The organism is Kitasatospora sp. NPDC048540, assembly GCF_040651175.1.
Lineage (GTDB): Bacteria > Actinomycetota > Actinomycetes > Streptomycetales > Streptomycetaceae > Kitasatospora.
This window is the reverse complement of record NZ_JBEZIR010000037.1, coordinates 1-57671: the sequence shown is the minus strand read 5'-3', so window position 1 is coordinate 57671 and position 57671 is coordinate 1. Positions and strand designations below refer to the sequence as shown.

Annotated in this window: 20 protein-coding genes (1 of these 20 running past the window's edge); 16 read left to right on the top strand and 4 right to left on the bottom strand. The window is 77.0% G+C overall.

Annotated elements, in window-relative coordinates:
• The 13 genes from AB0D08_RS17180 to AB0D08_RS17120 all read left to right on the top strand — a co-directional run.
• Positions 1–12251, top strand: partial view of an amino acid adenylation domain-containing protein gene (locus AB0D08_RS17180; protein ID WP_359889582.1) — the 3' portion only. It extends 2809 nt beyond the left edge of the window; 12251 of the gene's 15060 nt are visible here — the last part of the coding sequence; its start codon lies beyond the left edge, outside the window; the stop codon is at positions 12249–12251.
• On the top strand, positions 12248–19462 hold the full coding sequence (locus tag AB0D08_RS17175; RefSeq protein ID WP_359889580.1) for a beta-ketoacyl synthase N-terminal-like domain-containing protein: 7215 nt from the start codon (positions 12248–12250) through the stop codon (positions 19460–19462). The genes AB0D08_RS17180 and AB0D08_RS17175 overlap by 4 nt, the downstream gene beginning before the upstream one ends.
• A 94-nt stretch (positions 19463–19556) precedes the next feature.
• Positions 19557–19796 carry a phosphopantetheine-binding protein gene (locus tag AB0D08_RS17170; RefSeq protein ID WP_033825422.1) on the top strand — a complete coding sequence of 80 codons (240 nt, stop codon included), beginning with the start codon at positions 19557–19559 and terminating at the stop codon, positions 19794–19796.
• Entirely contained in the window at positions 19793–21154 is a 1362-nt protein-coding gene (locus AB0D08_RS17165; protein WP_359889577.1) for a beta-ketoacyl synthase N-terminal-like domain-containing protein, read from the top strand. Before AB0D08_RS17170 ends, AB0D08_RS17165 begins: the two co-directional genes overlap by 4 nt.
• A gap of 13 nt (positions 21155–21167) precedes the next feature.
• The gene (locus AB0D08_RS17160) at positions 21168–22421 is read left to right on the top strand and encodes a hydroxymethylglutaryl-CoA synthase (RefSeq protein WP_033825421.1); all 1254 of its coding nucleotides are present in this window, start codon (positions 21168–21170) and stop codon (positions 22419–22421) included.
• Positions 22418–23209 carry an enoyl-CoA hydratase-related protein gene (locus tag AB0D08_RS17155; protein WP_359889574.1) on the top strand — a complete coding sequence of 264 codons (792 nt, stop codon included), beginning with the start codon at positions 22418–22420 and terminating at the stop codon, positions 23207–23209. The genes AB0D08_RS17160 and AB0D08_RS17155 overlap by 4 nt, the downstream gene beginning before the upstream one ends.
• Complete coding sequence (locus AB0D08_RS17150; protein ID WP_359889571.1) at positions 23206–24009, top strand: polyketide synthase; 804 nt, start codon at positions 23206–23208, stop codon at positions 24007–24009. Before AB0D08_RS17155 ends, AB0D08_RS17150 begins: the two co-directional genes overlap by 4 nt.
• A 100-nt stretch (positions 24010–24109) precedes the next feature.
• Positions 24110–30055, top strand: coding sequence for an SDR family NAD(P)-dependent oxidoreductase (locus AB0D08_RS17145; protein WP_359889569.1), 5946 nt, complete (start codon positions 24110–24112; stop codon positions 30053–30055).
• Between the two features lie 24 nt (positions 30056–30079).
• Entirely contained in the window at positions 30080–37888 is a 7809-nt protein-coding gene (locus AB0D08_RS17140; RefSeq protein WP_359889566.1) for an amino acid adenylation domain-containing protein, read from the top strand.
• 39 nt (positions 37889–37927) lie between these two features.
• The gene (gene fabD, locus AB0D08_RS17135) at positions 37928–38818 is read left to right on the top strand and encodes an ACP S-malonyltransferase (RefSeq protein ID WP_033824897.1); all 891 of its coding nucleotides are present in this window, start codon (positions 37928–37930) and stop codon (positions 38816–38818) included.
• A gap of 31 nt (positions 38819–38849) precedes the next feature.
• Entirely contained in the window at positions 38850–39650 is an 801-nt protein-coding gene (locus tag AB0D08_RS17130) for a thioesterase domain-containing protein (protein ID WP_051814103.1), read from the top strand.
• Positions 39647–40594 (top strand): 4'-phosphopantetheinyl transferase superfamily protein, encoded by a 948-nt coding sequence (locus AB0D08_RS17125; RefSeq protein WP_359889562.1) that lies wholly within the window; start codon positions 39647–39649, stop codon positions 40592–40594. The genes AB0D08_RS17130 and AB0D08_RS17125 overlap by 4 nt, the downstream gene beginning before the upstream one ends.
• A complete protein-coding gene (locus AB0D08_RS17120) occupies positions 40591–42291 on the top strand; it encodes an ABC-F family ATP-binding cassette domain-containing protein (RefSeq protein WP_359889559.1) in 1701 nt (566 codons plus the stop codon). Before AB0D08_RS17125 ends, AB0D08_RS17120 begins: the two co-directional genes overlap by 4 nt.
• A 42-nt stretch (positions 42292–42333) precedes the next feature.
• Here the strand turns inward: AB0D08_RS17120 and AB0D08_RS17115 are convergent, their stop codons facing one another.
• The 4 genes from AB0D08_RS17115 to AB0D08_RS17100 form a co-directional block, all read right to left on the bottom strand.
• Entirely contained in the window at positions 42334–43311 is a 978-nt protein-coding gene (locus AB0D08_RS17115) for an AfsR/SARP family transcriptional regulator (protein ID WP_359889556.1), read from the bottom strand.
• A 6-nt stretch (positions 43312–43317) separates the two neighbouring features.
• The gene (gene solA / locus AB0D08_RS17110) at positions 43318–44520 is read right to left on the bottom strand and encodes an N-methyl-L-tryptophan oxidase (protein ID WP_051814102.1); all 1203 of its coding nucleotides are present in this window, start codon (positions 44518–44520) and stop codon (positions 43318–43320) included.
• A 74-nt stretch (positions 44521–44594) separates the two neighbouring features.
• Positions 44595–45692 carry an LLM class flavin-dependent oxidoreductase gene (locus tag AB0D08_RS17105; protein ID WP_033824895.1) on the bottom strand — a complete coding sequence of 366 codons (1098 nt, stop codon included), beginning with the start codon at positions 45690–45692 and terminating at the stop codon, positions 44595–44597.
• A gap of 198 nt (positions 45693–45890) precedes the next feature.
• Positions 45891–46154 carry a phosphopantetheine-binding protein gene (locus tag AB0D08_RS17100; RefSeq protein WP_359889553.1) on the bottom strand — a complete coding sequence of 88 codons (264 nt, stop codon included), beginning with the start codon at positions 46152–46154 and terminating at the stop codon, positions 45891–45893.
• Positions 46155–46364: 210 nt separating this feature from the next.
• Between AB0D08_RS17100 and AB0D08_RS17095 the strand changes: the two genes are divergently transcribed.
• From AB0D08_RS17095 to AB0D08_RS17085, 3 genes are all read left to right on the top strand, one after another.
• Positions 46365–47231, top strand: coding sequence for a LuxR family transcriptional regulator (locus AB0D08_RS17095; protein ID WP_359889550.1), 867 nt, complete (start codon positions 46365–46367; stop codon positions 47229–47231).
• Between the two features lie 148 nt (positions 47232–47379).
• A complete protein-coding gene (locus tag AB0D08_RS17090; RefSeq protein WP_359889548.1) occupies positions 47380–55266 on the top strand; it encodes an amino acid adenylation domain-containing protein in 7887 nt (2628 codons plus the stop codon).
• A partial coding sequence (locus tag AB0D08_RS17085; protein WP_359889546.1) for a condensation domain-containing protein occupies positions 55263–57671 on the top strand: 2409 nt, incomplete at its 3' end. The genes AB0D08_RS17090 and AB0D08_RS17085, both read left to right, overlap by 4 nt.

Here is a 57671-nt window from a genome sequence, read left to right as displayed (position 1 = left end):
TCGGCGGGAGCAACGCCCACGCCGTCCTGGAGGAGGCACCGGCGCTCGACGGTGCCACCGCGGGAGCGCCCGCCGGGCCGCTCGCCGTCCCGCTGTCCGCCGCCACCGCCGGGTCGCTGGCCCGGCTGGCCGGTGACCTGGCCGACCGTGTCACCCGGGAGCCGGCCGACCTGCGGCAGATCGCCTGGTCGCTGCAGAGCGGCCGCCGGGCGCTGGCCGAACGGGCCCTGCTCGTCGTCCGCGACGTCACCACGCTGGCCGCGGCCGCCCGCGCACTCGCCGCCGGGGAACCCCACCCGGCGACGGCCACCGCACCGCACCCCGCCGCCCTGGACCTGCTGGACGAACCGGCCCGCCGGCCCCTGCTGGCCTGGCTGTCCGGCGCCGCCGCGGACTGGGCCGCGCTGTGGACCGACGGCACGCCGCCCCGGCGGATCCCGCTGGTGCCCTACCCGTTCGACCGGAAGCAGTACTGGCTGCGCGGTGAGCGGCGGACGGACCCGCAGGCCCCCGCCCTCGCGGCCCCCGCGGCGCCGGCGGGGGGACCGGAGGTGACCGAGCTGCCCGCCGGGCACCCGCTGGCCCAGCACACGGTGGGCGGCCGCGCGGTCGCCCCCGGCGCCCTGCTGATCGACGCGCTGGCCGGTGGCGGGCCGGTCGCCCTGCGCGGCGTACGGTTCCTGCGCCCGGTCCCGTTCGAGGACGGGGTGCGGCTGGAGCGGACCGCCGACGACGGCCACGGCCGCACGGTGCTCACCCTCGCCCACGACGGGCACGTCCACGCCAGGGCCGCCGCCGACCCGGACAGCCCCGACTGCCTGGTGCCCGACCGCCGGGCGCTCGCCGACGCCGTCCCGGTCGACCTGCCCGCGATCCTGCGCCGCAACGGCATCGAGGTCGGCCCCGCCTACGCCGCCGTCGGCGACCTGCGACGCTCGGGCGACTGGGCGGTCGGCCGGATGACGCCGCCGCCCGGCGACGCACCCACCCGCCGGGTCGGCTGGCTGGACGCCGCCCTGCAGGCCGCCTGCGCGCTGACCGAACCGGGGCGCCCCCGGATGGCCGCCGCCGTCGGCCGGATCGCCTGGACCGGCGAGGTGCCGGACCACGCCGAACTGGTGCTGCACCTCGTCGAGGACAGCCCCGCCCAGACCCTGGTCGACCTGCACGCCATCGCCGACGGGCGGGTCGTCCTGCGGGTCGGCGGCCTGCGGCTGGTCGCGCTCCCCGCCGACGGCCGTCCGGCCGGGGCCACCCGGTCCGAGGACGGGCCGCTGCGCCTGCTGGCGCCGGTCTGGGCGGAGGAGCCGGCCGCCGTCGACGCGGTGGCGGCCGGGCGCACCGCCGTCGTCCTGCTGCACGACCGGCACACCGCGGGCCTCGCCGCCCACCTGGCCGCCGACGGCCCCGACGGCCCGGCAGGCGGGCCGGTCACCCCGGTACCGGTGGGCGCCGACGGCGTCGACCGCGACCGGCTCGCCGCCGCCGTGCACGCCGCCGTGCTCGCCGCCGCCGGAGCGCCGCTCACGGTGGCCCTGCTGGTCGGCGGCGCCCGGTGGACCGAGGACAGCTCCGGCACGGCCGCCCTGCGCGGCTGGCTGACCGCGCTGCTGACGACGGCCCAGGAGCTGGCCGCCCGGACCGCACCGACCGGGGTGCGGCTGCTGACCACCGGCCTCGCCGCGCCCGACGGCGGGTCCGCGCCCCCCGGCGCCGCGCTCCAGGGAGCCCTGCTCGGCGCCCTGCGCACCCTGCCGCTGGAGCTCGCGGGCGTCACCGCGGCCGCCGTCGACCTGCCGGCCGACGCCCTCGGCCGGGACGGCCAGGACCCCGGAACGGCCGAGGTGCTGCGCCGTGCGCTGGAGGAGCCCTGCGGCCGGACCGTCCCGCTGGTCGCGCTCCGGGGCCGGCGCAGGCTGCGCCAGGTGTTCACCGAGCGGGAGGTCCCCGGGGGCGCCCGCGGTTTCCGCGAGGGCGGCGCGTACGTCCTGTTCGGCGGCGCCGGCGGCATCGGGGCCGAGGTGGCCCGCCACCTCGCCACCGCCTACCGGGCCTGCCTGGTGCTGGTCGGCCGGTCGGCCGAGAGCGACCGGGTCCGGAAGCTGCTGGACGACCTGCGGGCGGCCGGCGGCCGGGCCCGCTACCTGGCCGGTGACGTGACCGACCCGCAGGCGGTGGCCGCCGCGCTGGACGACTGCCGGACCGCCTTCGGCGAGCCCGACGGCGTGCTGCACAGCGTCGGTTCGGTCAGTGACGGGCTGCTGACCGGCCTCGGTCCGGCCGACATCGACCACGTGCTCGACACCAAGGTGGCCGCCGTCCTCACGCTGCGCCGCGCCCTGGCCGGACGGCCGGGCACCGCCCTGGTGCTCTTCTCCTCCGTCGCGGGCCTGTTCGGCAGCGTCGGCGGGCTCAACTACGCGGCGGCCAACGCCTTCCTCGACCACTACGCGGCCGCCGTCGACGGCGACGGCGGCCTGCTCGCCCGCAGCTTCGACTGGGGCCTGTGGCGAGGCACCGGCCTCGCCCGGCAGTACGCGGCGCACGTCCGGCGGCAGTACCCCGGACTGACCGACTTCCTACCAGAGACAGGGGTGGCCGCCTTGGAAGCGGGCATGACCGGCACCGATCCGCAGACCGTCGCCGTCGGCGGCGACCCCGAGCCGCTGCGGGCCCTGACCCGGCCCGCCGCCGACCCGGCGCACCGGCTGGAACGCTACGCCCGCGGCGCGCTCGCCCGCCGGATGGCCGACCTGGGCCTCGACCGCGCCACCGCCCGGGCGGGCACCGCGGCCGCCGCCGACCTGCTGGGCGTCGTCCCCGAGCACCACCGCCTGCTCGCCGCGGTCCTGGACCTGCTGCGCACCGAGGGCCCGGAGGTCCCGTCCGGCGCCGAGCTGACGGCGGCCCGCACCGCGCTGCTGGCCGACCACCCGGACCTGCTCGGGCACCTCGACCTGCTCGACCTGGCGCTCGCCGCCTACGGTCCGGTGCTGCGCGGCGAACAGCCCGCCACCGCCGTGCTGTTCCCGCGCGGCGACCTCGGCGCGGTCTCCGCGATCTACAGCGGCAACCGGCTCTTCGACCCGGTGAACCGGAGTGCCGCCGAGGAGCTGGCCGCCACCGCCGCCCGACTGACCAGGGCGGGCCGCCGCCCGCGGATCCTGGAGATCGGCGCGGGCGTCGGCGGGACCACCGCCGCCGCGCTGGCCGCGATGGCCCGCCACGGCGTCACCGACGCCGAGTACGCCTACACCGACGTCTCCCGGGCCTTCCTCCAGCACGGCCGCCGCCGGTTCGGCGAGCAGGTCGAGCCCCGGCTGCTGGACATCGAGAAGAGCCCCGAGGGCCAGGGCTTCACACCCGGGCACTACGACCTGGTCGTCGCCAGCAACGTGCTGCACGCCACCCGCGACCTCACCCGGACCCTGCGGCACGTCGCCGAGCTGCTGGCCCCCGGCGGCCGACTGCTGCTGGTCGAGATCACCGCGCCCGCCGCCGTCTACACCCTCACCTTCGGCCTGACGGACGGCTGGTGGCGCTACGTCGACGCGCAGTACCGGCTGCCGCACGGCCCGCTGCTCGACCCCGACCGCTGGCGGGCGCTGCTCGACGCGGGCGGCTGGCGGCTCGGCGGGGTCGACCACCTGCGCGACGCACCCGGCTGCGTCGCCCTGCTGGACTGCCATGCCCCGGCGACCGCGGACGACCCGGCGCCCGCTGACGGCCCGGTACCCGCCCTCCCGGCGACCGGCGAGGCCGGCGCGGCCACGGCCGGCGGCCGGACCGCCGACCGGCTGCGCGAGATCGTCCGGGACCTGCTCGGCGATCCGCAGGCCGCCGTCCCCGGGTACCTGCCGTGGCAGGAGCTGGGCATCGACTCGCTGCTCAACATGGAGCTGGTCACCACCGTCTCCCGGGAGTTCGGTGCGATCTCCGCCACCGCCCTGTTCGAGCACCGGACGGTCGACGACCTGGCCCGCGCCCTCGACGACCGGGCCCGTCCGGCCGCCCCCGCCGCCCCCGCCGCCCCCGCCGCCCCCGCGGCACCGGCCGCCCCCGTCGCGGCCGCCGACCCCGAGCAGCTGCTCACCGAACTGACCGGACTGGTCGCCGACCTGACCGGCCAGCACCGGGACCTGATCGACCACGACACCGACTTCCCCGGCATCGGAGTGGACTCCCTGCTCAACGGCGAGTTCACCGGCGCCCTGCGGCAGCGCTTCACCGACCGGCAGATCCCCTCGACGGTGCTGTTCGAGCACCCGACGCTGCGCCGGCTGGCGGGCTGGCTCGAGGCACCCCCCGCCGCCGGGGCCGCCGCCGGTACCACCAGCACCGGCACCAACTCCCTCACCGACACCGCCGCTGTGACCCGTCCGGCCCGTCCGGCCCACCCGGCCCGTCCGCAGGCCCCGGCCGTCGCCACCGGCGACCCCGGGCGCCCGGCCGTCGCCGTCATCGGACTGGCCGGCCGCTACCCCGGCGCCGACGACGTCGACGCCTTCTGGCAGCTGCTCTCCCGCGGCCGCACCCCCGTCACCGAGGTCCCCGCCGACCGCTGGGACTGGCGCACCGCCCGCACCACCGGCGGCGGCTACGCCCGCTGGGGCTGCTTCCTCGACGGCTGGGACCGCTTCGACCCGGAGCTGTTCCGGATCACCCCGCGCGACGCCGCCGTGATGGACCCCCAGGAACGGCTCTTCCTCGAGGTCTCCTGGGAGGCCTTCGAGACCGCCGGGTACAGCCGCCGCACCCTGGCGGGCGCCGGCGGCGGCCCCCGGGTCGGCGTCTTCGCCGGCGTCACCGCCAACAGCCACCTGATCGCCCAGCACCAGGCCCGGCTGGCCGGCGCCGACAACCCGGAGTACGCCGTCACGGCGGCCGCCTCGGTCGCCAACCGGGTCTCGCACGCCCTCGACCTGAGCGGCCCCAGCATGACCGTCGACACCATGTGCTCGTCCTCGTTGACCGCGCTCCACCTCGCCTGCCGGGCCGTCCAGGACGGCGAGGCCGACCTCGCCCTGGCCGGCGGCGTCAACCTCTACCTGCACCCGGACCGCTTCGCCGGCCTCTGCGCGCTCGGCATGCCGTCCCGCGGCGACCGGACCCGGGCGTTCGGCGCCGGCGGCGACGGGTTCGTGCCGGGCGAGGGCGTCGGGGCCGTCGTCCTCAAGCGCCTCGACCTCGCCGAGGCCGACGGCGACACCGTCTACGCGGTGATCCGCGGCACCGGGCTCAACCACGGCGGCGGGACCGGCGGGTACACCGTGCCCAACCCGCTCGCGCAGGCCGCCCTGATCGGCGCCACCCTGGAGCGGGCCGGCCTCGACCCCGCCGGGATCGGCTACGTGGAGGCCCACGGCACCGGTACCGAACTCGGCGACCCCATCGAACTGCGTGCCCTGGCACTGGCGTTCGGCGGCGACCGGCCCGCCACCGCCGACGCCGGACTGCGGATCGGCTCGGTCAAGTCCAACATCGGCCACGGCGAGGCCGCGGCCGGTGTGGCCGGCCTCACCAAGGCCATCCTCCAGCTGCGCCACGGCCGGCTGGTCCCCACCCTGCACGCCGAACGGGCCAACCCGAAGCTCGACCTCGACGGCACCCCGCTGATCGTCCAGCAGCGCGCCGAGCCGTGGCCGCGGCTCCACGACGTCGACGGGCGGCCGCTGCCGCGCCGCGCCGCGGTCAGCTCGTTCGGCGCCGGCGGGTCCAACGCCCACGTCCTGCTGGAGGAGTACCGGCCCGCCGACCGGACCGGGAGGCCGCACGGCCCCGTCGTCCTGCCGCTCTCCGCCCCCGACCCGGAGCGGCTGCGCACCCTGGCCGCCCGGCTCGCCGACGCGCTCGCCGCCGGCCCCGGCGCCGAGACCCTGCTCGGCGGCGAGGCCACCCTCGCCGACCTCGCCCGTACCCTGCGGACCGGCCGCGAGACCTGGACCCACCGCGCCGCCGTCACCGCGTCCGACCCCCGGGGGTTGCGCGCCGCGCTCACCGCCCTCGCCGAGGGACGGCACCACCCGGACCTGGTGACCGCCGACACCACCGTCAGCGCCGAACCCGCGGCCACCGCCTGGGTGACCGAGGGCCGGCTGCCCGAACCGGCCGCCCCGGGCCGCCGGGTGGCACTGCCGACCACCCCGTTCGCCCGCCGCCGCTGCGCCCTGCCCGACCCCGGCGGCCAGGACCGGGCCGACGGCACCCCGGTGGACCTGCCGCTCGCCGACACGGTACGGATCCCCGGTGCCCGGACCGTGACCGCCGCACTCGGCCGGGCCTCCCGCTGGGTGGCCGACCACGTGGTCGACGGCGTGCCGCTGCTGCCCGGGGCCTTCCACCCCGAGCTGGTCCACGAGGCCCTGCTCACCGCCGGCCGGTCGCCGTACCGGCAGGTGATCCGTGACCTGGTGTGGCCCGCGCCCGCCGCGGGTCTGCCGATGACGGTCCGCGCCGAGCTGGCCGAGCCCGACGCCGACGGCTGCCGACGGTTCCGGATCGAGGCGGGCCCTGCCACCGGCCCGGCGGCGGCCGCCGCCGAAGGCTGGACCGAGCCGCGCACCACCGACCCGGTGCAGCCCTCCCTGCAGTACCGGATCGCCGACCTCGACCGGCACCTCACCACCGGGACCGACACCGAGGCCTTCTACCGGGCCTTCGCCGACCACGGCTTCGCGTACGGGCCGCTGTACCGCACCGTCCGCCGGGCCGTGCGCAGCGGCGAGGAGACCACCGCGGAGCTGCGGCTGCCGCCCGGCGAGGACGGCGACGGCCGGCAGGTGCTGCACCCGGCCCTGCTCGACGGCGCCTGCCAGAGCGCGGCGTTCCTGCTGCTGGCCGAGGACCCCGCGGCCCGGCGCCGCTACCGGCCGATGGCGGTCGACCGGCTGACCGTGCACGGCCCGGTGACCGGCGCCGCGTACGTGCACAGCCGCCGGGTCCGCGCCGACGAGGCCTCCGGCCTGCACGTCTTCGACCTCCGCCTGGTCGACCCCGCCTCGGGCCGGGTGCTCGCCGAGGTCGAGGGCTTCCGGATCAGGACCGAGCTGCGCGACACCGCCGCGACGCCCGAGCGGGCGGCAGTGCCGGAGACCGCTGCCCCCGCCGGGCGGTCCGTCGCGGCCGACGAGCCGGCGCCGCCGGTGGCCGCCTACCGGCTCGGCTGGGCGGACGCCCCCCGTCCCGCCGCCACCCGCCCGGGAGGCACCCTGTGGACCGTCGGTGACGGTGCGCTCGCCCCCGGCCTGGCCGCGCACCGCGCCGCCCACCTCACACTCGCCCGGGCCGGTGACACCACCGCGCTGGCGGAGACCGCGGCCCGTACCGGCACCCCGGACACCCTCCTGGTGGACCTCACCGGGAGCCTGCCCGGCCTCGGCTTCGGCACCGAACCGCTGACCGCCGGCCGACTCGGCCCGGCCTGGACGGGGTTCGGCTCCGGAGTCATCGACGGGATCTTCGGTCTGCTGCGCGGCCTGGTCCGCAGCCGCGCGCTGGACGGCAGCCAGGTGCTGCTGGTCACCGAGGCGGAGCAGGACGGCGAACCGGCGCCCGCCGTCCGCGCGCTGCACAGCCTGCTGCGCACCGTGGCGGGGGAGACCGGCCGGCTGCGCCTGCGGCTGGTCACCCTCGACGCCGGTGCGGCAGTGACGGGGGAGCTGCTCGCCGAGCTCGGCACCGGGCCCGTGGCGGGCGAGGAGTGGATCCGGCTCGGTGCCGACTCCCGGCGCCGGCGCGCGGTCCTGACGCCGCTGCCGCGGACCGGAGACCCGCTGCGGTCCGGCCTGCCGGGCGAACTGCTCGACCCGCACGGCAGTTACCTGGTGGTCGGCGGCGCCGGCGGACTGGGCCGGCAGCTCGCCGCCGCGCTCCGGGCCGCCGCGCCGACCGCCCACCTGATCCTGGTCGGCCGCTCGGCCCCGGACGAGCAGCTGCTCGCCGAGCTGCGCGGGACCGGGACGGGGACCGTCGACCAGTACCGCTGCGACGTGACCGACGTCGAACAACTCACCTCCCTCGCTGCCGGGTTGGAGCGGTCCGGGACCAGGCTGCGCGGCATCTTCCACACCGCCGGGGTGCTGCGCGACGGCTTCCTACGCGGCAAGACCCCCGAGGCCATCGCGGAGGTGTGCCGGGCGAAGGCGCTGGGCGCCGTCGCGCTGGACGCCGTGTTCGCCGCCCACCCGCTGGACTTCTTCGTCCTCGCCTCCTCGCTGGCCAGCCTGGTCGGCAACCAGGGGCAGTCCGACTACGCCTTCGCCAACGGCTTCCTGGACGGCTTCGCGGCCACCCGGGCCCGCTGGACCGAGCGCGGCCTGCGCCACGGCCGGACCCTCTCCGTGGGGTGGCCGGTCCTCGCCGGCGCCGGCATGGCGCCCGAACCGGCCGCCCTCGGGTACCTGACCGACACCTACGGCCTGCGTCCGCTCGCGGCGGACGCGGCGGTCCGCGAGATGTGGCCGCTGCTGGCGTCCGCGCTCGGACCGGACCGCAGCCACGCGGCGCTGGTCGCGGGGGACCAGGACCGCTGGTCGCAGGCGCTCGGCGTGACCGACCCGGCCCCGGCCGTCCGGGCCCCGGCTCTCGCCGTCCCGGCTGACGCGCAGGCCGCGCCCGCCCCGCAGGCCGGGCCCGCCGACCTGCCGCCGCTGGACACCGCAGCCGGGCTCCCGCGCCCCCGTACCGCGGTGCTGCGCTGGCTGGCCGAACGGGTCGGCCGGGCGATCGGGGTGCCGGCCGCCATGATCGGCCCGGACCGCCCGCTGGTCGAGTACGGCGTGGACTCCATCGCGGTGATGCGCCTCAGCAGGCTGCTGGAGGACGACCTCGGCCGGATCCCGCTGGCGGTGCTGCTGGACAGCGCCACCCTCGGCGAGCTGACCGACCGCCTGCTGCGCGACCACGGCGCCCCGCTCACCGCCGCCGTCGGAGCCGACGACGACCGCACCCCGGCCCCGGACCGCGAGACCGCCCACGCGACCGCCACCGGACCCGCCCCCCACACCGCGGCGCACCCCGGCGACCCCGTCCGCAGCACCGGGACCGCGCAGCAGCCCGGCGCCGCCGTACCGCTGCCCGACCGCCTGATCGGGATGTGGACCTCCGACCAGGCCGCCGCCCCGCTCGCGCCCTACAACATCTCGCTGGCCTGGCACCTGCCCGGCGTCGACCGCGCCGCCCTGCGCCTCGCCCTGGCCGACCTGGTGGACCGTCACCCGGTGCTGGCCTGCTCGGTGCGCCCGCACGACGGCGAGCCGAGCTTCGTCCCCGCCCCGGCCGCGCCCGGCCTGCTGGAACGGTCGCCCGAACCCGGCCAGGACCTGGCCGCCGCCCTGCGGCAGGAGGCCGACCGGCGGCTCGCCCTGTCCACCGAACCCCTGCTGCGAGCCGTGCTGTGGACGGACCCGGACGGGCCGGTCCTGCAGCTGACCACCCACCACGTCGCGGTCGACGGCCGCTCGGCCGAGCTGCTCGGCCAGGACCTGGCCGCGCTCTACGCGGCCCGGACCGGCACCGGCACCGCCCTGCCGCCGGCCGTCCCGTTCGCCGCCGTCCTGCGCCGCGAGCAGGAGGAGACCCGGCGCACCCGTACCGAGGACGAGGAGTTCTGGACCGCACGGCTGGCCGGGCTGCGCGCCGACGGGCCCTTCCCGCAGGCAGCCGCCGGTGCGGCCGGCGCCCACCGCGAGTACCGGCTCGGCACCGACCTGTCCGCGCTGCTGGCGCGGACCGCGCGCAGTGCCGGGGTGACCCCGTTCACCGTGCTGCTGGCGGCCTTCGCCGCCGCGCTCGGCCGGTCGACCGGGCACCGCTCCTTCCTGGTCGCGGTCCCCACCTACGGCCGGGTCTCGGCCGAGGAAAACACGGCGGTCGGATGCTTCGTCAACTCCGTCCCGCTGCGGGTCCGGCTGGACCCGGACCGGCCGGTCGGCGCCTGGCTGACCGAGCTCCACGAGGAGGTCAGGGGCGCGCTCGCCCACGCCGCGACGCCCTACCCCCGGCTGGCCGAGCTGTGCCGGGCGGCGGGCGGCGACCGGGCCGTCCCCGCGGTGACCTTCGCCTACCAGAACTGGCTGCGCGGCCCGGCCGCCGCGGACCTGGCCGGCTTCGGCCCGCACCGCTACCGGCGCGGCCAGCGCGGCCACTTCGACCTCGGGCTGGAGATCACCGACGGACCCGCGGGCCTGGAGGTGCTGGCCAACCACCGCACCGCAGCGCTGGACGGCACGGCCGTCGACGGACTGGTCGAGGAGCTGCGCCGGCTCGCGGTCGGCGTCTCCCGCGAGCTGCCCGGCGGCACGGTCGGCACGCTGCTGGACCCGGCGTCGGCCACCCTGGTCGGCCGGTTCGCCGACAGCGTCCGACGGCACCCGCACGCCGCCGCCGTCGAGGACCGGGAGGAGACCCTGAGCTACGCCCGGCTGGACGAGCTCTCCGACGCGGTGGCCCGGCAGGTGGCCGCCCTCGCGGCACCCGGCGAACCCGTCGCGGTCCTGATGCACCGCGGTGCCCGGCTGCCGGCCGTCCTGCTCGGCATCCTCAAGAGCGGACGCCCCTACGTGCCGCTGGACGACTCCTACCCGGCCGACCGGCTGCGGATGGTGGTGGAGGGCGCGGGCTGCCGGCTCGCCGTCGCCGACCGGGACCTCGCCGCGCTGCTCCCGGCCGGACTGCGGGTGGTCCCCGCCGACGAGGCCGCCGCATCCGGCGACGGTGCCCCGACCGGCCCGGCCGCCGCGACGGACCCCGCACCCCGGCCGGGCGACCCGGCGTACCTGATGTTCACCTCCGGGAGCACCGGTAGGCCCAAGGGCGTCGCCGTCACCCACGGCAACGTCGTCCACACCCTGGACGCCATCGCCGCCGCCACCGGCACCGGCGCCGACGCCCGGCTGCTGGCCGTCACCACGGTCTGCTTCGACATCTCGGTGCTGGAACTGTTCATGCCGCTGCTGACCGGCGGCACCGTGGTGGTGGCCCGCCGGGCCGACGTCATCGACGCGAGCCGGCTGGCCGGCCTGATCGCCGAACGGTCCGTCACCGTCCTCCAGGCCACCCCGGCCGGCTGGCAGCTGCTGCTGGACGGCGGCTGGCCCGGCGCCCCCGGCCTCACCGCCCTGTGCGGCGGGGAGGCACTGCCGCCGAACCTGGCCACCGCGCTGGCGGCCCGGACCGGCAGCCTGTGGAACGTCTACGGGCCGACCGAGGCCACCATCTGGTCCACCATCGCCCGGGTGACGGACGGCTCCGCCGTCCACCTCGGCGACCCGATCGGGGCGACCGACCTGGTCGTCACCGAGGTCGACGGCACCGCCGAACCGGCCCCGGGCGAGCCCGGCGAGCTGTGGATCGGCGGGCCCGCGGTCGCCCAGGGCTACTGGCAGCGGCCGGACCTGACGGCCGAACGGTTCACCGCGCACCCGAACCGCCCCGAGGGCGGCGGCCGCTACTTCCGCACCGGAGACCTGGTGCGCCGCGACGGACAGGGCCGGCTGGTCTTCCTCGGCCGGGCCGACAGCCAGGTCAAGATCCGCGGACACCGGGTCGAGCTCGGCGAGATCGAGTCCGTGCTGGGGACCCACCCCGGCCTGGCCCGGGTCGTCCTGACGCTGCGCGGCGAGGGCGCCCTGGCCAAGCTGGTCGCGGTCGCCGTCCCCGCCCGCGGCGTGCTCCCGCCCGGCCTGGACGAGCTGCGCACCTTCGCCGCCGCCACGCTGCCGGCCTGGATGCTGCCCGACCGGCTGGTCACCACGGCCGACCTGCCCCTGACACCCAACGGCAAGGTGGACCGCAAGGCCGCCGCCCTGCTCGCCGGGGCGCCCGCCGGGTCGCGGCGGGAGACCGCCGCCGACGGCGGCGTCCGGACGGCGGAGCCCGGCCCGGCGGCCGGCCCGGAGGTACGGAGCCTGGTCACCACCTGCTGGGCCGACCTGCTCGAACTCGACCGGGTCCCCGCGGACCGGCGCTTCTTCGACCTCGGCGGCAACTCGCTGCTGCTCGGCCGGCTGCACGCCCGCCTGGCCGGCGCCTTCCCCGGCGCCGCCCTGGAGGTCGCCGACCTGTTCGCCCGCCCCACGCTCGACGACCAGGTCGAGCTGATCGGCGCCCGGCTGTCGCCCGCGCAGCCGCCCGCCGCCCCGGAACCGCCCGCAGCCCCGGAACCGCCCGCCCCCGCCGACCGCACCCCGTCCGCCCGTCCGTCCCGCCGCGAGGTGCGGCGCGCCCTTCGACTCGGAGACGACCACCGATGACCCACGACCACCAGCCGGCCGCCCGGGCCGACGATCCCGACGCGGTCGCCGTCGTAGGCCTCGCCTGCCGCTTCGGACCCGCCACCTCCGCCGACCGGCTCTGGGAACTGCTGGAGCAGGGCCGCAGCGGCATCCGCCGCTACTCGCCGCAGGAGCTGGTCCGGATGGGCCACGACCCGCAGCTGGTCGCCCGCCCGGACTTCGTCCCGGCCGGCGTGGTCCTCGACGACGCCGACGCCTTCGACGCCGAGTTCTTCGGCTACAGCCCGCTGCACGCCGAGTGGCTGGACCCGCAGCAGCGGATCCTGCTGGAGACCGCCTGGCACGCGATCGAGGACGCCGGCTTCGCCCCCGACCGCACCGGCCTGCGGACCGCCGCGTACGTCTCGGTCGGCCAGCCGACGGTGCCGCCGGTCGGCATCACCGAGCTGGACGCCGCCGGGATGATCCGGTTCTCCTCCGCCGACAAGGACTTCGCCGCCAGCCGGATCTCGTACAAGCTCGGCCTCACCGGTCCGAGCCTGACCGTGCAGTCGGCCTGCTCCAGCGCCCTGGTCGGGGTGCACCTGGCCGTCGAGGGCCTGCTAGGCGAGGAGTGCGACCTGGCCGTGGTGGCGGCCGCCTCCCTGCACTTCCCGCAGGCCGGCTTCCTGGCCGCGCCCGACATGATCCTCTCGCCGAGCGGCGAGTGCCGGCCGTTCGACGACGACGCCGACGGCACGGTCTTCGGCAACGGCGCCGGTGCGCTGGTGCTGCGCCGCCTGGCGGACGCCGTCCGCGACGGCGACCCGATCCGCGCGGTGATCCGCGGCAGCGCGGTCAACAACGACGGCGCCCGCAAGATGGACTACCACGCACCCTCCCCGGAGGGGCAGGAAGCCGTCCTGCGCGAGGCGCTGGCCGTCGCGGGCGTCGACCCGCACTCCGTCGGCTACCTGGAGACCCACGGCACCGGCACCCACCTCGGCGACCCGGTCGAGTACGCCGCCCTGGACCGGGTGTACGGGGGCACCGGGCGCGCTCGCCCAGCCGCCATCGGCTCCGTCAAGAGCGTGGTCGGGCACCTCAACACCGCCGCGGGCCTCGCCGGGATGGCCAAGGCGATCCTCGCCCTGGAGCACGCCACCGTGCCGCCGCAGGCGCCCTTCCGGACCCCCAACCACCGGCTCGCCACCAGCGGCGGTCTGACCGTCGCCGCCCGGCAGGACGGCTGGCCGGTGCCCGACGGCCCGCGCCGGGCCGCCGTCAGCTCCTTCGGCATCGGCGGCACCAACGCCCACGTCGTCCTGGAACAGGCCCCCGACCCGCGGCCCGCCCGCACCGCCACCACCGAGCCGCACGCCTTCCCGCTCTCCGCCCGCACCGAGGACGCGCTGCGGGAACTGGCCGCCGCCCTGGCCGACGCCCTGGACCGCCCCGACGCCCCGGCGCCCGCCGACACCGCCCACACCCTGCACACCGGCCGCAGCCACCGCGCCGTACGCGCCGTGCTCCCCGCCCGTACCACCGCGGAGCTGGTCGACGGCCTGCGGCGGCTCGCCGCGCAGGGCCCCGCCGCCCACGCCGACGGGGCACCGGAGCCGTACCTGGCCTGGGTCCGGGGCAGCGGCGACCTGCCCGCCACCACCGCCACCGCCGACGGGACCGCGCGCCGGGTCCGGCTGCCGGGCTACCCCTTCGCCCGCCGCCGCTGGGAGCGCCCGGGCCTCCCGTCGGCCGCCGCCACCCCGACCGCCACCACCCCGATCGCCGCCACCACCCCGGCGGCCGACTCCCCGGACGCGTTCGCACGGACCGTCGACCCGGCGGACCCGGTCGCCGCCCACCACCTGGTCGGCGGGGTGCCGGTGCTGCCCGCCGCCGCCCAGATCGACCTCGCGCTCACCGCCGCCGCCCGTACCCTCGGCCACCCGGCCGGCGGACTCGCCGACCTCTCCTTCCGCCGCACCGTCGACGTCCTGGCGCCGGTCGGGCTCCGGGTGGAGGTCGACGGCGGCCGGGAGGGCGCCGTCCGGGTGGTCTCCCGGGAGGTCCACGCCCAGGCCCGGCTGGTGCCGGACGCCCCCGCCCGGCCCGCCCCCCTCGACCTCGCCGCGCTGCGCCGCACCCACCCCGACTCGGCCCGCCCCGAGGAGCTGTACCGGTACTTCACCGACCACGGCGTCGGCTACGGCCCGGCCTTCCGGGTGCTGCGAGAACTGCACCACGGCCCCGACGGCGTCCTCGCCCTGGTCGCCGCCGCCCCGGAGTCGGTCGACGGCACCACCGTGTCGCCCAGCGTCCTGGACGGCGCCCTCCAGTCGGTGATCGGCTGCGTCCTGCGCGAGGACCTGGGCGGCGAGACCTTCATCCCGTTCGCCGTCGACGAGTTGCTGGTGCACGGCCCGCTGCCCGCCCGGACCTGGGTCCGGGTCACCCCGCAGCGGCTGGCCGGCGGCGGCCGCCGGGTCCGCAAGTACGACGTGACGGTCGCCGCCGAGGACGGCACGGTCGCCCTGACCCTGCGGGGACTCGCCCTGCGCCCCACCACCGGCGCCGACCCGGCCGTCGCCGCGCCGGCCGCCGTACCCGCGGGCATCCACCTGTTCGCCCCCGTCGAGGAGCCGGTCGCCCCTGGCACCGGCGCGGCCGCCGGCCCGCTCGTCGTGATCGGCGGCACCGCCCTGGACGGCACCGCCCTGAACGGTGCCGACCTGACCGGCGCCGACCTCGTGCTCGCCGACCCGGCGGACCCCGAGGCCGCGGCCGCCCTCGGCGCGGACCTGGCCGCCCGGCTCCCCGAGGGCACCCGGCCCACCATCGTCTGGGCCGTCGCCACCGGCCGCCCGCACCAGCACCCGGCCCCCGGCGCGGCCGCCGCCGACACCGGACTGCGGGTCCTCGCCCTGCTCCGCGCCCTGCTGCGCCCGCTCGCCCGGCGCGGCGCCCACCTCGTCGTCCCGTACCCGGCCGACTCCCCGTCAGGACGGACCGCCGGCAGCGGCCTGGCCGCGCTCGGCCGCTCCCTGACGGGGGAGAACCCGCGCTTCGAGCTGACCGCCGTGGCCCTCGCCGACGCCGCCTCCGGCGCCGGACTGCGCACCGCGCTCGCCGCCCTGGCGGACCGGGTGCCCGCCGCCCGGCAGCTCACCGTGGCGGCCGACGGCACCCTGTCGACCACGGCACTGGCTCCGTTCACCCCGGCGGCCGGCGCCGGCCCGGCCTTCCGCCGCGGCGGCCGCTACTGGATCCACGGCATGGGACGGCTGGCCGGCCTCCTCGCCGGGCACCTGCTCGACCGGTACGCCGCCCACCTCGTGCTCACCGGCCGCTCCGCCGCCGACGGTGCCCGGGGCGAGGAACTGCGCGCGCTGGCGGACCGCGCCGCGCAGGCCGGCGGCTCGGTCGAGTACCGGCAGATCACGGGCGACGACCCGGCCGCCCTGCGGACCGCCGCCCGGGCCATCGCGGCCGCCGGCCCGGCCGTCGACGGCGTCCTGCACTGCGCCGGGGTGCTGCGCGACGGCTACGTCCTGCGCAAGACCACGGCCGACGCCCGGGCGGTGATCGACGCCAAGCTGGCCGGCGCGGCGGAGCTGGACGCCGCGACCGCGGACTGGCCGCTGGACTGCTTCGTGGTGTTCTCCTCGGTCTCGGGCGCCCTGGGCAGCCCCGGCCAGGCGGACTACGCCTTCGCCAACGCCGCCGCCGACGAGCTGGTGCGTGCCCGCGCCGGGCGCGGCGGCCCCGGCAGGTCGCTCGCGGTCGCCTGGCCGTTCTGGGCGGACGGCGGGATGCGGCCCGACGGCCCGGCCGAGGAGGTCCTCGGCACGCTCGGCATGCGGGCCCTGCCGACCGCCGACGGTCTCACCGTCCTGGAGACGCTGCTCGCCGCAGGGCCCGTCACCCCGGTGGTGCTGTGCGGCGAACGCGACACCCTGCTCTCCGCCTTCCCGCTGCTGTCGGCCGAGGCACCCGCCCGGCCGGCCGCCCCCGCAGCGGCCGCGGTGGCGGGTGGCGCCGTCGCGGAGGTCCTGCGCGGCCGGCTGGCCGCGGTGGTGGCCGAGGCGACCCGCGCACCGCTGGCGGACGTCGTACCGGAGCGGCTCTTCGACGACCTGGGCATCGACTCGCTGCTGGCCATCCGCGTGGTCGAGCTGCTGGAACAGGACTTCGGGCGGCTGTCCAAGACCCTGCTCTTCGAATGCCGTTCGGTCGCCGAGCTGGCCGAGTTCCTGCTGGAGGAGCACCCCGAGCGGTGCGCCGCGCTGGCCGGCGCCCGGGGCACGGAACCGGCCCCCGCTCCCCCCGCTCCCCCCGCTCCCCTCGCTCCCGCCGTCCCGGCGGCCGAGGCTCCCATGACCGCGACCGCGACCGCGACCGTGACCGCGACGAGCGGGTCCGCGGCCGACGACCGGGCGGTCGCCGTGATCGGCGTCGCCGGACGGTTCCCGCAGGCCGACGGCCTGGACCAGCTGTGGGAGAACCTCAAGGCCGGCCGCGACAGCATCACCGAGGTCCCCGCCGACCGGTGGGACGCCGACGCCCTCTACGACCCCGACCGCACAAAGGTCGACCGGACCCACACCAAGTGGGGCGGATTCATCGACGGGGTGCAGGACTTCGACGCGGCACTGTTCAACATCTCGCCGCGGGAGGCGGGGATCATCGACCCGCAGGCCAGGCTGTTCCTGGAGAGCTGCTGGGCGGCCCTGGACGACGCCGGGTACACCCCCGACCGGCTGGTGTCCGCCGAGGACCCGGTGCACCGGCGCGACGTCGGCGTCTTCGTCGGCGCGATGTACGGCGAGTACCAGCTCCACGAGGCGGAGGAGCGGCTGCGCGGCAACCCCGTGCTGGCCAACAGCGCCTACTGGTCGATCGCCAACCGGGTGTCGTACTTCTTCGACTTCCAGGGCCCCAGCGTCGCCGTCGACACCGCCTGCTCCTCCGCGCTGACCGCCGTGCACCTCGCGGTCGAGTCACTGCGGGCGGGCAGTTCCAAGGTGGCGATCGCGGGCGGTGTCAACGTCCTCATCCACCCCAACAAGTACTTCATGCTCGGGCAGGGACGGTTCGCCTCCAGCGACGGCCGGTGCCGCAGCTTCGGCGCCGGCGGCGACGGCTACGTGCCGGGCGAGGGCGTCGGGGCCGTGGTCCTCAAGCCGCTGCGCGACGCGCTGCGCGACGGCGACCACATCCACGCCGTGATCCGCGGCAGCTCCGCCAACCACGGCGGCCGCACCAACGGCTACACCGTGCCCAACCCGAGGGCGCAGGCCGACCTGGTGACCAAGGCGCTGCGGGACGGCGGCCTGACCGCCCGTGACCTCGACTACCTGGAGGCGCACGGCACCGGCACCTCGCTCGGCGACCCGATCGAGATCCGCGGCCTCACCTCCGCGTTCGCCCGGGACGGCGTCAAGGGGCCCGGCAGCCTGCCGATCGGCTCGGTCAAGTCCAACGTCGGCCACCTGGAGTCGGCCGCCGGATCGGTGGCCCTCGCCAAGGTGCTGCTCCAGCTGCGCCACCGCACCCTGGTGCCCTCGCTGCACGCCACCCCGCCGAACCCGGAGATCGACTTCGACCGGGTCCCGTTCGGCGTGCAGCAGGAGCTCGGCCCCTGGCGCACCGCCGACGGCTCGACGCGGCCGCTGCGCGCCGGGATCAGCTCCTTCGGGGCCGGCGGCGGCAACGCGCACCTGGTCGTCGAGGAGGCACCGGCCCAGGCCGCGCCCGGCGAGGCCGGGCAGCGCGAGCCGCTGGTGCTGTTCCTGTCCGCCCGGACCACGACGGCGCTCGCCGCCTACGCCCGGGACCTCCGGGACCACCTGCGGCGCAGCCGCTCCGCGGGGGCGGAGCCCCGACCGGCGGACGTCGTCCTCACCTTCGCGGTCGGCCGGGTCGACCTGGCCCGCCGGGCCGCGCTGCCGGCCGACTCGCTCGACACCCTGCTGGCCGGCCTGGACGAGGTGGCCGCGGGCCGTACCCCCGCGGCACCGGGCGGCGAGGAGGTGGCCTCCTGGCTGGCGGGCGGCCGGATCGACCGGGAGGCCGCCTGCGGAGCGGCCCGCACCGGCCGTCGGACGCCGCTGCCGCACTACCCGTTCGAGCGCGTCCGCTGCTGGTACGACCTGCAGATCGCCCACCTGCACAAGCAGGGGCTGGGCAGCGCCGGGCAGGAGCCCGAGTTCGCCCGCGGCCACCTGCGTGACTTCGGCCTGGACCCTGCCGCCACCCGGCCCGTCCGGGCGCCCGAGCCGGCCGCCCGCCCGCAGCGCCCCACCGCCCCGGCGGCGCCGCCGGTCCAGGCGCCCGCCCTGACCCTGCGCGGCACCGGTACGCCGGCCGCCCGGGTACCGACCGCTCCCGACACCCTGGAGAACCCACCGATGACCAGCGACCGCAAGATCTCCCTCCGGCCGCTGGCGCCGTCCGCCCCGGCGGCGCCCGTCCCCGTCCCCGTGCCCGTCCCGGCCCCCGCGTCCGCCCCCGCCCGGCGCCCGGCCACGCCGCCTCCCGCCACCGGGCCCGCCCCCGGCCACGGGAGTGCAGCGGCCGAGGAGGTCACCCGGACCGTCGCCGGGCTGCTCGCCGCGGTGCTGTACCTCGAACCGGCCGAACTCGACGTCGAGGAGACCTTCCTGACGCTCGGGGTGGACTCGATCCTCGGGGTGGAGTTCGTCGCCGCCGTCAACTCCGCCTACCCGGTGGACGTCAAGGCGACCGCCCTGTACGACCACCCCACCCCCGCCGCCTTCGCCCGACACGTCGCCGCCCTGACCACGGCTGCCGGCCCGGCCGCCACCACGGTCACGGCCGCGCCGGCGCCCGCCCCGGCCCCTGCCCCGCAGACGGCGCGCGGCGCGGCCGACCCCGCCGTGATCGCCGCCGCCCTGCGCGAGGAACTGGCCCGCACGCTGTACTGCGAGCCCGCCGACCTCGACGACGAGGCGAGCTTCAACACGCTCGGCCTGGACTCGATCCTCGGCGTGGAGTTCGTCGCCTTCGTCAACCAGGCGTACGGCCTGGACGAGAAGGCGGGCGTGCTCTACGACCACCCCAGCCTCGGCGCCCTGAGCCGCCATGTCGCCGCGCTGACCGGTGCGGTGGCCGTCGCCCCGGCACCCGCCGCCCCCTCGGCCGCCGACCTGGACGCGCTCCTCAGCGCCGTCCGCGACAACCGGCTGACCATCGAGCAGGCACTGACCCTGCTGCCCCGCCCGAGCTGACCCGGGCCCGGCACCGCACCTGATCCGCACCCCGTCCCACCGCACCAAGTCCCACCGCAACCCCGTCCCACCGCACCCGAAGAGGAACCAGACCATGACCACCGACGAGATATTCGCCGTCGTCCGCCGCAACCTCCTGGAGGTGCTCCCCGAGCTGACCGAGTCCCAGATCACGCTCGACCACAGCATGCGTGACCTCGGGGCCAACTCCATCGACCGGATGGACGTGGTCATCGCCACCCAGGACGACCTCGGCGTCCGGGTCCCCGCCGAGACGCTGACCCGTGCCAACGACCTGCGCTCGCTGGTCGCGGTCCTGAGCGAGCACGTGTGAGCGCGGGCGTGCCGGACCGGCCGGTCCCCGCGGTGGCCGTCACCGCGGCCGCCGTCCTCGGGCCGCTCGGCGACCGCCTGGCGGACTTCACCGCGGCCCTGCTGGCGGGGCGCAGCGCGGTGACCCTCCCCGCCGGGGCCGACCCGTCCGGCACGCCCGATGGCATGGTGCTGCCCGTCGCGGCCCTCGGGCCGTTCGGCGTCGCCGAGTGGGCCGAACGGCACCTCCCGGACGACCCGGAGCGGGCCGCCCTGCTGCGCCGGGTCGCGGGCCGGGCCGCGCTGCCCGCCCGTACCGCGGCCTGCGTGGCGCTGCGCGCGCTGGCGGACGCCGGGCTGGCGCCGCCCGGCCGGGCCGTCGAGCCCGCCGTGGCCGGGGACACCGCCCTGCTGGTCGCCGGCAGCAACCTGGCCCTGGCGCACCAGGCGGACACCGTGCTCGGCCACCAACGTGCGCCGGGCCGGCTGCGGGCCTCGTACGCCCTGACCCACCTCGATGTCGACGTGGTCGGTGCCGTGAGCGAGGTGACCGGGGTCCGGTCAGAGGGCTGGGCGGTGGGCGGGGCGTCCGCCAGCGGCTCGATCGCGCTGCTGCAGGGCGCCCGGATGGTCGCCGCCGGCTGGGCCGAGCGGGTCCTGGTGGTCGCGCCGGTGGCGGAACTGTCCCCGGTGGAGGCGGAGGCGTTCCGGCGCACGGGTGCCATGGCGTACGAGGCACTGCGCGCGGAGCCGGCCCGGATGTGCCGGCCGTTCGACCGGGACCGGCAGGGTTTCGTCCGGGGCGAGGGCGCGGCGGCCGTCGTGCTGGAACGGCCGGCGGCGGCGCGGGCCCGCGGCGCGGAGATCCTGGCGGAGGTCGCCGGGTACGGGCAGCGGCTGGACGCCCGACGCGGCACCGAGCCGGATTCCGGTGGCCAGGTGGCCGCGATGCGGGCGGCGCTGGCGTCGGCCGGACTGGCGGCGGACCAGGTCGACTACGTCAACGCCCACGGCACCGGTTCGGTGCTCGGCGACCGGACCGAGGCCGACTCGCTGCTGGAGGTCTTCGGCGCCCGCCCGTCCCTGCGGATCAACTCCACCAAGCCGCTCACCGGTCACTGCCTGAGCGCCGCCGGGCTGGTCGAGGCGGTCGCCGTCATCGCCCAGCTGCGGGCCGGCGCCTGCCACCCCAATCCCAACCTCGCCCGGCCGCTCGACCCCCGGCTGCCGCTGGTCGGCACCCGCGCCGAACGCCGCCCGCTGCGCACCGCGCTCACCAACAGCTTCGCCTTCGGCGGCATCAACGCCTCCGTCGTGCTGCGGCTGCCCGAGGCGGCCGGCCCGGCCGCCGTACCAAGCCCTGACCCTGTCCTTTCCTGAGGGAGAACACCCCATGAAGCCGGTCGGCATCGAAGCCGTCAACGCCTACTGCGGAGAGACGTACGTCGACGTCCCCACCCTGTTCGCCGCCCGCGGGCTGGACGACAGCCGGATCGACAACCTGATGATGGCCCGCAAGAGCGTGGCCCTGCACTGCGAGGACGCCGTCTCCTTCGCCGTCAACGCGGCCAAGCCGATCGTGGACGCGCTCAGCGAGGAGGAGCGCGGCCGGATCGAGCTGCTGATCGTCGGCACCGAGTCCGGCGTCGACTTCGGCAAGTCCCTCGCGACCTACGTCCACGACCACCTCGGCCTGCCGCGTTCCTGCCGCCTGTTCGAGACCAAGCAGGCCTGCTACAGCGGTACGGCGGCGGTCCAGATGGCCGCGGCCGTGGTGGCCGCCAGCCCGTTCGACGGCGCCAAGGCCCTGGTCATCAGCAGCGACGTGGCGCGACCCGTCCCGCACACCTACGTGGAGCCCAGCCAGGGCGCCGGGGCGGTCGCCATGCTGATCGGCGACCGGCCGGTGGTGGCGGCCTTCGACCGGGGAGCCAACGGCTTCCACAGCTACGAGGTGATGGACACCTGCCGCCCGGACCCGGAGGCCGAGGCGGGCGACGTCGACCTCTCGCTGCTCACCTACATCGACTGCCTCAAGGGCTCGTTCACCGACTACGCCCGCAAGGTCGAGGGCGCCGACCTGGTGGACAGCTTCGACCTGCTGGCGATGCACACGCCGTTCCCCGGCATGGTCAAGGGCGCCCACCGGGCCGTCCTGCGCAAGCTCAAGCGGATGTCGCCGCAGGCCATCGAGGACGACTTCACCGCCCGGCTGTCCGCCGCGGTGGAGTACCCGCGCCAGGTCGGCAACATCTACGCCGGCACCGTCTTCCTCGCGCTGGCCAGCACCATCGACAACGCCGTCATCGACCGGGAGCGCCGGGTCGGCATCTTCTCCTACGGCTCCGGCTGCAGCTCCGAGTTCTACAGCGCCGTGGTGACCCCGCAGTCGCAGCGCGCGGTGCGCTCCATGGGCATCCGCGAGGCCCTGGACGCCCGGTACTCGCTGTCCGTCCCCGAGTACGACGAGCTGCTCACCGCGACCGCGGAACTCAAGTTCGGCGCCCGGGACTTCACCTTCGACCTGGACCGCTTCCCGCAGATCACCAAAGCCCGGTTCGGCGGCGGCGACAGCCGGCCCCGGCTGGTGCTGGAAGCCGTCCGCGACTACCACCGCGAGTATGTCTGGCTGGGGGCCGACCGATGAGCGGCCGGGACACGGCCGTCCGGGTCACCCGCGGCCGGGGGATGCTGCGGGCGGTGCTCGACCGCCCGGAGCGCCGCAACCCCATCGACGACGCCCTGCTCGACGGCCTGGCCGCGGCCCTCGACCGGGCCGAGGCCGACCCCGACTGCCGGGTGTTCGTCCTGTCGGCGGTCGGCGAGGACTTCTGCGCGGGCACCGACCTGTCCGGCACCGACCTGTCCGGCGGCGGCCCGTCCGGAGCCGGTGCCGCGGCCGAGCGGCTGCCGGACGGCGCCGAACTGCCGTACTGGACGCTGCTGGACCGGCTGACCCGCAGCCAACTGGTGACCGTCGCGGCCGTCGACGGCCGGGCCACCGCCGGCGGGGTCGGCCTGGCCGCGGCCTGCGACCTGGTGGTGGCCGGCGACCGCGCCCGGTTCCGGCTCACCGAGGTGCTGGCCGGACTGGTGCCCGCGATGGCGCTGCCGTTCGTCGCCCGCCGCCTCGGCGAGCAGCGGGCGTTCGCGGCGACCCTGTGCGCCGAGGAGTTCGACGCGGCCGCCGCGCACCGCGCCGGACTCGCCGACCTATCCGGCCCCGACGCCGAGTCGGCGCTGCGGCCGCTGCTCGCCCGGCTCGGCCGGACCGACCGGGCCACCGCCGCCGCGCTCAAGGACTACCGGGCCCGGCTGTTCCCGCGCGACCCGGGCCTGGGCCACGAGGCCTCGCAGCTGCTGATCGAACGGTTCGCGGCCCCGGGCGCCCGGCGGCTGCTGGACCGGCTGCGCACGGCGGGAGCCGCCGCATGAGCGCCGCACCGGCCCCTTCGCGGGGCACCACGGCCGGTCCCGAGGTGGTCTCGCTGTCCTGGCAGGGCCCGATCGCCGTGGTACGGATGGCCGACCGCGAGGGACGCAACACCTTCGGGCCGGATTTCAGCCGGGGCCTGGTGGACGCCGTCGGGCGGGCGGTGGCCGAGGAACGGACCCGGGTGGTGCTGGTCGAGGGCATGCCGGAGCTGTTCTGCGCCGGCGGCTCGCAACGGGAACTGGTCCACTTCGCCCGGGGCGAGGGCAGCTTCGACACCGACGACTTCTTCCGGGTACTGGCCCGCTGCCCGCTCCCGGTGGTGGCCTCGGTCCAGGGCCACGCCATCGGCGGCGGACTGGTCCTGGCGCTCTACGCGGACCTGGCCGTGTTCAGCGAACGCTCGGTCTACGCCGGGAACTTCATGCGCTACGGCTTCACCCCCGGCATGGGCGCCACCCACCTGCTGCCGTGGCGCTTCGGGCCGCAGCTCGGCACCGAGATGCTGTGGACCGCCCGCAACTACCGGGGCGCCGAACTGCGCGACCGCGGTGCGCCCGTCACGGTGGTGGCCCACGACCGGGTACCCGCCACCGCCCGTGCGCTCGCCGCCGACCTGGCGGCGGCTCCCCGGGCCTCCCTGGAACTGCTCAAGCAGGACCTGGCCGCACCGCTGCTCGCCGCGACCGACGCGGCGATCGCCAGGGAGGCCGCCATGCACCGGACCTCCTTCCGGCTGCCCGAGGTGATGGACCGCATCCTCGGCGGCTACGGCGCCGCCGACCACCCGGACCGGAGCTGAGCACACCCGCGGACCGGGTCCGCCCGACCCGACCCGCCCGCCCCCACCGCCCCCGCCCCCACCGCCCCTGCCACCGCCGACGCGAGGACCGCGAGAACTGATGGACGCGAAAGAGATCCTGACCCGATTCAAGGACGGGGGCCTGGACCGGGCCGCCGCCGCCCGGGCGCTGCTCGGCGCCGAGGCCGAGGCTGAGGTCGTGGCCGAGGCCCCGGCCGGGGCGGCCGCGCCGACGTCCGCCCCGGCCCCCGAGCCCGCCGCGACCGAACCGGTCGCGATCATCGGCTACAGCGCGCGCTTCCCCGGCGCGGCCGATGCGGACACCTTCTGGAAGCGGATCCTGGACGGCGACGACCTGGTGACCGAGGTGCCGCCGGAGCGCTGGCGGACCGAGGAGTTCTACGACCCGGACCCGGCCGCCGAGGGCCGGTCGGTCTCCCGCTGGGGCGCGTACGTGGCGGACGCCGACCGTTTCGACGCCGACTTCTTCCGGATGACGCCCCGGGAGGCCGAGCTGACCGACCCGCAGGCCCGGCTCTTCCTCCAGGAGGCGTGGCGGGCGCTGGAGCACGCCGGGCAGCCGGCCGGCTCGCTCGCCGGCTCCCGGTGCGGTGTGTACGCGGGCGTGATGCTCAACGACTACCGGGACCTGATCGAGCGGCAGAGCCCGCACGCCCGGCTCCCGCAGGTCATGCAGGGCAACTCCAACTCCCTCCTGGCCGCCCGGATCGCCTACCACCTCGACCTCAAGGGCCCGGCCGTCACCGTCGACACCGCCTGCTCGTCCTCGCTCACCGCCCTGCACCTGGCCTGCCAGTCGCTCCGGCTCGACGAGGCCGACCTGGCGGTGGTGGGCGGGGTGACGCTCTACCTGACCGAGCTCCCGCACGTCTTCATGAGCCGGGCCGGGATGCTGTCGCCGAACGGGCGCTGCCGGCCGTTCGACGCCGCCGCCGACGGCATCGTGCCGGGTGAGGGCTGTGCGGTCGTCGTGCTCAAGCCGCTGTCGAAGGCGCTCGCCGACGGTGACCCGGTGCACGGGGTGATCCGGGCGTCCGGGCTCAACCAGGACGGGCGGACCAACGGCATCACGGCGCCCAGCGCCCGTTCGCAGGCCGCCCTGGTCCGCGACACCATGCGGCGCTTCGCCGTCGACCCGGCCGGGATCGACTACGTCGAGTGCCACGGCACCGGCACCCCGCTCGGCGACCCGATCGAGATCACCGCGCTCAACGAGGCGTTCGCCGGGGCCGGACTGGCACCGGGCAGCGTGCCGATCGGCTCGGTGAAGGGCAACATCGGCCACACCTCGGCCGCCGCCGGGCTGGCCGGCCTGCTCAAGGCCGTCGGCGTGGTCGGCACCGGCGAGGTCCCGCCGTCCCTGCACTACGATCGGCCCAACCCGCAGATCCCGTTCGCCGACGGGCCGTTCACGGTCGCCGCACGGCGCCGGAAGCTGACCGCCGGTCACGGGCGGCAGCGGCGGGCCTCGGTCAGCTCCTTCGGCTTCAGCGGCACCAACGCGTACGTCGTCGTCGAGCAGCCGCCCGGCCGCGGGAGCGGACCCGCTGCCGCCGGTACCGCCGACGACATGCCGGTCCTGGTCCCGCTCTCCGGCCGGCGTGCCGACGCCGCCGCGGCCCAGGCGGCGGACCTGGCGCGCTGGCTGCGCGGCCCCGGCGCCGGGGCCCGCGCCGCCGATATCGCCCACACCCTCGCCGTCGCCCGGACCCACCATCCGTACCGCGTCGCGCTGCTGGTCACCGGCCGCGACGAACTGCTGGAGTCGCTGGACCTGCTCGCCGACGGCCGGCCGGACCCCCGGCGGACCGGGTCCGCGCCGGACGCCGCACCGGGGTCCGCGGTGGTCGACCCGGCGGTCCGGCAGGCCCAGCGGGAGCTGCTGCACCGGCTGCTGGAGCGCCTGGGCGAGCGGCCAACCGGCGGCGAACTGGCGGCACTGGCGCGGCTGTACGTGCAGGGCCACCAGGTCGACTGGGCGGCGGTCGGCCCGGCCGCCCGGCACCGGCGGCTGTCGCTGCCCGGCTACCCGTTCGCCCGGGAGCGCCACTACGTGGACAGCGGTGAGGCCGCCGCACCGGCCCTCGCCGGCCTCGCGGGCGGGGAGGCGCCGCCGGTGCTGCACCGGCAGGAGTGGGTCCCGGCGCCGCTGCCCGCCACCGACGGCCGCCCGGCGGGCCCGTTTCTGGTCCACGACCCGGCCGGCGACCTGACGGCCGCCCTGGCCGCCGCCGGGGCCGAGGTCCACCCGCTCGGCGCCGACCGGGCCGCCGCCGAGGCGGTCCGCGCGGCCGGGGCGAGCGCCGCCACCGTCGTCCTGCGGCTCACCTCCGACGCCGGGACGGCCGAGGGGGAGCAGGCGCTCGCGGCGGACCTGGCCGCTTTCGACGCCGCCCGGACGGCGCTGGCCGTCCTGCGGACCCAGCAGCTCACCCTGCTGGTCGTCACCGCGGACCCCACCCGCGCCGACGCCGCCGGTGCGCTCGTCCAGACCCTGCGTCAGGAGAACCCCCGGCTCGCCGGACGTGCCGTGCTGGTCCCTGCGCACGGCGCCCCCGACGTCCGGCGGCTGCTCGCGGAGGCGGCCGCCCCGGCGCCCGGGCACGGGCACCTGGCCGACCTGCGGACCGCGGCGCGCACCCGGCGGGTGCTCGCACCGTGGCAGCTGCCGGGCGCCGTCCCCACCGCCCGGCCGGACGGGGTGTACCTGGTCAGCGGCGGGGCCGGCGGGATCGGGTCGGCCCTGGCCCGGCACCTGACGGACCGTCCCGGCACCCGGGTGGTGCTGTGCGGGCGTACGGCCTGGGCGGACCTCCCGGCACCGGTCCGCCGGACCGTGGCCGGACACGGGCGGCTGCGCTACGCAGCGGCCGACCTCGGCGCGCCGGGGGCGGCGGCCGCCCTGGTCAAGGACGTGCTGCGGACCGAGGGCGCCCTGCACGGCGTCTTCCACGCCGCGGGCGTGGTGCGCGACGGTTACCTGCTGCGCAAGACGCCGCAGGACGTGGCCGAGGTGCTCGCCCCCAAGATCCTCGGCGCGGCCGCGCTCGACGAGGCGACCGCGTCGCTGCCGCTGGACGCGTTCGTGCTGTTTTCCTCGGTCGCCGCAGTCACCGGCAACCTCGGGCAGAGCGACTACGCCTTCGCCAACGCCTTCCTGGACGGCTTCGCCACCCGGCGGGCCGGCCGGGTGGCCCGCGGGGAGCGGTCCGGGCGGACCCTGTCCGTCCAGTGGCCGCTGTGGGACGTCCCCGGGATGACGATCCCGGCACCGGTCCTGGAGGTGGTGCGGCAGCAGACCGGCATGGCCCCGCTGCCCGCCGCCACCGCCCTCGCCGCGCTGGACCGCCTGCTGGCCTCGGACGGCCCGGCCGTGGTCTCGCTCTTCCACGGCGACGCCGCCCGCTGGCACCGCCACCTGGCCGAACAGCAGCTGACCGAGCCGCAGCTGACCGAGCCGGACCCGACCCCGCAGGACCCGACCCCGCAGGACCGCGCCGGGCAGTGGCCGGCCGCCGGTGCCACGGCCGGTTCGGAGCGGCCCGTTCCGGCGGCCGACGGTGCCCGGCGGGGCGTGCTCGCCGACCTGGTGCACCGGACGGTGGCCGATGCCATCGGCCGGCCGGTGGGTGCCGTCGGCGGCGGTACCTCGCTGGAGTCGCTGGGCCTGGACTCCGTGATGATCCGTACCGTCGCCTCGCGGCTCAGCGCCGAGGTGGCACCGGTCGGCCCGGAGATGCTCTTCGGCCTGCGGGACCTGGACGAGCTGGTCGGCCTGCTGGCCGACCGGGAGCCCCGGCCGACGGCGGCCGCCCCGGCTGCCCCCGTGCCGGGCCTCGTGCCGGCCGTGGTGGCGACCGCGGTGCCGACCGTGGCACCGGCCGATGACCGGTTCGCCGTGATCGGGATCAGCGGCCGCTACCCGCACGCCCCCGACCTGGACGCCTTCTGGCAGAACCTGCTGAACGGCAAGGACACCGTCTCCGAGCTGCCGACCGACCGCTGGCCGGACGCCGGCGGGGTCCGCGCCCGGGGCCACTTCCTGGACGGGATCGACGCGTTCGACCCGGCGTTCTTCGGCCTGTCCGGCCACGACGGCACCCTGCTGGACCCGCAGGAGCGGCTGTTCCTGGAGGTCGCCTGGGAGGCGATGGAGGACGCCGGGTACACCGGTCCCCGTCTCGACACCCTGGTCGCGGCCGACGGCGAACGCCGCAGTGTGGGCGTGTTCGCCGGCATCACCTCCAGCGACTACCGGCTGCTGGGCGCCGAGCGCTGGGCCGCCGGGCACCGGGACATGCCGTCGGGGCACTACTGGAGCCTGCCCAACCGGCTGTCGTACCTGCTGGACCTGCGCGGCCCCAGCCAGCCCGTCGACACCGCGTGCTCCTCCTCCCTGGTGGCGCTGCACCTGGCACTCGACGCCATGCGGCGCGGCGAATGCGCGGCCGCACTGGTCGGCGGGGTGAACCTGTACGTCCACCCGTCCCGGTTCCGGATGCTGCGGCAGTCCGGGTTCCTCGCCGAGGACGGCCGGTGCCGCAGCTTCGGCGCCGGCGGGTCCGGCTTCGGCCCCGGCGAGGGCGGCGGCGCCGTCGTGCTGAAGCCGCTCGCCCGGGCGCTCACCGACGGCGACACCGTCCACGCCGTGGTGCGGGGCAGCGCGGTGGCCCACGGCGGCCGGACCAACGGGTTCACGGCCCCCAGCCCGCGCTCCCAGGCCAGGGTGGTACGCGCCGCGCTGCGCGACTCCGGGGTGGACCCGGCCACCGTCAACGTGATCGAGGCGCACGGCACCGGCACCGAACTCGGCGACCCGGTCGAGCTCGCGGGCCTTCAGGACACCTACGGCCGGGCCGGGGACGGCGCGGCCCCCTGCTCGCTCGGCTCGGTCAAGTCCGCCGTCGGGCACGGCGAGTCGGCGGCGGGCATCGCCGCGCTCACCAAGGTGGTGCTGCAACTGCGCCACCGGACGCTGGCGCCCACCCTGCACGCGGACCCGGTCAACCCGGGCCTGCGGCTGGCGGACACCCGCTTCGTGCTCCAGCACACCGCCGACCGCTGGCAGCCGGTCACCGGTCCCGACGGCAGCCCGCTGCCGCGGCGCGCCGGGATCAGCTCGTTCGGCGCCGGCGGGGTCAACGCCCACGTGATCGTCGAGGAGTTCCTGCCCGAGCGGTACGGGCGGCCCGCGGAGACCGCCCCCGCGACCACCACGGCGGCCGGCCCGGAACTGGTGCTGCTCTCCGCTCCCACCCGGGACCACCTCGCGGCCACCGCCGACCGGCTCGCCCGGTGGCTGCGCAGCCCCGAGGGCTCCACCGATCTGCGGGCCGTGGCGCACTCGCTGCGCACCGGCCGGGCGGCCATGGACCACCGCCTCGCGGTGGTGGCCGCCGACACCGCCGAACTGGCCGCGGCGCTGGCCCGGTTCGCCCGGCCGGAGGCCGGCGGCGCGAGCGGCACGACGGTCCGGTCCGCGGACGTCCGCGAGGGCGGCGGCCACCGGGAGCTCGGCTCACTGCCGGAGACCACCGCATTCCTGTCCGAGCTGTGGCGCAACGCGCGCCTGCACCAGCTGGGCGAGCTGTGGCTGTCCGGACTCGACGTCGGTGCCGGTGCGGCGGACGAACCGGCCGCCGGGCGCGTCGCGTTGCCGCCCTCGGTCTTCCTGCGGCGCCGACTGTGGCTCACCGACCAGCCCGGCGAGGGCCCGTCGGACGCGGACACCGCCGACCTGACCCCCGTCCCGGCCGGCCCCGCACTCCCGGCCGACCCGGCGCCGGACCCGGTGGCCGAACGGCTCACCCGCCTCGTCCGGGGCTTCCTGCCGGACACCGCCGGCTCCCCGGCGCCCGACCGCACCCTGCTCGAGCACGGCATCGACTCGATCAACCTGATGAACCTCCGCTTCGAGATCACCGAGCAGTTCGGGGCGACCCTGCCCCTCCAGCTGCTCAGCGAGTCGACCCTCACCGCACTCGCCGCCCGGCTGACCACCGACCACGCCCACGACCGGGCCTGAAACAGAGGGAGTTGGCGTCACGCCATGACCATCCAGACCAGCCCCGCCGACCGGCACCGGCCGTTCCCCCTGACCGAGGTCCAGGAGTCCTTCTACGTCGGGCGCAGCACGGCCGGCGCCGACGGCGCCGGGACCCAGATCCACCTCGAGTTCGAGACGGACCGGCTCGACGCCGACCGGCTCGCCGCCGACTGGAACCGGCTCGTCGCCGACACCGACATGCTGCGCGCGCACCTGCTGCCGGACGCCCGCCAGGTGGTCCGCGAGCACGTCCCGGCGTACCGGCCGGTCGTCCGCGACCTCACCGCGGCCGGCCCGGCGGAACTGCGGGAGGCGCTGGGGGAGCTGCGCGCGCAGGCCGCGGCCGCCGTCGATCCCCACCACTGGCCGCTGTTCGCGGTCGGGGTGGCGCAGCTGCCGGGCGACCGGACCAGGGTGATGCTCACCGTCGACGAGCTGATCGCCGACGGCCCGAGCGTCTCCCTGCTGCTCCAGGACTGGTACGCCCGGTACACCTTCGGCGAGCGGCCCGTCCGGCCGGCCGTCGGCTTCCGTGACTACGCGCTGGCCACCGCCGCGACCCGGCCGTCCGGGACCTCGCTCGGCTACTGGCGCGACAAGCTCGCGACCGCCGACTTCGACCGGCCGCTGCCGCTCGCCCGCCCGGCCGCCCCGGACGCGCCCGCCGGCGGCACCGGTGACGGCCCGCACCGGCGGCTCGCCCTCCGGCTGGAGCGTGCGCAGTGGGAGCGGGCCAAGGAGGCGGCGCTGGAGGCCAGGGCGACGCCGTCCGCGATGCTGCTCGCGCTGACCGCCGCCGCGCTGTCCGCGCCCGGGGCGGGCGCGCTGCCGATGGTCCTGACCACCTACAACCGCCGTCCGCTCCACCCCGATGTGGCGCGCCTGGTGGGGCCGTTCCTGTCCACCTCGGTGTTCGTCGCCCCCCGGCCCACCGGCACGCTCGGCGAACTGGTGGCCGAGGTCCGCGGGCAGCTCTGGCGCGACCTGGAACACACCGACGTCAGCGGGGTGCGGGCACTGCGCGAGCGGGCCAGGACCTCGCCGGGCCGCCGGGCGGCCGCCGTCCCGGTGGTCTTCACCAGCCTGCTCGGCAGCATCGCCGACCAGCGGGCCGAGGACCCCGGCAACTGGGCCGCGCTGGTGGACGCCGACGCGTCCGCCACCCGCACCCCCGGCGTCCAGCTGGAGATGTGCGTCCAGGAGCACGCCGGAGCGCTCCAGGTGTCCTGGGACTTCCTGCCGCAGGCGCTGGACGAGGCCCTGGTGCGGGCCGCCTTCGGGCGCCTGCTCGACAGCCTGGCGCGCGTCGCCGACCGGGGGCCCGCGGTGTGGGACACCGAGGCCCGACCGACCGCGACCGTCCCGGCGGCCGCGGGCCCGTCGCGGCTCCCGCTGACCGAGATCCAGTCGGCGTACCTGGTCGGGCGGCTGGGCGGCCTCGGCGGCGCCGCCGAGAGCCGCGTCCAGCAGGAGTTCCTGCTGGAGCACCACGACGTGGACGCCCTGGAGGCGGCCTGGAACGACCTGGTGGCCCACCATCCGATGCTGCGGGCCGCCGTCCACCCGGACGGCACGCTGGAGGTCGCGGCCGAGGTCCCGCGGTACCGGATCGCCCGCCACGACCTGACGGCGCTGCCCGCCGGCCCCGACGGGACGGCCGCGGTCGAACGGGAGCTGGCCGCGGTCTCGGCCCGGCTGGGCGAGGGCACCTTCCCGCTCGGCGGCCGCCCGATGTACGCGCTGGAGGCCAGCCTGCTGCCGGACGGCACCACCGTGCTGCACGTCGTCCTGGACGCGCTGCTCGCCGACGCCCGCAGCTTCGCCCTGCTGTTCGGCCAGCTCTTCGCGCTGCACGACGGCGACCGGCGGATGCTGGACACCCCCGCCGACCCCCGGCCGTACCTGGCGGACCGGCCCGTACGTGCCCGCGACGAGGAGGCCCGGGCGGCCCGCCTCGCCTGGCGCGAGAAGTTCGCCGCCCTACCGAACGGACCGGCGCTCCCCGACCCGGAGCCGCAGGCCCGGCGCCTTCACCACCGCGCCGACCTGGGCTCCTGGCGGCGGCTCGGTGAGCGTGCCGCCGCCATCGGGGTCCCGGCCGACCTGGTGCTGCTCACCGCCTACACCGACGAGCTGCGCCGCGAGTTCGGGCCGGACCCGTTCACCGTGACGGTGGTGTCCTGGGACCGGCCGGCGGGCCTCGCGGGCGCCGCGCAGATGGTCGCCGACTTCACCCAGCTCGCCTGGGTGGTGGTGGACGACACCCTGCCGCAGGACTTCGCCGAGCGTGCCCGGGAACTGTGGGCCCGGACCCGGGCCGACCTGGAACGCGGTGAACTCCAGCCGGGGCTGGCCGAGTTGCGCGGGCGGGTGTTCCGGTCGGGCGGCGGGCTGCGGCTGCCGGTGGTCTTCACCCGGGTCCCCGCGATCGACCCCGCGCTGCACCCGCGCGGTGTCCGGCTGCGGGCCAGCCAGTCGCAGACCGCGCAGGTCGCCCTCGACCACGTGCCGCTGCTGGTCGGCGACGACCTGGTCGGCCAGTGGGACGCCGCCGAGGGCTGCCTGCCCGCGGACCGGCTGGCGGCGATGTTCGAGCGCTACGCGCAGCGGGTCCGCTCCTTCCTCGACGGTGCGGCCGCCCCCGACGGCCCGGCGCTGGCCGTGCCACCCCGCCCGGCCGCGGCCCTGGTCCCGGATTCGGCGCCGGCCCCGGCCGACACCTCGCCGACCATGACGGAGCTGATCGACCGGGCGCTGGAGCGGTACGCCGACCGGACGGCCGTGCGGTGGGACGGGCGCACCGTCGACTACCGCGAGCTGGACCGCCGGACCGCGCAACTGGCCCACCAGCTGGCCGCCATGGGCGTTCGCCCGGGCGACCACGTCGCCGTGCACATGGACCGCTCCGACGACCTGGTGGTCGCCCTGGTCGGCATCGTGCGGGCCGGTGCCGTGTACGTGCCGGTCGACCCGGCCAACCCGCCGGAGCGGGTGCGCTACCTCCTCGAGGACAGCGGCGCCCGGGTGGTGGTCGCCGACGCGGCCCGCGCCGCCGTCCCGGCCGCGACCGGCGCCCTGGTGCTCTGCCAGGACCGGGACGAGGACCGGGCCCGGCTGGCGGCCCGGCCGGCCACGGCCCCGCAGCCGGGGGTCGGCCCGGACGACCCGGTGTACATGATCTACACCTCCGGCACCACCGGCCGTCCCAAGGGCTGCCGCAACACCCACCGGGGCTTCGTCAACCGGGTCCGCTGGATGCAGGACCGCTTCCCGCTGGACGCCGGGGACCGGGTCGCCCAGAAGACGCCGTACGGCTTCGACGTGTCGGCCTGGGAGTTCTTCTGGCCGCTGCTGGCCGGCGCCTCGATCGTGGTCGCCCGTCCCGGCGGCCACGTCGACCCCGGCTACCTCGCCCGGCTGCTGCGCGACGAGCGGGTGACCGTGGCCCACTTCGTCCCGTCCGTGCTCGGCCTGTTCCTGCGCGAGCGCACCGCCGCCGACTGCGACTCGCTGCGGTACGTCTTCGCCAGCGGGGAGGCGCTGCCCGTCCCGACCATGCGCCAGTTCTTCGACGTGATGCCCGGCGGAGCCGAGTTGCACAACCTCTACGGGCCCACCGAGGCGGCCATCGACGTCACCCACTGGGCGTGCCGCCGGGACTGGGACGAGGCCACCGTGCCGATCGGCCGGCCGATCTCCGACACCCGGATCCACCTGGTCGACGAGCGGCTGGCCGAGGTCCCCGACGGAACCCCGGGGGAGATCGTCATCGGCGGTGCGGGCGTCGCGCTCGGCTACCACGGGCGGCCGGAGCTCACCGCGGAGCGGTTCATCGCCTCGCCGTTCGCCGACGACCCGTCACCGCGCCTGTACCGGACCGGTGACCTGGGGCAGCTCGGCCCGGACGGCGAACTCCGCTACCTCGGCCGGATCGACGGCCAGTTCAAGCTGCGCGGCCTGCGGATCGAACCCGAGGAGATCGAGGCCGCCCTGACCGCGCTGCCCGGGGTGCTGGAGGCCCGGGTGCTGCCGGTCACCGACCACACCTCGCAGGAACAGGTGCTCGCGGCCGTCTGCATCGAGGGGGACGGCGTGCCCGCCCCGTCGGTGGGGACCCTGCGCCGGGCCCTGGCCCGGACCCTGCCGCCCTACCTGGTCCCGAGCAGCTTCCGGTTCGTCGACCGGCTTCCGCTGACGGCCAACGGCAAGCTCGACCGCACCGCCGCCGCCGCGCTCTTCGGGACCGCCGGGCCCGCGGCGCCCGCGGCGCCCGCCCCGGCGGACGACACCACCCGCAACGAGGAGGACACCGTGCCCGCCCACCCGATCCCGCACCCGCCGACCCCGGCTGCCGCGCCGACCCCGCCCGAGGACACGGCCGGGCGGATCACGGCGGTGGTGGCCGACAGCCTCGGCCTGGACGTGGTCGACCCGGACGCCGACCTGTTCGACCTGGGCGCCACCTCGTTCACCCTGATCCGCCTGGCCCAGGAGATCGAGCGGCTGACCGGCGTGGCGCTGCCCGTCGACGTCCTGATCGACGCCCCCACGGTGACCGCGCTGCTCGCGGCGGTGGACGCCGCCCGCCCGCCGGCCGCCCGGCCGTCCCCGGCTCCGGTGGCACCGGCCGCCATCGCGGACCCGCAGGCGGTGGCGGCCGAGGCGGCCGCCCTGCTCGGCGTGGACGCGGTCGACCCGGACGCCGACCTGTTCGACCTGGGCGCCACCTCGTTCACCCTGATCCGGCTCGCCCAGCTCCTCGGTGACCGGTTCGGCGTGGACGTGCCGGTGGACGCCCTCATCCTCGCCCCCACGGCCCGCGGCATCGCGGACGCCCTCGCCCCGGCGCCGCGGCCCGCGCAGCCGGCCGCCCCCGCGCCGGAGCCCGCGTCCGAGCGGCGTACGGACGTGCGGATCGCCCTCGACCCGCAGGCGAAGGCGGCCTTCAAGGAGGCCAGGATCGCCGAGCGCCGGCTGCCGGCCGAGCTGGCGAGGGTCGCCCTGGCGCCGGCCGGACCCGAGCACGACCGGGCGCTGTACGACGCCTCGTCGTTCCGGGAGTTCGCCGCCGAGCCGCTGCCCCTCGACCGGCTGTCCGAGCTGCTCGGCACCCTGACGCGCGGCGAGCTCGACGGCCGCCAGAAGCACCGCTACCCGTCGGCCGGCGGCTTCTACCCGGTGCAGGTCTACCTGTACGTCAGGCCGGGTGCGGTGCAGGACACCGAGGGCGGCCTGTACTACCTGCACCCGGGCGAGCGGACCCTGGTGGCGGTCGACCCGCAGGCCCGGTTCGGCACCGACCTCCATGTGTTCCACAACCGCGCGCTGGTGGAGTCCGCCGCGTTCGGCGTCTTCCTGGTGTCCACCCCGGCGGCCATCGCACCGGCGTACGGCGAGCGCAACGCGGCCCGGTTCTCGACCATCGAGGCCGGCCACATCGCCCAGCTGCTGCTGACCGCGGCACCCGGACGGGGTCTCGGGCTGTGCGCCGTGGGGGAGATGGACTTCGGCGCGGTACGGGACCGGTTCGCCCTGGCGGACGACCAGGAGCTGCTGCTGTCCCTGTGGGGCGGTGCGCTGCCGCAGTCCGCGCTGGACCGCCGGGCCGACCTGGTCGCGGCGGAACGGGACCAGGGCGCCCGTCCCGGCCCCGCCGCCACCCGGGCGGTGGCCGTGATCGGCTTCGCCGCCCGCCTGCCCGGCGCCGACGACCTGCGCGAGCTGGACGCACTCCTCGCCGCCGGCGGCAGCGCGGTCGGCCCGGCCCCCGCCGGACGCTGGGCCCCGCTGGAGTCCCGGGCCCGCCGGGCCGGCGCCGCGGTCGGCGGCTACCTGGCGGACGTCACCGCCGTGGAGGCCGAGGAGTTCGGCCTCCCGGAGGGCGAACTCGCCGCACTCGACCCACAGGAGCGGCTGCTGCTGACGGTCGCCCGGCACTGCGTCGAGGACGCGGCCCTCACCCCCGAGCAGCTCTCCGCCGCCGGACCGGTCGGCGTCTTCGTCGGCTCGATGTGGCAGGACCACGCCCTGTACGGGGTGGCGGCGCGGGCCGACGGAAGGCCCGGCACCCACGCCACCCGCGGCGGCCTGGCCCACCGGGTCTCGCACGCCTTCGGCCTGACCGGGCCGAGCCTGGTGCTCGACACCGGCTGCGTCTCCGGACTGGCCGCCGTCGAGGCGGCCATGCGGGCGGTGGCCGACGGCCGGTGCGAGGCCGCGCTGGCCGCCGGAACCAACCTGGTGCTGCACCCCGACCACCTGGACGTGCTGTCCGAACTCGGCCTGGTCGCCGAGCAGCCCGACTCGTGCGCGTTCACCGACCGGGCGAGCGGCTGGCTGGTCGGCGAGGGCATCGGTGCGGTGCTGCTCAAGCCGCTCGACCGGGCCCTGGCCGACGGCGACCCGGTGCACGCGGTGCTGACCGGCGGCGCCCTGGTGCACTCCGGCCGGACCCGGCAGTTCGGTGTACCGGACCCGCTGCGGCAGGAGCAGGTGATGCGGGCCGCGCTCGCCGACGCCGGCCGCACCGCGGCGGACATCGGCTACGTCGAGGCGGCGGCCGCCGGGGCGGCGCTGGCCGACGCCCTGGAGTTCACCGCGCTGGGGCGGCTCTTCGGCGGCGAGGGGACGGCGCCGGACACGGCGGGCCACGGCCCGGCGGGCGCGACCCCGATGGGACCGGTCCCGGTGGGATCGGTCAAGCCGGCCACCGGCCACCTGGAGGCGGCCTCGGTCTTCGCCCAACTCGGCAAGGTGATCGCCCAGTTCCGCCGCGACCGGCTCTACCCGACCCGCCGGACCTCGGCACCCAACCCGGCACTGGCCGGGCGGAGCGGCGCCGTGGTGGTGGCCGGCCCGGGCGCCGACCGGTGGCGCACCGGACCCGACGCCACCCGCCGGGCACTGGTCAACGGATTCGCCGGCGGCGGGTCCTACGGCAGCCTGGTGGTGGAGGAGCCGCCGCAGCGGCCCGCCCCCGCCGTACCGGCCGACGACGACCGGGTGGAGGCCCTGCCGCTGTCCGCCGACACCACCGGGAACCTGGCCCGCTGGGCCCGGGCGCTGGCGCTGGAGTTCGACCGCGAGCCCGGCCTCACGCTGGCCGCCGCCGCCCGCACCCTGCGGGAGGGCCGCCGCGACCGCGCGGCGCGGGGCGTGGTGGTGACGGACCGGTACCGGGCCGCCGCCGATCTGCGGACCCTGGCCGAGCGGGTCACCCGCGAGGGCTCCGGCGTCACCGTCGGCGCCGCACGGGCCCCGGAGGAGGAGCGGGCCGGACTCGCCGACTGGGCGGCCGGCGGCGCCGCGCCGCAGGCGGCACGACGGTCGGCGGCACCCCGGGCCGCACTGCCCCCGGTGCCGCTGACGGTACGCCGGGTGCCGCTGCCCGCCGAGGAGTCCGTGACCGCCGTGGTCCCGGCCGCCCCGGCACCGGCGAGCCAGGCACCGGAAAGCCAGGCACCGGCGAGCCAGGCACCGGCAGCTCAGGCACCTGCCGCCGAGGTCCCGGCACCCGCCGTGCAGGCGCCGGCACCCGCCGCGCAGGTGCCGGCCACCGGGCCGGCGGCCGTACCGCAGGGGCCGTTCGAGCGGATGGCGCGGATCGTGGCCGAGGAGACCGGGGCCGCCCGGTCCCGCCTCACCCCGGCGGACGACCTGTTCGCGATGGGTGTGACCAGCCGCCAACTGCTGCGGATCGCCGCCCGGGTGACCGCCGACGGCGGCCGCGAGCTGCCGCTGGAGGCGTTGTTCACCGCGCCGGACCTGGCCGCGCTGGCCGAACTCGCCTACCCCGCCGCCGTCGCCGTCTGATCCACCACCGGACCACCAACAGAGAGCAGTTGATGCACCATGACCCGGATCTACATGTTCCCCGGCCAGGGAGCCCAGCGCCTCGGCATGGGCCGGGCGCTCCTCGACCGGTTCCCCGCCCTGGTCCGCGAGGCCGACGAGGTCCTCGGGTACAGCCTGCGCGAGCTGTGCCTGGAGGATCCCGGCGGCCGGCTGGGCAACACCCGCTACACCCAGCCCGCGATGTTCGCGGTCAACGCGCTCGCCTACCGGGCGGCACTCCAGGACACCGGTGAGCCGGACGTCGCGATCGGGCACAGCCTCGGCGAGTACAACGCCCTGGAGGCGGCCGGGGTGTTCGACTTCGCGGACGGCCTGCGGCTGGTCGCCGCCCGGGCGGCCGCGATGGCCGAGGTGGACGGCGGGGGGATGAGCGCCGTGGTCGGCCTGACCGAGACCACACTGCGGTTCCTGCTGCTGCGCGCGGGGTTCGGCACCCTGGACCTCGCCAACCTCAACACCGCCACCCAGACCGTCCTGGCCGGCCCGGTGGACGACCTCGACGAGGCCGGCCAGGTGCTGGAGGACGCCGGTGCCCGGATGGTCCGCCGGCTGGACGTCAGCGGCCCCTTCCACTCCCGCTACATGGCGCCCGCCGCCGCCGCGCTGGCCGGTACCGTCCGGGCCACCCGGCTGCGCCCGCCCGCCTTCCCGGTGATCGCCAACCGGACCGCCGAGCCGTACCGCGCCGACCTGGCCGCGGACCTGCTGCTGGAGCAGATCGACCACCCGGTGCGCTGGCGCGAGAGCGTCGAGGCGCTGCTGGCCGGGCCCGACCCGCAGTTCACCGAGGTCGGCGAGAGCACCGTGCTGACCAGCATGGTCCGGCAGATCCGACGCGACGCCGCCCCGGACCGGACGGTCCGTCAGGTCCAGGCCGCCGTCGCCTGAGAAACACCCACGCACCGCACGAGGAGACGCGATGACCAGCTCCACCCTGAGGTTCCGCCCGCCGGCCGGCGCGGGGTTCTGCCCCCGCCCGGTCCCGGGTGCGGCCCTGCGTCTGTTCCTGTTCCACCACGCGGGGGGATCCCACCTCCTCTACCGCGACTGGGTGGCGCACTTCCCCGCCGACTGGGAGATCCACCTGCTGGACGCCCCCGGCCGCGGGCGGCTCACCGACCTGCCGGCCTGCTCCGACGCCGGGCAACTGGTGGACTTCTTCCACGACGAGATCGTGCTCGCGATGGACCGCCCGTTCGCCTTCTTCGGGCACAGCATGGGCGGCCTCGCCGCGTACGAGCTGACCAACCGCCTGGCCGCCGAGGGCCTGCCGCTGCCGGTCTGGCTCGGGCTGTCGGCGCGCGGCGCCCCGCGGCCGCCGGGCCCGTCCGACACCCGGCACACCCTGCCCGACGACGCGCTGCGCCACCACCTGGCGGCGATGGGCGGCACCCCACCGGAGGTGCTCCAGGACCCGGAGATCTGGCAGCTGTTCGGGCCGATGATCCGGACCGATCTGCGGCTCGTGGAGACCTGGACCCCGTGCGAGGGGACCGCGCCGCTGACCGTCCCGCTGTCCGTGTTCGGGGGGTCCGACGACGTGGTGGTGTCACCGCAGCGGCTCGCCGCCTGGCAGCAGCACGCGCGGCGCTTCCTCGGGCTGCACCTGTTCGACGGCGACCACTTCTACTTCCGGGGCCGGACCGCCGAGATGGCCGCGCTGGTCACCGCACAGATCCGCGCCGCCACCGCCGGTGCCACCCAGGGGGCCGTCCGATGACCGGCGCGCGTACGGACTGCGCACCGCGCACCCACCGCGGCGACGAGGTCCGGCTGTGGATCTGCGCCAACGACGACCTCGGGCCGGGAATGGCCACGGCGCTGGCCGGCCACTGGCTCGACGAGCACGAACTGGCCACCGCCGACCGGTTCGTGTTCGAGCGGGACCGCCGGCAGTACCTGGTCGCCCATGTCATGGTGCGGCGGCTGCTCTCCCTGGAGACCGGCGTCCCGGAGGCGCTGGTGGAGCTGCGGCGGTCCGACCGGGGGCGGCCCTCGCTGCGCCCGCCGGACGGCGGACTGCGGTGCGGGCACGGCGAGTTGGACTTCAACCTTTCGCACGCGCACGGTTACAATGCGATCGTCGTCGCCAGGGGCCGGCGGGTCGGCGTCGACGTCGAGAGGTTCGACCGGGTCGGCGGCCGCGCGCTCGAGGGGATCGCCGAGAGCTTCACCCCCGGAGAGCGCCGGCAGCTGGCGGGCCTGCCGGCGGGAGGGGTGCGTGACCGGGCCGTGCTGAGGCTGTGGACGCTGAAGGAGGCCTACTCCAAGGCCCGCGGCCTCGGTCTCGGACTGCCCTTCGACTCCTTCGGCTTCGTCCTGTCCGGGAGCGACCGGGTCCTGGCCTTCGAGCCCCCCGCCGACGACCCGGCCGGCCGCTGGTCCTTCCTGGCACTCGAGCCGGAGCCGGACCTGCTGCTGTCGGTCGCGGTCGAGGCCGGGGCCGAACCGCCGCGCGCCGTCCACCTGCACGGCGGGTTCCCCTGGCGGCCCGCCGCCCTGCGCGACAGCTTCACCCCCGGGCACCCGGCACCGCTGCTCACCCCGGGCACCCTGTCCGCGTCCGGCACCGCGGCACCGGGGGCCGTACGCCCGGGGCCCGCCCGACCGGGGGCCGCCGGGACCCCGCCGCACCACACCGAGGCACCGAGGAGCGCCGCATGATCAAAACCGTACGGACGGCCGGGGAGAGCGCGCGCTCCGGCGGGACCGCGCACCTGGCCGCGGACGCCGTGACCCGGATCCGCGGCGACCGGACCGTGCTCAACGGCGTGTCGCTGACCGTGTCGGCCGGTGAACGGCTCGGCCTGATCGGCGAGAACGGCGTCGGCAAGTCCACCCTGCTCAGGGTGCTGGCCGGGCTCGACGCCCCGGACGCCGGCCGGGTCCGGGCCACCGTCGGCGGCGCACCCGGCCACCTCTCCCAGGAACCCGAACTGCCGCCGGACTGGGACCTCGCCCGCTGCCTCGCCGAGGCCCGGCAGGAGGTGGACCGGCTGGCCGCGCGGATGCGGGAGGTCGAGACGCTGATGGGCACCGCCGGCCAGGACGCGCTCGCCGCCCTGCTGGCGGAGTACGACGCCCTCCAGGAGGAGTTCACGGCACGCGACGGCTGGCGCTTCCCGGCCCGGGCGGCCGAGGTGTTCCAGGCCCTCGGCCTGCACCGGTTGCCGCCCGACCGGCTCGCCGGTGACCTGTCCGGCGGCGAACGGGCCCGGCTGGGCCTGGCCGTGCTGGTCCTGCGGAGCCCGCCCGCGCTGCTGCTGGACGAGCCCACCAACCACCTCGACGACGAGGCCGTGGACTGGCTGGCGGCGTGGCTGCGCGGCTACCGGGGACCGTGCCTGATCGCCTCCCACGACCGGGACCTGCTGGACGGCGCCGTCACCGGGCTGCTGGACCTCGACGGCCCGCGCGGGTCCGTCGTCCGCTACGGCGGCACCTACCGCGAGTACGCCGCCGAGCAGGCGGCCGCCCGGCGCCGCTGGGAGGCCGACCACCAGGTCTGGACCGAGTCGATGACCGCCGCCACGCTGCGGCTGTCCCGGTCCGACCGGGCCGCCGGGCACTACCGTCCGCCGCGCGACAACGCCAAGATGAACTACGACCTGCGCGGCGCCGGGGCCCAGGCCGCGGTCGCCCGTACCGCCCGCGCCGCGAAGGAGGAGATCCGCCGGCTGCGGATGCAGGAGGTGCCGAAGCCGCCCAGGCCGCTGCGGTTCACGGCGGTCGGGCTCGCCGACGCGGGCCGGGGCGCCGCGGCCGCGGCGCCCCCGGCGGACCCGGCCGCCGCGCTGATCGAGGTCCGCGACGTGGAGACCGCGCAGGGCCTGCGGCTGCCCGGGCTCGCCCTGCGGGACTGTGACCGGGTCGTGGTGGTGGGCCCCAACGGGGCGGGCAAGTCGACCCTGCTGCGGGTGCTCGCGGGTGAACTGGCCCCGGCCCGCGGCCTGGTCACCACCCGGCCGGGGCTGCGGATCGGGTACCTGCCGCAGGAGAGCAGCTTCCCGGGCGGGCACCGGCCGCTGCTGCGCTGCTACGCGCAGGCGGTGGCCGCCGACGAGGACGAGGCCGCCGAGCAGCTGCTGGAGCTGGGGCTGTTCCGCGCGGCCGACCTGCGGGTGCCGGTCGGGGCGCTGAGCGTCGGCCAGCGGCGGCGGCTCGACCTGGCCCGGCTGGTGGCGCTGCGGCCCGAGGTCCTGCTGCTCGACGAGCCCACCAACCACCTGAGCCTGCCGCTGATCGAGGACCTGCAGACCGCGCTGGACGACTTCCCCGGCCCGGTGGTGACGGTCACCCACGACCGGCGGCTGCGCCGCTCGGCCGGCCGGCTGCTGAGCCTGGACCGGGCGGCGTCCTGACGGCGGCCCGGGCTGCGGCGGCCCGGTTCGCGGCGGCCCGGGTCAGCGGGCGGCCGCGGTGCGGGCGCTGAGCCGGTCGAACTGCCGGCTGAGGAGCTCCTGTTCCTGGCTGAGCCGGTCCAGCCGCCGCCGCAGCCGGGCCAGTTCGTCGCCGAGGTCGAGCACCACGGCCCCGCCCTGCGGGGCCGGGCCGCCGCGGGCCGCCCTGGCCGCCGGGATGGAGCCGATCACCGCGGCCGGTGACGGCTGTCCCGCCGGGGCGCCGAGCTCCCGCGCCTGGCTGAGGATGGACTGGACCCGGCGGCGCAGCGCGGGCCCGGGCTCCACCCCGAGCTCGTTCACCAGCCGCATCCGCGCCCGCTCGTAGACACCGAGCGCCTCGGCCTGCCGGCCGCACCGGTACAGGGCGACCATCAGCAGGTCGTAGAACCGCTCCCGGACCGGGTTGTCGCTGGTGAGCTCCTCGAGTTCGCCGGTGATCTCGTGGTGGAGGCCGGCCCGCAGGCTCGCGTCGTAGAGCGTCTCCAGGGCGACCAGCCGGTTCTCCTCCAGCTGTGCTGCCTCGGCCTGGCAGATGTCACCGCCGAGGCTGCCCTGCAGGGCGGGCCCGCGCCACAGGGCGAGCGCCTGGCGCAGCAGCCGGACGGCCCGGGCGGGGTCGGTGGTGACCACGGCCCGGCCCTGGGCGGAGAGGCGGTGGAACCGGGCGGCGTCGGTGGCGTCGGGCCCGGCGTGCAGCTGGTAGCCCAGGGCGTGGGTGTCGATGCGTTCCTGGCTGGTGGAGCCGGCGTCCTCGAGCAGTTTGCGCAGCCGGGCGATGTGGGCCTGGAGGGCGTTGGCGGGGTTGGCCGGGGGGTGTTCACCCCACAGTTCGTCGATCAGCCGGTGGTAGGACAGCAGGTGTCCGGCCTTGACCACCAGGGCGCCGAGCAGGATGCGCTGTTTGGAGCCCGTGGGGACGATCCGCAGACCGCGCCGCTCGTCGTGGATCTCTACCGGGCCGAGAATGCGGAACTGCATGTTTCCTCACAATGCGGCGCTTGACGGGGTCGGTCGGGGCCCGACCGGCGAGCGGGAGAACCGGTTCGGGTCGGCGAAGCCGAGCGGGAACGCCGGCGGCCGGCCGCGGACCAGCCCGGCGACCACCTCGCCGATGCCGGTCGCGTGCTTGAACCCGTGGCTGTTGCAGCCGCCCGCGACCACGATCCGGGGGTCCGCGGCGAGCGGGCCGAGGACGAACTGGCCGTCCGGGGTGCGGGCGTACAGGTTGGCGGTGGCCCGGGAGGGGAGCGCGCCCACGCCGGGGACGGCGTCCGGCAGGATCCGGGCCAGCACCGACCAGTCGTCGGGGGAGACCGAGCGGTCCATGCCCTCGGGGTCCACGGTGCGGAAGTTGCGGCCGCCGTCCTCCAGGCCGAGTTTCAGCTCGGAGCGGCCGGGGAGGGTGCCGTGGCCCCAGATCACCTCCCCGTCGGCGAGTTCCCGCATGAACACCGGGAGCCGCTCCAGGGTGAAGCGCGGCTCGGCGGCCGCGGGCGTGAACCAGGTGGTGGGCATCCTGACCACGTCGAGCGGGAGCCCGGGGACGAGCTGGGAGAGCCACGGCCCGGCCGCCACCACCACCGAGCGAACCAGCAGCCGGCGCAGCGGGGTGTGCACCGAGATCCCGTCGTCGCCGGGCTCGACGGCGGTGACCCGGGTGTCGGTGAACACCCGCGCCCCGGCGCGGCGGGCGGCGCCGACCGCCGCGGCGATGGTGCGCTCGGGGTAGGTCAGGCCGCCGGCCGGTTCCAGGACACCGACCTGGCCGTCCGTCAGGCCGGCGTGGGCGGGGGCCCGCCGGCGCATCGCGGCGGCGTCCAGCAGTTCGACGTCCAGGCCGTGCTGGCGGGCCGCGGTCAGCGCGCCGCCGACGATGCGGCCCTCGCGCGGCCCGATCAGCATCGCGCCGATCCGCTCCATCAGGACCTCGCCGCTCTCCGCCTCGAGTTCCGCCCACAGCTCGCGGGAGCGCCGGGCGAGCGGGACCAGCCCCGGGTGTTCCAGGCAGGCGGTGCGGAACATCCGGCTCTCGCCGTGCGAGGAGCCGTGGACGTTGCCGATGCCGTACCGGTCGATGCCGATCGCGTCGATGCCGTGGCGGGCGAGCTGCCACAGGGCGCAGGCGCCCCAGGCGCCCAGCCCGACCACCGCGACCTCGGCGTCCTTGACGGCGGATGTGCGGCTCATGGTCCCTCCTGGTGGTCCGGTCCTGGGGTGGTCCGGGGACCGGGTGCGGTCCCCGGCGGCGGCCGTGCCGCGGCTCAGACGGCCGCGGCGGCCGGCTGCGGCACCGCGGCCGACGGCCGGGCGAAGGCGGGGGCGACCTGCCCGGCGAACAGCTCCATCGCCCGCGCGGCCCGCTCGTACGGCAGGTGCCCGGGGTTGAACTGGAGGCTCAGGCACAGGTCCGGCCCGTACTCCTCGGCGATCCGGGCGACCTGCTCGCGGACCTCCGGCACGGTTCCGGCCAGGACCTTCCCGTCGGCCAGCGCCCGGTCGAAGTCGTACGAGCGGGCCTTGTCGGCGAACTTCTCGTACCCGGGGTACTGGCTGCTGCGGGTGTGCGCCCAGGAGGAGACCGCCTCCGCCATCCGGGCCACGTAGTTCCCCTCCTGGGCGCGGGCGTCCGCGAGGGCGAGCCCGCGGTCCTCGGAGAGGTAGCAGGTGTACTTGACCTGGATCCGGCCCGCGCCGGGATGCCCGGCCTCCGCCCGGGCCTGCCGGTAGCCCTCGATCATGTCGCGCAGGCCCTGGCGGGTCGTCACGGACGGCACCACCTGGAGGTGGTGGCCGGCCCGGCCGGCCGCCGCGCAGGACTCCGGGCTGCTCGCGGAGGCGACGAAGACCGGCGGGTGCGGCTGCTGGTAGGGGCGGGGGTACCCGGTGAACGGGCCGAAGCGGTGCACGGCACCCTCGAAGACCGTCCGCTCCCCGCTCCACAGCGCGACGCAGGCGGCGATGCCCTCCTCGAAACGGGCCCGGCTCTGCTCGATCGGGACGCCGAAGGCCTCGAACTCGTCCGGCAGGAAGGCCCGTCCGAAGCCGACGTCGAGGCGGCCGTGCGAGAGGTTGTCGAGCATCGCGAGGGAGGCGGCGAGCTTCACCGGGTGGGTGAAGGCCGCGATCACGGCGCCGGTCGCCAGCCGGATCCGGCTGGTGCGGGCCGCGGCGGCGGACAGGAACGCCACCGGGTCGGGGCTGTAGCCGCCGTACGGGGAGCCGTAGTGCTCGACGATCTGCACGTGCTCGTACCCGAGCGATTCGGCCAGTTCGACCAGCCGCAGGCTCTCGTCGTAGTACTGGGCGGCGCTCTTCCGCTCCGGGTCGACGACCGGGAAGAAATTGACTCCGAATTCCATGGCGACTCCGTCTGACGGTCCGGTACGGATGGGCCTGCGGTATCGGTGCGGCCCTTTTCCGGGGCGCACCACCGCGGCGACAGCAACGTAACCGCGGGGGCGGCCGCCGCCCCGATTTCCCGACCGCTGTCCAAGCCGCGTTCCAACGGCTCTCAAGCGGACGTGGGGGGCGGCCGCCGGGGGCGGGCGGGTGCCCGCTCAGCGGTCCGCGGCCGGCCGGCCCGCGGACAGCAGGCGCCACCAGCCGTCCACCGTCGGTTCGGCGATCAGCTCCGGGAAGGCGGCCTCGATGCCGTGCCGGTGGCACCGGCTGACGACCTGCATCACCGCGACGGAGTGCAGGCCGTGGTCGATCAGGTCCTCGTCGTCCGAGGGCAGCAGGTCGGGTTCCAGCCCCATGCTCTCGGCGATCATCAGGCGGAGTGAATCCTTGGTCAGGGGGGTGCTCGAGGAATTGTCCATGGGCCGGACCGTAGCACCGGGAAAGAAATCCGCGGCGGTCCGCCGGAATTCCGTCGGCGGCCGGTGGGAGGCCATTGGCGAAGCGCTTGAACGGCGCTTGAGAAAACCGCTCCACGGCCTGCCCGGCGGCTAGTTTCGGAATCCGGACGGCCCGCCCGAACCCCGGACGGCCGCCCTCACACACCGACCCGCCGAACACTGGGAGCGAGGATGGAACGGCGAGCCCAGGCCCGCCCGGCCGCCACCGGGACCACCGCGTTGCGCGTGCTGCCCGGCGGATCCACGGCGACGGGCCCGCGCCCGAGGCACTACGGGTCCGCCGCGCCGTCGGCGCCGGCCGTCCCGCTCACCGCGGACGCCCACCACCGGCCCGCCGGGGACCTGCCGTACCAGGACCCGGCCGGGGAGTTCGGCCACGACTACGACCACGACCACGGCCAGGACGCCGTGCCGGTCTTCCTGCTGGCGTCCGACGTCCTGGTCCGGGCCGGCCTGCGCGCCCTGCTGGAGCGGCAGCCGGGTGTCCGGATCGCGGGCGAGGGCGCACCCGGCGCACCCGCCGGGGCCGCGCTGCACCGGGCCGAGGTCGTCCTCGTGCACGGGGCCGCCGACCCGGCGGCGCTCGGCCTGCCCCACGGCGGCGACCAGGACCGGCCCGCGGTGCTGACGGTCGGCGACCCGGAGCACGAGTCCGGGCGGCCCGGGGTGCACGGCTGCCTGCCCGCCACCGTGGCCGCCGCCGACCTGGCCGCCGCGGTGCGGATGGCCGCGGCCGGCTACCACCTGACCCGGCGGCCGGCCGCCGGAGCGGCCCGTGACCGAATCCCCGCTGCGGGCGCCGCGCCGCGCCGGGGCGGGCTCGGAGCGGTCGGCCCGGACGAGCTGACGGCACGCGAGGCCGAGGTCCTCGACCTGATCGCCCGCGGCCTGTCCAACGCCGAGATCGCCGACGAGCTGACGCTGTCCGAGCACACCGTCAAGTCGCACGTGCAGAACCTGCTCAACAAGCTCCACCTGCGCAGCCGCGTCCAGGCCGTGGTCTACGCGTACGAGACCGGGCTGCGGCAGCCCGGCTGACCGTCCCGGCGCCGGACGCGTCAGGCCCGTCAGCCGGCCGTCAAGCGCCCGGACCAGCATGTCCGCGGTCCCGTCGACCCATGGTGCGGTCGGCTGCGCCGTGCCACCGCCCCGCCGGGCCGCGGCGGACGGCCCGACAGGAGGGGAAATGATGAGTGGTGCTGACGCTGCGTCGCTGGCTCTCACCGAGGCACAGCTCGGTGTCTGGTTCGCCCAGGCCAGGGACCCGCAGAGCCCGGCCTACACCACGGCCGAGTACACCGACCTGCGCGGACCGCTGGACACCGGCCGGTTCACCGCCGCCGTCCGCGCCGCCGTGGCGGCCACCGACACCATGGGGCTGAGGTTCACCACCCGTGACGACGGCGAGGTGCGCCAGCAGGTCGCCCGGGACCAGGACGACTGGCAGGTCCAACTGGTCGACCTCAGCGCCGAACCGGACCCCGCGGCCGCGGCCGACGACCGGATCCGGCAGCTGCTGAGCCACCCGCAGCTGCCGGTCGCGGGCCACGGACCGCTGTTCACCCAGGTCCTGTTCGTCCTCGGCCCCGACCACCACCGCTGGTACCAGCAGGTCCACCACCTGCTGCTGGACGGCTACGGCTTCCGGCTGCTGGCCCGCCGGGTCGCCGACGCCTACCGGGGCCGGCCCGCCACCGCCCGCCCGGGCGAACTCGCCGCCCTGGTCGGGGCCGAGCACGCGTACCGCACCACCCGGGCGTACGCCGCGGACCGCGCGCACTGGCTGACCACCTGGGCGGACCGGCCCGAAGCGGCCGGCCTCGGCAGCGGCGTCGCCGCCCCGGCCGCCGTGCCGCTGCGCCGCACCGCGTTCCTGCCGGACACCGTACGGCAGGGCCTGGACACCCTCGCCGCGACCGCCGACACCGGCTGGCAGCTCGCGGCGCTCGCCGCCGTCGCGCTGTACACCCGGCGCCTGACCGGCGCCCCCGAAGCGCTGCTCGGCCTGCCGGTCACCGCCCGGCGCAGCGCCGACGCCCGTCGCGTCCCGGCGATGCTCGCCGACGTGGCGCCGCTGCGGGTCCCGGCCGCACCGGGCTCCTCGCTCACCGCCCTGGTCACCGAGGTGAGGGACGCCGTCTCCGCGGTCCTGCGCCACCAGGGCTTCCCGTCCGCCGAACTGCGCCGCGAACTCGGCCTCGGCGCACCGGACCGGCGGCTGCACACCGTCATCGCCAACATCATGCCGTTCGACCACGCGCTGCCCCTCGACGGCCTGCACACCTCGGTCCACCCGGTGTCGACCGGCCCGGTGGAGGACCTCAAGGTCTCGGTCCGCCCGGGCCCCGACGGCACCGGCCTGCGCATCGACCTGGAGGCCAACCCCCTGCTGCACCGCGCGGAGCAGGCCGCCGCCCACCTGGCCCGGCTGACCGCCCTGCTGGAGACCTTCGCCACCGCCGACGGCTCGGCGCCCACCGCCCGGATCGACCTGCGCACCCCGGCCGAGCAGCAGCAACCCGCTCCCGCCGCCGGGCCCGTCCCGGCCCCCGGCACCACCCTGCCCGCCCTGTTCGAGGCCCAGGCCGCCCGCACACCCGGCGCCGTGGCCGTGGTGGACGGCGCGCAGCACCTCACCTACGCCGAGGTCAACGCCCGCGCCAACCGGCTCGCCCACCGGCTGCGCGCGCACGGCGCCGGACCGGAGCGCATCGTCGCCCTGGCCCTGCCCCGCTCCGCCGACCTGGTGGTCGCCGTGCTCGCGGTGGTCAAGTCCGGCGCCGCCTACCTGCCGCTCGACCCGGACTACCCCGCCGAACGGCTCGCCCGCACCCTGGCCGACGCCGCCCCCGCCGTCCTGGTCACCGCCGGGCCCGCCCCGGTCTCCGCCCCGCCCGGCACCGTCGCCGTCGCGCTGGAGGACGAGGCGCACAGCACGTACCCGGACACCGACCCGCAGGTCGGGCTCGACCCGCACCACCCCGCGTACGTGATCCACACCTCCGGCTCCACCGGGGTGCCCAAGGGCGTCGTCGTCCCGCACCACAACGTGGTACGGCTGTTCACCGCCGCCCGCCGGCACCTCGACCTCGGACCGGCGGACGTGTGGACCCTCTTCCACTCCTACGCCTTCGACTTCTCGGTGTGGGAGCTGTGGGGCCCGCTGCTGCACGGCGGACGCCTGGTGGTCGTCCCGTACACCGTCAGCCGCTCCCCGGGCGAGTTCCTCGACCTGCTGGAGCAGCAGCGGGTCACCGTCCTCAACCAGACCCCCTCCGCCTTCTACCAGCTGATCGAGGCCGACCGGGACCGCGCCCGCCCCGCCGACCTGTCCGCGCTGCGGCACGTCGTCCTCGGCGGCGAGGCGCTGGACGCCGCCCGGCTGCGCGACTGGTACGCCCGGCACGGCCACCGGACCCTGCTGTCCAACATGTACGGCATCACCGAGACCACCGTGCACGTCACCCACACCGCCCTCGACGGGCCCGACGCCACCCCGGGCGCCATCGGCGCGCCGCTGGCCGACCTGCGCGCCCACGTGCTCGACGGCGCGCTGCGCCCGGTCCCGCCCGGCACCACCGGCGAGCTGTACGTCGCCGGTCCCGGCCTGGCCCGCGGCTACCTGAACCGCCCGGCCCTGACGGCCCAGCGGTTCGTCGCGGACCCGTTCGCGCCCGCCGCCGACACCGGTGCCCGGATGTACCGCACCGGCGACCTGGTCCGGCTCCGCACCGACGGCACCCTGGAGTACCTCGGCCGCGGTGACCAGCAGGTGAAGATCCGCGGCTTCCGGATCGAACTCGGCGAGGTGGAGGCGGCGTTCGCCGCACTGCCCTCGGTCGCCCAGGCCGCCGTGACCGTCCGCGAGGACCGGCCGGGCGACCGGCGGCTGGCCGCCTACGCCGTCCCCGCCCGGGGCACGGCCCCCGACCCGGAGGGCTGGCGCCGGGAGCTGGCCGCCGTGCTGCCGGCCCACCTGGTGCCGGCCTCGTTCACGGCGCTGGACGCGATCCCGCTCACCGTCAACGGCAAACTCGACCGCGCCGCCCTGCCCGCCCCCGCCGCGGCCGCCGCCGGGCACACCGCGGACGGCGACACCGGGCCGCTCGCCGGTCTGCTGTGCGGCCTGTTCGCCCGGGCGCTCGGCGTCGCAGAGGTCGGGCCGCGCGGCGACTTCTTCACCCTCGGCGGGCACTCCGTGACCGCCAACCGGCTGCTGTCCGCGGCCCGGACCGAACTCGGCGTCGACCTGACCATCCAGGACCTGTTCGCCGAACCCACGCCCGCGGGCCTGGCCCGGCTCGCCCGGCGCAGCGACGGCACCCGGCCGCTGCTGCGGGCCGGTACCGGCCCGCAGGACGGCGCCCCGGTGATGTCGCCGGCCCAGCAGCGGATGTGGGTGCTGCGCGAGGTCGAGGGCCGCGCCCCCACCTACAACCTGCCGATCGCGCTGCGGCTGACCGGCCCGCTGGACCGCACCGCCCTGCACACCGCCCTGACCGACGTCCTGGGCCGCCACGAGACCCTGCGCACCCGCTACCCGGCCGGTCCCGACGGGCCACGGCCCGAGGTACTGGCCCCGGACTCCGTGCCCGGCCTGCTGTCCGCGACCGCGGTGGCCGCCGACGGCCTCGCCCGGGCACTGTCCGACGCCGCCCGCGAGCCCTTCGACCTCGACACCGGGATCCCGCTGCGGGCCCACCTGTTCACCGTGGACGACGGCAGCCACGTCCTGCTGCTGGTGCTGCACCACATCGCGGGCGACGGCTGGTCCCTGCGCCCGCTCTTCGGCGACCTGGCCACCGCCTACTCGGCCCGCTCGCTGGGCCGCGCCCCGCGCTTCGAGCCGCTGCCGGTCCGGTACACCGACTTCGCCCGGTGGCAGCGCGAACTGCTCGGCGGCGAGCACGACCCGGCGTCGGTGAGCAGCCGTCAGCTCGGCCACTGGGAACGGGCCCTCGCCGGCCTGCCCGACCAGCTCCAGCTGCCCTACGACCACCCCCGGCCGCCGGTGGCCCGCCACCGCGGCGGCTCGGTCCCGCTCACCATCGGCCCGGACCTGCACGCCGGGCTGGAGCGGCTGGCCCGCGAGCGCGGCGCCACCGTCCACATGGTGCTGCAGGCCGCCCTCGCGGCGCTGCTCACCCGGCTCGGCGCGGGCACCGACATCCCGATCGGCTGCCCGACCGCCGGCCGGGACGAGCCGGAACTCGACGCCCTGGTCGGCTTCTTCGTCAACCCGGTGGTGGTCCGGGTGGACACCTCCGCCGGGCCCGGCGGGGACGGCGCGCCCGGCGACCTGCCGTTCGCCGAGCTGCTGACCCGGGTCCGCGGCGCCGCCCTGGACGCCTTCGCCCACCAGGACGTGCCGTTCGACCGGGTGGTGGAACGCCTCCAGCCGGCCCGCTCGGCCGCCCGCCACCCGCTGTTCCAGGTGGTGCTCTCCTACCAGGAGTCCGAGCCGAAGGCCCGGCTGGCGGGGCTCACCGTCGCCCGGGAACCGGTCGCCCTCGGCGTCGCCAAGTTCGACCTCACCGTCAACCTGGTCGAGCACCGCGACGGCGACCACGCACCGGCCGGCGTCGACGGCGACCTGGAGTACGACCTCGCCCTGTTCGACCACGCCACCGCGGCCGGGATGGTCCGCCGGCTGCTGGCCCTGCTGCGGGCCGTCACCGCCGACCCCGAACTGCCGATCGGACGGTTCGACCTGCTGGACGAGGCCGAACTGGCCCAGCTGGCAGCCTGGAACGACACCGCCGGCGAACTCCCGGACACCGGCCTCGCCGAACTCTTCGCGGCCCAGGTCCGCCGCACCCCCGACGCGACCGCGCTGGTCGCCGGCGGCACCGAACTGACCTACGCCCAGCTCGACGCCCGGGTGGACGCCCTGGCCGCCCGGCTGGTGCGGCTGGGGACCGGACCCGAACGGGCCGTCGCCGTGCTCCAGCAGCGCTCCGCGGACCTGGTGGTCTCCCTGCTGGCGGTGGTCCGCGCCGGCGGCTACTACGTGCCCCTGAACACCCGCTACCCGGCGTCCAGGATGAGCCTGCTGATCCGGGAGGCCGGCGCCACCGTACTGCTCACCGACCGCGCCGTCGACGCCGACCACCACTGCGCCGAGTGGGCCGGACCGGCCCGGGTCCTGGTGGTCGACGACCCGCAGGCCGACACCCTGCCGCAGGCCGACGCCCCGCCGCAGCGCTGCGCCCCCGTACCCGCCCACCCCGACCGGCTCGCCTACGTGATGTACACCTCCGGCTCCACCGGGGTGCCCAAGGGCGTCGCCGTCACCCACCGCGACGTCGCCGTGCTGGCCGCCGACCGCTGCTGGCGCACCGGCAACCAGCAGCGGGTCCTGCTGCACTCGCCGTACTCCTTCGACACCTCGCAGTACGAGCTGTGGGTGCCGCTGCTGTCCGGCGGGACGGTGGTGGTCGCACCGCCCGGCGACCTCGACACCGCCGCGCTGCGCGACGCCCTGGTGGGCGGCCGGGTGACCGGCACGTGGCTCACCTCCGGGCTGTTCAACCTGCTCGCCGAGGAGGACCCCGGCTGCTTCCGCGGCGTGCGCGAGGTGTGGACCGGCGGCGACGTGGTCTCGCCCGCGGCCGTCACCCGGGTCCTCACCGCCTCCCCGGACACCCTGGTCGTCGACGGCTACGGCCCCACCGAGGCCACCACCTTCGCCACCCACCACTTCATGCGCGCACCGTGGCAGCAGGAGACCACCGTCGCGATCGGCACCCCCCTCGACAACACCACCTGCCACGTCCTGGACGCGGGCCTGCGCCCGGTGCCGCCGGGCGTCGCCGGTGAGCTGTACATCGGCGGCCACCGCCTCGCCCGCGGCTACCTCGGCCGGCCGGACGCCACCGCCGAACGCTTCGTCGCCGACCCGTACGGCCCGCCCGGCGCCCGGATGTACCGCACCGGCGACCTGGTCCGGCGCCGCACCGACGGCGTGCTGGAGTTCCTCGGCCGCGGCGACCACCAGGTCAAGGTGCGCGGCTTCCGGATCGAGCTCGGCGAGATCGAGTCGGTGCTCGGCCGCCACCCGGCCGTCGCGCAGAACGCCGTCCTGGTCCGCGAGGACCGCCCCGGCGAGAAGCGGGTCACCGCCTACGTGGTCGCCCAGCCGGGCGCCGCCGCCGACCCCGGCGAGCTGCGCCGGCACGTGGCCGCCGCGCTGCCCGACTACATGGTCCCGGCCGCCGTCGTCCTGCTGGAGCAGCTGCCGCTGACCCCGAACGGCAAGCTCGACCGCCGGCAACTGCCCGTCCCCGCGTACGAATCCGCGGACGCGCACCGCGCCCCCGCCTCACCCCGCGAGGAACTGCTGGCCGGCCTGTTCGGCGGGATCCTCGGCGTGCAGCGGCCCGGCACCGACGACAGCTTCTTCGACCTCGGCGGCGACAGCATCATGGCCATCCAACTGGTCGGCCGGGCCCGCCGGGCCGGACTGCTGCTCTCCCCGGCGCAGGTCTTCGAGCACCGGACGGTCGCGGCGCTGGCCGCCGTCGCCCGCGAGGCCGACGACCGGGGAGCCGGCGAGGACGGCGGTGCCGCCGACGGCCAGGCCTGGGGCGAGGTCCCGCTCACCCCGATCATGCACTGGCTGCGCGGACGCGGCGGCCCCGTCGAGGCGTTCAGCCAGTCCCTGGTGGTCCCGGTGCCGCCCGCGCTCGGCGAGGCGCGGCTCGCCGCCGCGCTGCGCGCCGTCGCCGACCAGCACGACGTCCTGCGGGCGGGCTTCACGACCGGCCCGGACGGCGCCTGGCGGATGACCATCGCCCCGCCCGGCGGCGCCGCCACGGCCGGCTGGGTCGACCGGGTCGACGCCACCGGCCTCGGCGAGGCCGCGCTGCGCGACCTCACCACGGCCGAGGCGGCACGGGCCCGCGCCCGGCTCGACCCGTGGACCGGCGCCCTGGGCCGGGCGGTGTGGCTCGACCGGGGCCCCGACCTGCCGGGCCGGCTGCTGCTGACCCTCCACCACCTGGTGGTCGACGGCGTGTCCTGGCGCATCCTGCTGCCCGACCTGGCCGCCGCCTGGCAGGCCGCGGCCACCGGCACCGCCTACCGCCCGACCCCCGCCGGGACCTCGTTCCGCAGCTGGGCCCGGCAGCTGGCCGCGCGCGCCGCCGGCCCCGGCCGGGACGCCGAACTCGACCGGTGGACCGGCCTGCTGGCGGCTCCCACCGCACCGGTCACCGCCCGGCCGCTCGACCCCGCCGTCGACACCGCGGCCACCGCCCGGCAGCTCACCCTCACCCTGCCCGCCGACACCACCGAAGCCCTGCTGACCACCGTGCCCGCGGTCTTCCACGCCAAGGTCGACGACATCCTGCTCACCGCGTTCACCCTGGCCGTCGCCGACTGGCGGGCCCGCCGCGGGCTCGGCGACTCGGGCGCCGTCCTGCTCGACCTGGAGGGCCACGGCCGGGAGCCCGGCGACTCGGGCGCCGACCTGTCCCGCACGGTCGGCTGGTTCACCGCCCTGTACCCCGTCCGCCTGGACCTCGGCACCCTCGACCGGCGGGACGCGCTGGCCGGCGGCCCCGCCGCCGGACGCGCCGTCAAACGCGTCAAGGAGCAGCTGCGGGCCGTTCCCGACGGCGGCCTCGGCTACGGCCTGCTGCGCCACCTGGACGCCGACGCCGGACCCCGGCTGGCCGCCCTGCCGACGCCCGCGCTCGGCTTCAACTACCTGGGCCGCTTCCGCGCCCCCGACGGCCCGGCCGCCGAGTGGAGCGTGGCGCCCGACGCCGAGGCGCTCGGCGAGGGCACCGACCCCGGCCTGCCGATGGCCCACGCGGTGGAGGTCGACGCCCTCACCCTGGACGGCCCGGACGGACCGCGGCTGCACGCCACCTGGAGCCGGCCCCGCCACCTGCTGGACGAGGACGCCGTCCGCGACCTCGCCCGGACCTGGTTCCGGGCGCTGGAGGCCCTCGCCGCCCACGCCCGGCGCCCCGACGCCGGCGGACACACCCCCTCCGACCTCTCCCTGGTCTCCCTCGACCAGTCCCAGATCGACCGACTCGAAGCCATGTGGAAGGTGTCCCGATGACGCAGAACGGCCTGGCAGACGTCCTGCCGCTGGCACCGTTGCAGGAAGGACTGCTGTTCCAGGTCCAGTACGACCGGGACGGCGTGGACGTGTACAACGTCCAACTGGTGCTGGAACTGCGCGGACCGCTGGACACCGGCGACCTGCGGGCGGCCGTGCACGCCCTGCTGCGCCGCCACCCCAACCTGCGTGCCGGGTTCTGGCAGCACGACCTCGACCGGCCGGTCCAGTTCGTCCCGCACGAGGCGCTGCCCGCCTGGCAGGAGGCCGACCTCGGCGGGCTCGACCCGGACGCCCGCGCCGAGGGCCTGCGCCGGTTCGTCGCCGAGGACCGCGCCCGGCGGTTCGACCCCGCCGTGCCGCCGCTGCTGCGGGCCGGCCTGGTGCGGCTCGGCCCCGACCACCACACCCTGGTGCTGACCACCCACCACCTGCTGCTCGACGGCTGGTCCATGCCGCTGCTGGTGCGCGAACTGTTCGCACTGTACGGGCACCGCGGCGACGACCGTACGCTGCCCGTCGCCCCGCCCTACCGCAGCTACCTGGCCTGGCTGGCCGACCGCGACCAGGACGCCGCCCGGGACGCCTGGCGCTCGTACCTGTCCGGCCTCGCCGAGCCCACCCTGCTCGGCGCCGCCGGGCGCGACGCCGCACCCGCCGGTGAACTGCCGGGCCAGCTGTGGCACGAACTCGACGAGAGCGCGTCGGCCGCACTCACCGCCGCCGCCCGCCGCCGCGGCCTGACCCTGAACACCGTGGTGCAGGGCGCCTGGGCGGTCCTGCTCGGCCACGCCCTCGGCCGCGACGACGTGGTGTTCGGCGCCACCATGGCGAACCGGCCGCCGGAGATCCCCGGCATCGAGTCCACCATCGGGATGTTCATCAACACCCTGCCGGTCCGGGTGGCGCTGCGCCCCGCCGAACCGTTCGCCGACCTGCTCGCGCGCGTCCAGCAGGAGCAGGCCGCGCTGATCGAGCACCGGCACCTGCCGCTGACCGAGGTGCAGCGCGGCGCCGGGCACGCCGAACTCTTCGACTCCGCCGTCGTCTTCGAGAACTACCCGCTGGACCCCGCCGTGCTGCGGGCCGAGAGCCGGGGCGTACGGCTGGCCGGCTTCGAGGTCGGCGACGCCACCCACTTCGCGCTGACGCTGCTCGCCATCCCGGGCGACCGGATCCGGCTGCGGCTGGACCACCGCGCCGACGTGCTCGACGGCGACGGCGCCCGCACCCTGCTCGGGCGCCTGGAGCGGCTGCTCGCCGACTTCGCCGCCGACCCCGGGCGGCCGGTGGGCCGGCTCGACCTGCTCACCGCCGACGAGCGGGCCCACGTCCTCGAGGTGGGGCGGGCGGCCGAGCACCCGGTGGCCGACCTGACCCTGCCGCAGCTGTTCGAGGCGCAGGCCGCCCGCACCCCCGACGCCACCGCGCTCGCCTTCGAGGGCCGCACCCTCGACTACGCGCAGCTCAACTCCCGCGCCAACCGCCTGGCCCGCGCCCTCGCCGCCCGCGGCGCCGGCCCCGACCGGGTCGTCGCCCTGCACCTGCCCCGCTCGCTCGACCTGTACGTCGCCGTGCTGGCCGTGCTCAAGACCGGCGCCGCCTACCTGCCCGTCGACCCCGAGTACCCGGCCCGGCGGATCGCCGACATGCTCGACGACGCCCGCCCGGCCCTGGTGCTGACCGCGGCGGACGCCGCCGAGGACCACGGCGGCCTGCCGGACGGCGACCTCACCGACGCCGAGCGCACCGCCCCGCTGACCCCCGCCCACCCCGCGTACGTGATCTACACCTCCGGCTCCACCGGCCGCCCCAAAGCCGTGGTCATGCCCGGCGGCGCCCTGGCCAACCTGCTCGCCTGGCACCAGCGGAGGATCCCCGGCGGGCCCGGCACTACCGTCGCCCAGTACGCCTCGCTGAGCTTCGACGTCGCCGCGCAGGAGATCCTCTCCGCGCTGCTGCACGGCCGCACCCTCGCCGTGCCGACCGAGCGGGTCCGGCGCGACGCCGGTGCGCTCGCGGCCTGGCTGCAGGAGTACCGGGTCAACGAGCTGTACGCCCCCGACCTGGTGATCGAGGCGCTCGCCGAGGCCGCCGCCGAGCAGGGCCTGACCCTGCCCGACCTGCGCCACCTGGTCCAGGCCGGCGAGGCGCTGACGGCCGGCTCGCGGGTGCGCGCGTTCTGCGCCGCCGTCCCCGGCCGGCGCCTGCACAACCACTACGGCCCCGCCGAGACCCACGTGGTGACCGGCTGCGAACTCCCCGTGGATCCGTCGTCGTGGCCGGAGCCGGTGCCGATCGGGCGGCCCATCGATGGTGCGCGGGTGTATGTGCTGGACGGGTTCCTGCGTCCGGTGGCGCCGGGTGTGACGGGGGAGTTGTACCTGGCGGGTGCGGGTCTGGCG

Bases quoted from the DNA above. Each gene is read 5' to 3' on its own strand.
- AB0D08_RS17125 (WP_359889562.1), top strand. From the start codon at position 39,647: ATGACCGGCGCGCGTACGGACTGCGCACCGCGCACCCACCGCGGCGAC.
- AB0D08_RS17095 (WP_359889550.1), top strand. From the start codon at position 46,365: ATGGAACGGCGAGCCCAGGCCCGCCCGGCCGCCACCGGGACCACCGCG.
- solA (WP_051814102.1), bottom strand. From the start codon at position 44,520: ATGAGCCGCACATCCGCCGTCAAGGACGCCGAGGTCGCGGTGGTCGGG.
- fabD (WP_033824897.1), top strand. From the start codon at position 37,928: ATGACCCGGATCTACATGTTCCCCGGCCAGGGAGCCCAGCGCCTCGGC.
- AB0D08_RS17175 (WP_359889580.1), top strand. From the start codon at position 12,248: ATGACCCACGACCACCAGCCGGCCGCCCGGGCCGACGATCCCGACGCG.
- AB0D08_RS17130 (WP_051814103.1), top strand. From the start codon at position 38,850: ATGACCAGCTCCACCCTGAGGTTCCGCCCGCCGGCCGGCGCGGGGTTC.
- AB0D08_RS17145 (WP_359889569.1), top strand. From the start codon at position 24,110: ATGGACGCGAAAGAGATCCTGACCCGATTCAAGGACGGGGGCCTGGAC.
- AB0D08_RS17170 (WP_033825422.1), top strand. From the start codon at position 19,557: ATGACCACCGACGAGATATTCGCCGTCGTCCGCCGCAACCTCCTGGAG.
- AB0D08_RS17140 (WP_359889566.1), top strand. From the start codon at position 30,080: ATGACCATCCAGACCAGCCCCGCCGACCGGCACCGGCCGTTCCCCCTG.
- AB0D08_RS17160 (WP_033825421.1), top strand. From the start codon at position 21,168: ATGAAGCCGGTCGGCATCGAAGCCGTCAACGCCTACTGCGGAGAGACG.
- AB0D08_RS17090 (WP_359889548.1), top strand. From the start codon at position 47,380: ATGATGAGTGGTGCTGACGCTGCGTCGCTGGCTCTCACCGAGGCACAG.
- AB0D08_RS17155 (WP_359889574.1), top strand. From the start codon at position 22,418: ATGAGCGGCCGGGACACGGCCGTCCGGGTCACCCGCGGCCGGGGGATG.
- AB0D08_RS17150 (WP_359889571.1), top strand. From the start codon at position 23,206: ATGAGCGCCGCACCGGCCCCTTCGCGGGGCACCACGGCCGGTCCCGAG.
- AB0D08_RS17100 (WP_359889553.1), bottom strand. From the start codon at position 46,154: ATGGACAATTCCTCGAGCACCCCCCTGACCAAGGATTCACTCCGCCTG.
- AB0D08_RS17120 (WP_359889559.1), top strand. From the start codon at position 40,591: ATGATCAAAACCGTACGGACGGCCGGGGAGAGCGCGCGCTCCGGCGGG.
- AB0D08_RS17115 (WP_359889556.1), bottom strand. From the start codon at position 43,311: ATGCAGTTCCGCATTCTCGGCCCGGTAGAGATCCACGACGAGCGGCGC.
- AB0D08_RS17105 (WP_033824895.1), bottom strand. From the start codon at position 45,692: ATGGAATTCGGAGTCAATTTCTTCCCGGTCGTCGACCCGGAGCGGAAG.